We start from the raw sequence: 56,590 nt of genomic DNA, 5'->3' as shown, positions 1-56,590 counted from the left end.
CGTCGATGCGACGGGGGACCGCTACCCGCTGAAGGGGGTCTTCCGGGAGGTGCAGGAGCCCGAGCTGTTCTCCTTCGCCGAGGAGGGCACGAGCATCGTGGGGAGCGTGCGCCTGGTCGATCTCGGCGACGGGCGCACCGAGATCGTGCTGCAGCAGACCGGCCTTCCGCCGATGTACCGCTCCCCGGAGGCGGTCGCGGGCCTCAACTCCAGCCTGGACCGCCTGGTCGAGCACCTCGCCGGACGGTAGTCCGGCGGCGGCCCGACCGATCGGGCAGGCCGAGAAACCGGCCGAAAAGCCGGCGGGCGGAGAAGCGCACGGGCAAAGAGGCACCCGGGAAGAGGGGCACACCGGCGGAGAGGGGCGCGGGAAGCCGCGCCCCTCTCCGCCGGTGCGGGCCTACTCCTCGCTCGCGAGGGTCATCCCCGCCAGCTTGACCGAGGCGAAGACGGTGGCCGCGACGGTGATCACGATCAGCAACGGGATCGCCACGCCGAGGGCCACCGGGGCGGTCAGCGAGCCGTCGGCGGCGACCGCCTTGGCCACCGAGAGGCCCCACTGCTGCACGCTGAGGGTCTTGGCCCCGCTGACGAAGTTGCCGACCAGGCTCTCCCAGACCAGCGCGTACGCCAGTCCGGCGACCACCGCGTGCCGGGTGACCACGCCGAGCAGCAGGAAGACCGCACTGTAGGCGGCGCCCGAGACCAGCGTGCCCAGGGTGAAGGCGACGGCCAGGTTGTCCCTGGTGCCGTAGATGATCAGCCCGGCCAGCAGGGTCGGGACCGCCGCGAACACCCAGGTGGTGACGATCGCGACGGCCAGCTTGGTGGTGATGATCTTCCAGCGGGGCAGCGGTTTGGCCAGCAGGTAGACGATCGAGCCGTCGTCGATCTCGGTGGCGATCACACCCGTCCCGACCACCAGGCCCAGGATCGGCACCAGGGTGCCGAGCGAGAGCGTGCCGAGGATGTTGACGGCCAGGTCGTGCTTGTCGACGCCGGAGCCCCGCGCAATCACGGAGATCACCAGCAGCAGCGCCGGGACGACCAGCAGCAGGACGCCGCGTCGGCGGCCCAGCAGGCCGCGTACGGTCAGCCTGGCTACGGTCCGGTTCATGGGTTCCAGCCCTTCCAGTGGAACGCGGGGTCAGGACGCGACGAGGTAGGAGAAGACGCTCTCCAGCGACTCGTCGGCCGGAGAGACGGTGTAGAGGCGGATGCCGGCCTCCTTGGCGACCTTGGGCAGCAGGGTGGTGAAACCCTGGAAGTTGATCGCCTGGATCCGCAGGGCACGCTCCTGCCAGTCGAGTTCGATGCCGGCCGTGGAGCCGTCGGCGATCAGCGCGGCGGCAAGCCGCCGGTCGTCGCTGGAGCGGACCAGGTAGCGGTGCGGCCGGTCGGTCATCAGCCGCCGGATCTTGCGGAAGTCGCCGGAGGCGGCGTGCCGCCCGGCCACCACCACCTCGATGTGGCGGGCCAGTTGTTCGACCTCCTCCAGGATGTGCGAGGAGAACAGCACCGTCCGGCCGTCCGCGCCGAAGCGGCGCAGCAACTCCATCAGGTGCAGGCGCTGACGCGGGTCCATGCCGTTGAACGGCTCGTCGAGCAGCAGCACCGACGGGTCGTGCACCAGGGCAGAGGCCATCTTGACGCGCTGCTTCATGCCCTTGGAGTAGGTACCGGTACGCCGGTCCTGGGCGTACTCCATCTCGACCAGCGCGAGCGCCCGCCCGGCCGCCGCGCCCGGGTCGGCCAGGCCGTGCAGCTCGGCGTTGGCGAGCACGAACTCCCACCCGGTCAGGTAGTCGTACATCGACTCGCGCTCGGGGACCAGGCCGATCTTCCGGTACACCTGCTGGTTGCGCCAGATCGCCTCGCCGTCCAGCGTGACGACACCGGCGGACGGGGCGAGGAAGCCGCTCATCATGTGGATGAGGGTGGACTTGCCCGCGCCGTTCGGCCCGAGCAGACCGGTGATACCAGGGCCGATGCTCATGGACACGTCGTTGACCGCAACGACGTTTCCGAACCAGCGGGAGACCTTGTCGATGGTGATGACAGCCATGTCGACGCCCTCTCAGATCTTCCGGTAGCGGCTGAGCATCAGCCAGTACGAACCGACCACCAGTACGGCGATCTCGGCGGCGAAGACCACCACTCCGAACGTGCCGGGGGCGTGCGTCGTGCGCGAGTCGCCGGCCAGGCCGAAGACCTGGTTGACCAGGCCGTCCACCAGCATCGACGGGGAGAGCAGCGAGGCCCAGTGCGCGGAGTCCGGCACCTCGGCACGCATCCCGCCCGACAGGCCGAAGACGATGCCCGCGATGATCGAGCTGACCACCAGCACACCCATGATCGCGGCGACCCCGAAGCCCCGGCGCGGCGTGCTCGCGGCGATCAGCAGACCCAGCGCCGAGTACAGCACCGCATACAGCGCGGCGGCCACCAGCCCGTAGAGGAAGTGGCCGGTGTTGTGGCCGAACGGCAGCCCGCCGAGGATCGAGCCCACGTAGAGCACCACCAGCGGCACGGTCATCAGGAGCATCATCGCCGCGACCATCGCGCCGAACTTGGCCCGGACGTAGTCGCTCCGGGTGATCGGCCGCGAGAAGTACAGCGGCACCGTGTGGTGCCGCAGGTCACGGGCCATCAGCACCGGGGCCTGGGCGGCCAGGAAGATCTCGATGAAGAGCGAGAAGGCGGACAGGTACTGGGCGTAGTCCAGCGGCAGCTGCTTGCTCTGCTGCATGATCGCGAGCGCGACGATCACCAGGGCGGGCGCGCCCAGCACACCGAGCACCAGCATCGGCAGCACCTTGGACTTGCCCGAGCGGCCGAGGCCGTACGCGGCCCGCAGGCCCTGCACGAACAGCGAGCGGGTGGCGTACGAGCGGCCCAGACGCGGGCCCTGGTACGAGCGGTAGCCGATGTTGTGGATGACGCCGCTGTCGGCGGCAGCCGTCCGGTGGGCCGTGGCCTCAGGAGGCAGCGACATCGTGGGCACCTCCTGCCTCTCGTGCCTCGTCGGTTCGGGTTGCTTCGGTTCGGGTCGTGCCGGATGGGGTCGTGCCGGATGACGCGTCGCCGGTGAAGATCTCGGCGACCCGGTGCCTGCGCTGTTCCAGCCGGACCAGGCCGAGACCCAGGTCGGCGACGGTGTCGCGGACCGTGTCGTAGGTGTCCTCGTCCCTTATCTCGACCAGCAGGACCCGGGAGCCGTCCGGCACGACCGAGAGCCCGGCCTCGGTGAGCCTGGCGCGGACCGCCGCGTCGGAGTCGAAGGCGAGGTCCGTCGGATGGTCGGTGACCTCGACCGCGAGCAGCTGGGTCACCTCGGTGAAGGACGCCGTGGACGAGGAGCGCAGCAGACGCCCCCCGTCGATGACCACCAGGTGGTCGCAGGTGCGCTCCAGCTCACCCAGCAGGTGCGTGGTGACCAGGACGGAGATCCCGAAGTCGCTGTACACCCGGCGGATCAGTGCCAGCATGTCGTCCCGGCCGACCGGGTCGAGGCCGTTGGTCGGTTCGTCCAGCAGCACCAACTGCGGGTCGTGGACGAGCGCCTGAGCCAGCTTCACCCGCTGCTTCATGCCGGTCGAGTAGCCGCCCATCGGCCGGTAGCGCTCTTCGTACAGTCCGACGTGCCGCAGCGTGTCCGCGGTGCGTTCACGGGCGGCGGCGGCCGGGAGGCCGGACATCCGGGCCATGTGGACGACGAACTCGGTCGCGGAGACGTCCGGTGGCAGGCAGTCGTGCTCCGGCATGTAGCCGACCCGCTCGCGGATGGCCGGGCCCTCGGTGGCGATGTCCAGACCGAGCACCTGGCCGGTCCCGGAGGTTGCCGGGGAGAGCCCGAGCAGAATCTTGATGAGTGTGGACTTGCCCGCTCCGTTCGCCCCCACCAGGCCGACGACCCCAGGCTGCACCTCGACGGTGAGCTGGTCGAGCGCCGTGACCCGGGGGAACCTCTTGGTGAGGCCGTCCGTCTTGATGACAGTGGACACGTTCACCAACGTAGTGCGCAGCAGTCGCGCGCGATATGAGCTGGCACGACGAATCCCGGCTGCGTCTGCAGGATGACACCGCGGGCCCTTTCCCCTAGGGGATCGGACCCACGGTGTCGAACGGCGTCAGTTCAGCATGTCGGCCTGAAGGATCGTCACCTGCTGGAAGGCGGAGGCCGGAACGCCCTTCGGATTGCTCATCGCCACCGAGGCGAAGACGTCACCGTTGACCAGGCCGGCCACCCGGCCGACCGGGTCCTTGGCACCACCGGCGGCCCTTCCGGCCGACATCAGCCTGGCCCGGCTGCCCGGCCCCACGTCGATCGGGAGATGGACGTCCGTCAGGGCCGGTACGCCCTTGAGCTCCTCCGTACCGAGGTCACGGTAGAAGGCTCCCGCCTCGGCCTCGGAGCCGAAGGAGAGCAGCCAGATCTCGGTACGGGTCCCGTCCGGTGCGGTCCAGACGCGCCGGGTCGCGGCGCGGCAGGCGTTCTCGTCGAGCAGGGCGGTGGGCTTCGCGGGGGACTCGAAACGGTCCGCGTAGTCCGAGCACTTCGCCCAGGCGGCGCCTGCGGCGGTCGCGGTGCCTGCCGGGGCTGCGGCTGCTGCGGGCGACTCGCTCGCGGCGGAGGCCGAACTCCCGGACGGCGAGGCGCTCGCGGACGGGGCGGCACCTGCGGGCGGGGGCGTGCTCCCCGACGGAGTCGGGCTCGCGGACGCAACCGTACCCGCGGAGGCCGGGGCACCGGATGCGCCCGAGGCACCCTCGGGAGCGGGCAACAGCAGCAGGCGCAGGTCCGCGTAGTGGCGCCGGTTGGCAGGGTCCGCACCCGGCGCGGGCCTACCGGAGGGCAGCGGAGGCAGCGTCAGCGCCGGGAACACGTAGCGTCCGTCGCTCGCGGTCCGCAGTCCGGGAATGTCGGTCCGGGGCCGCGCCATGACCGCGACCGCCGTCGTCGTTCCCGAGAGCAACAGCAGAAGCGCGGCCGCGCCCCAGCGCAACGCGGACGGACGGCGCGGGTTTCGGACGTCCTCGGTGGCGAGCGCCCCGGCGACCGGATCCGTGACCGGAGCGGTGGTCGACTCGGCGGCCCGCCCGGCGGCAGACGCTGAGGCCGACCCGGCGGACGGCACTGTCGACGGCGCTACCGGTGTGTCCCGGCGGGTGTTCTCGGTCATGCGGGTACTCCTGGCAGGGCGAGCCGGTCGAGTTGCCGGCGGAGGAGGGTCACGACCTTGTCCTTGGGCAGCGGCGCGACGCCCTCCACCTGCGCCTCGACCCTGAGGTCTCCCACGACGGCCGAGCAGATCAGCTCGTCGAGCTTATCCCCCGGCGGAGCAGCCGGCAGGTAGCAGTGCGCCTCCTGGTGCCCAGGGATCTGCGGTCCTTCGCGGAACAGCCCGGAGTCCGAAGCCATCGCGCCCACAAAGGCGTTGTCCGCCTTCACCGCGTCCTGTCGGTACTGGAGCAGCCAGATGGTGACCACCAGATCACCGGTGGGCGAGGTGGCGTAACTGCGGACCCCGCCACCCTTCAGCGGCACGTCCTGCCACACCTTGCGCACGCCGTCCCGCAGCTTCTCCGGCATGGTCCTGACCATGTCCTCGGCCCAGGAACCGCGCTGGTCCTCCGTCAGCTCGGTGTCGTTGCCGTACGCCCCGGCGTCCGGTCCGGGCTGGTACCCGGCGGGCATCGGCAGCAGCAGGTCGCGCATCGGACCGACGTGCGTGCCGTCGGGCTCCGCACCGGAGGAGGGCCGCGCCGAGGCGTTCGGCGAGGCGGTGGCCGCAGGCGCCGGGGCGGCAGCGGCGGAAGCCGGGCCGTCGTACCGGACCTTCAGGATGCCGACACCGATCCCGACCCCCAGCAGCGCCGCCGCGACCACCGCCGCGCCCGCACGCAGTGCCAGGCCCGGGTTCGCCCTGGGACCTCGGGGCCGCTCCGCAGCCGGAGCCGGCTCCCGGGGGACGGGGGACGTCGGCTCGGGCCGCTGCGCCCTGGGTTCCCGGCCTGCGGTCCCGGCTGCAGCGGTCTCAGCCGTGTCGGTGGTTCCGGCCGTGGCAGCGGTCCCGGCTGTGTCGGTGGTCCCGGTTGTGGCAGCGGTCTCGCTCATACCAGTCGCTCCCACTGCTGCTCGGCGATGCTCTTGAGCTCATCGGCGGGGACCTGGCTCTGGGAGTAGATGCCGACCACCATCACCACGTTGCCGCGTCGGGCCGTGGCGCTCCCGAAGTAGTAGGTGCTGGTGCTGTCGGCGAAGTGGTTCTTCTCGGTCCGCACCAGGTAGGTGCCGTGCACCGTGCCGTCCAGCTTGAGGCCGGCGGCGTCGCGTTCGGTCCAGTCGATCGCGGAGTAGGCGTGGTCCGCGTCGAACTGGATCAGCTCGACGCGGTAGTTGTTGCCGCCCTTGGTCCAGGCGACCATCGCGTCCCGGCGGAAGCCGTCGCGGACCAGCTGCGTGAACTCCTTGTCCGCACCCCCGTACGAGCCCGCCTTCGCCCCGACGGTGAGCCAGCCCGAGCCGTCGCCGTGACCGTAGTTGTCCCAGTCGTCCGCGCCGTCGGGCTTGCTGATCAGCAGCTTGCGCAGGTCGCCGTCGATGGCGAGCGGCTTCGGTGCCGCCTCGGCTGCGGCCTCTGCGTCCAGAGCGGTGGTGGGGTAGCTCGGCGCGGCGACGTGCAGCGACGGCAGCGGTGTCTCCGGACGGTCGGCCTGGACCGTGTAGCCGAGCCCGGCGCCCAGCAGCGGGCCCAGCAGCAGGGCACCCACCAGGACCGTCGCGGTGCGCGGGCTGCGCCTGGACCTCGGCTCCGCCTTCAGCCCGGCGGCGGCCTCGGAGTCGGCTTCGAGTCCGGGTTCGGGTTCGGGTTCGGCTTCGAGTCCGGGCTCGGGTCCGGCTTCGGGTCCGGGCTCGGGTTCGGGCTCGGCTTCGGCTTCGGCTTCGTCGAGCGGCACGGCGTCGTCGTCGGAGCCGACCGTCGGCCTCGGGTCCCGGCTCGGGCTCGGGCTCGGGCTCTCACCCAGGCCCTGGCTCGGATCAGGGCTCGGATCGGGCTCGGAAGGCTCTGCGGTCTCGTTGGTGCTCACTGGCTTCTCCGGTACGGCGGGTTGGGCCGCTGTCATGGAAGGGGGGCGGGAATCCGGTGCCTCGGACCTCGGCGAAAGCTCAGCCACCGTCGGACAGCCGCTCGCGTTGGCGCTTCATCACGTCCATCAGCTGGGACTTGTCCGGAGTGCCCTTCGCGAAGACGGTGACCTCGTACTGGACGTCACCGACGTAACCGACCCCGACCAGCCGTCCGGTCCACGCCTCCTGGTCCGGCTTCATCAGGTACCCGTGGGCCTCGCCGTCACCGTCGATGCCGAAGTTCTGACCGCTCCTGAACGTCTCCGACTTCGCGAACTCCTTCGCCATGGAACGCGACTTGAAGCGCAGCAGCCGGGCCTCGACCTCCTGCTTGCCGTCCGCCGTGCGGTACCGGCGCACGGCACCGTCGTCCTGGTAGCCGTACGAGTCCAGCACTGCGGGGATCTCGCCGGAGTTGCTGTACCGGGCCGCGATGTCCTTGACGCTCAACTCGGTTCCGTCGGGCGAGCCGTAGGGCTCGGCGCCGTCCGGCATCGGGAGCAGGAAGTAGCGAATGTCACCGCCGTGCGTATCGCCGTTCACGGTGCCGTGCAGGGTGCTGCCCGGCGTGGGCTCAACCGACCCGCTCGGGCTCGGGGCCGAGCTCGGGCCGGCACTCGGAATCGCGCTCCGGGCCGGTGACGGTGCCGAGGTCGCGGCGGCGGCGGCGGTGGGCGTGGGCGTGGGCGCTGCCCCGGCAGCGGTGGTGGCCGTGGCTCGGACCGTGGAGTGGGCTGCCGGCTTGCCCACGGCGACGGTGACAGCTGCGCTGGTCGCGGTGACCGCGAGCAGACCGACCGCCGCCAGCGCGACGCCCGCGGCACGCGGCAGCCTGCGCGCGAACGCGAGCACAGGCGACCCGGGCCCGGGCGGCTCGGACGCGGGTGACTCGGGCTCGGTCGCAGGCGGCTCGGGCGCAGGCGCGCCGGGCAGCTCGTCGGTGGACGACGCTCCGTCCGACAACGCTCGGTCGGACGGCGCTCGGTCGGGCGCGGACAAGGGATTCCCCCCAGCAGGAATGGATGGCGCCGCGCGCGGTCCTCGGCCCAGGCCACCCCCGTCGGCTCCGCAGAGACCGACCGCACCACGTTCAGCAGGAACTGTGAGAGTCCGTCAAGCACTCCACCGACACGATAGTCCCTGACAGTCGGGCCACCGGCCGACCGATCGGACACCTCGCGACCGAACCGCGACGGGCTCCCCCGCACAGCAGGGCGCCGGGGTGCCCGTCGGGACACCCCGGCGCCCTTCCTCCGGCAGGTCTCAGCCCAGCTGCGCCAGGCCCTCGGTGGCGATCTCCTCGAAGACCGCGAGGTCGTTCTCGAAGATCGAGTCCGGCACCGGCCAGTGGATGACCAGCTCGGTGATGCCGATCTCCTGGTACGTCCCCGCCCAGTCGACGAACGCCCCCACCGACTGCAGCGGCTTCTCCGCGGTCGACCCCTGCAGCAGCACCTTCTCCAGGGTGGCCGCGTCCCGGCCCTGCGCCTCGCAGGCCGCCGTCAGCTTGGCGAGCTGTGCCGCGATGACCGCGGGCGCCTGCTCCACCGGTACGTCCGCCGGGCCGCGCGGGTCGCCGTACGTCACCCAGCCCTGCCCGTACTCCGCCGCGAGCCGCAGACCGCGCGGACCGGTCGCCGCCACGTAGAACGGCACCCTGGGCCGCTGCACGCAGCCCGGGATGTTCCGTGCCTCCACCGCCGAGTAGAAGCGGCCCTCGTCCGTCGTGGCGTCCTGCGTCAGCAGCTTGTCCAGCAGTGGCAGGAACTCCCCGAACCGGTCCGCCCGCTCCTTCGGCGACCAGGGCTCCTGTCCCATCGCCGTCGCGTCGAACCCGACCCCGCCGGCCCCGATCCCCACCGTCAGCCGCCCGCCGGAGATGTCGTCGACCGAGACCAGTTCCTTCGCCAACGTGACCGGGTGCCGGAAGTTCGGCGACGTCACCAGCGTCCCCAACCGGATCCGCTCGGTCGCCGCAGCAGCCGCCGTCAGCGTCGGGACCGCCCCGAACCACGGCTCGTCCCGGAACGACCGCCACGACAGGTGGTCGTACGTGTACGCGGCATGGAACCCGAGGTCCTCGGCGCGCTGCCAGATCTTCTGTCCTTCGGCCCACCGGTGGATGGGGAGAATCACGGTGCTCAGACGCATACTGCCGACCCTACGCTTTCGCTCCGGAGGATGATGAGGTCCGGGCAACCCGCCGCGACGTCACCTGCGTGACCGCTACCGTGGCGCCATGGGTGTTCTGGGCAAAGCCGAGCTTGAGGCCATGATCGATGAGGCAACCGTCGACGCCTACGGCGAGGACGAGCAGCTGACCGGCTTGTTCACCATGGTCGAGGAGAACCTCGCGGTGCCGTTCATCACGGCGGTCCTCGGAGTCGAGGTGACCGTGCGCGGCGTCGACCTCGGTCAGGACGGCCGGATCGTCGCGCTGTGCTCTCGCGGCCCCGATCGACAGAGGATCGGGATCCTGGACCTGCCGATGCCGACCCCTGCCCCGGGCGGCGCCGAGTGGATCGAGGCCTACCGGTACTGGGTCGGCTGAGCAGCTCGCGCATCTCTTCGGAACCGGATTGCGAGGGAAGGTACGACGTGGCGGAGGCCGTACGGGACGCGAATCACGGCATCGATGAGCGCTCGCTCATCGATCTCATCGAGCGCAGCGCCGAGTTGAAGGGGGATCTGGTCAGCTTCGGGCAGAGCGCGCGCTTCGACCGGTGGCTAACTCCGCTCCTGCTGGAGGCCGCGGGCCCGGAGCGGCTGCTGGACGAGGGTGAAGCGGTCCAGATCATCGACCACTTCATCCTGCGGTACCGCCTGCCGGACGGTGCGACCGTGGTGGACCGATTCGTCGCGTCACGGCGGGACTTGAGTGAGGTCGATCGGGAGATGCTGCTCGGCTGGCGTGACCCGGTCGAGGGAATCTTCGAGGTCCAGCGCAAGGACGGGGATGCGGTCGTCCTGCTGAACCTGGTCGACGACTTGGAGTACCGCGTGTACTCGAACGTCGGGTCGAGGGCCTTCCGCGGAGTGTCCAAGGGAGGCTTCCTCCTCACCTGCCTGGTGCCTGTCCACTCGGCCGACGGCGTGTGGCTGATCTCCGGGATGATGTCGTCCTACCCGAAGTCCAGCGCCACCGAGGTCGCCCAGGCCGCAGTCCAACTGGCGACCAGCCAACCCGAACTGGTCTTCCGCAACCCCGAGAAGATCGAGCAGGGGTGGGAGTGGATGCGGGAGGACCGGGCCGCGTTCGTCGAGTTCTCCGGCGCCGACGAACTGGTCCTTCCCCCAGCCGAAGCCGCGAAGCACCTCAACGCCTACTACCGGCACCGGCAGGAGACCGCCATCGCCGAGCACCCTGATCGCGCGCGAGGCAGGCAGCTCCCGGGCCTCGACTTCCCGGCCTTCGAACTGCCGCAGGACCTCGCGGACTCGGACACCGTCGGTGTCATCTACGACGAGGTCGACGGACTCAACTTCTACGCGGACTACGGGCTCCTGCGGGACCTCTTCGCCGACCCGGCCCTCGCGGGCCGCAGGCAGTACCAGGACCGCCTGCGCACGTACCTGCGCGAAGAGTCGATCGCGCCGCTACCGATCCGCCGACTGGTCGCCGCCTACCCGGAAACCACCGACGTGGTGTTCCGGAAGCTGCTGAGGAAACCCGAATTCACCTGGATCGAGCACGGCGAGGAACTGCTGCGCCGACGCAAGCCCTGGTACTACGCCCAGGAGCCCCGCCCCGGAGTTTCCGTGATCGGCGAGCGCCTCAGCGAGCTCGCCGCCAGCGGCCGACGGCGGAAGCTCAGCAGGGCGCGGCGCGTACCGCGTCAGCCCGATCACCCGTAGGAGCGGATATCGGCCTTGACATTCCCCCGCAGCGACGAAGCACGCAGCGCAAGGCCCGGTACTGCGGCCAGGGGCCCCGCCCAGGTGTCTCCACAGTCGGCTCCCACCTCGGCGAGCTCACCTCCGGCGAGCCGACAATGCAACTCCCCCATCTTCACACACGGCGTAATACACTTCTGCCATGGATGCACCCCGCCGTGGCAAGACCCGTGTCACCAGCGTCTCCCTGCGCGCCGAGACGCTGGAGGCTATTCGCGCCCGCGCCGGGAAGCAGGGCGTCTCCTCCTACATCGAGGAGGCCGTGCAGCGGCAGCTCCAGCGCGAAGCCATCGATGAGTACATCGCCGCCGCCGAGGCAGAGCACGGCCCAGTCGATCCAGCCGAGGTGGCGGCCAGGGCCGAGCGCATCCGCGCTCACCACGCAGCCCACCGTGGCAGCTCCGCTCCAGCGGATGCCGCGTGAGCGGCACTCTCGTTCTCGACAGCGAGGCGCTCTCCAAACTCTCCCGCCGGCACCGCGACATGACCGTGTGGCTGGACGTTGCACGCAACCTCGATCTGCTGATCGTGACGAGCGCGGCGACACTGGTGGAAGCCCGCGACCCGAAAGTGCCGCAGGCCGCGTTCGACCATGCCGTCTCCCTGGCCAAGGTACGCCCCATCACGGAGGAGATCGCACGCACCGCAAGCAAGTTGCTCGCAGCCGAAGGGCTGCACGGCCACACGTACGCCATCGATGCGATGCTCGCGGCCACGGCCCACTTCGAGCGCGGCGACGTCACCATCGTCACGAGCGACACGGACAACCTGCGCCGGCTGTGCCACCCGCGCATCGCAGTCGAGCCGATCTGAACGCCTACGCCGACCCGCTTGCCGCGTCTTCGCAGGTCAGCATGCGATGGGTGAACGAGGCCTGACCGACGTCACCAGCATCCCCAACCGGATCCGCTCGGTCGCCGCAGCAGCCGCCGTCAGCGTCGGGACCGCCCCGAACCACGGCTCGTCCCGGAACGACCGCCACGACAGGTGGTCGTACGTGTACGCGGCATGGAACCCGAGGTCCTCGGCTCGCCGCCAGATCTTCTGCCCCTCGGCCCACCGGTGGATGGGGAGGATCACTGTGCTCAGACGTCCGATGACACGGATCGTGCGGCTGCTCCTGAAGCACCACGCCGTCGAGCACGTGGCCGAACCCAGCGGCTGGGCGGGAACCAGGGACGTCGACCTCTGTGCGCGTGCGGCAGCGGACACCTTTCAGATCGTTGTCACGAACGACACGAAGCAGCTGAGCCGCCCACTCGAGGTGGTCGCCATGGCCGAGTCGAACTGCACCGCATCGAGTACCGTCAGAATCACGAGCACGGCGGGCTGGTGGGTCTCGGTGCGGCTATCGCCACTGTGTGTGCCGGCCTGCCCCATGCCTTGGCTGAACTCGACCAGGCGGACAGCCGGCGCCTGATCTCGCTGAATGCGGTCGACCCGTCCCGGCAGAGCCGCTTGCGGAGCCGGCTCGGGTCCTGATGCAACATCAGGGTCGGTTCGGGGTCCGGTCAGGGCGATCACCGGTACCCCGGGACGAGACGGCGGGACAGGCTGTGACCGGGGCGCCGCACTCGGCGGTGTCGACGGACGCAGGAGTCAACAGTGGGCAAGTTCGTACGACGTGTCTCGGCCCTCGGCCTCGCCTGTGCGGCAGCGGTCGGGACCACGGCCGTGGCCGGTGGGCAGGCCTCGGCGAGTGAGCGGGTGTCGGCGCAGGCCGGACCGCAGACCCTGGACACGGCGGCACTGCAGGCGGCCATCGAGCCGCAGCCGGGGGACGGGGCGGCGGGGGCCATCGCGCGGGTGGTCAAGGGCGGCCAGGTGTGGCAGGGCTCGTCCGGGGACACGGTGACCGGGCGGCACACACCGGTCAACGCGCACTTCCACATCGGCAGCATCTCCAAGACCTTCGAGAGCGTCGTGGCCCTGCAGTTGGCGGCGGAGGGTCGGATCGACCTGGACCAGACCGTCCAGCACTACCTGCCGGGCCTGCTGCCGGACACCTTCGCACCGATCACCGTGCGGGAACTGCTCAACATGACCAGCGGCCTGCCGGACGTCGACCAGGGCGCACCGGAGCACACGGCGGACTACTGGATCGCGCACCGGTCCGACTACCGCACCTTCGATCAGGTCATCCAGGACACCCTGCGCCCCGTCGGCCCCCGCCCGGCTCCCGGCCCTGCCTTCGCTCCCGGTACGGCTCAGCAGTACAACTCCCTGGGCTTCCGGATCGCCGGGAAGCTGATCGAGCAGATCACCGGGAACTCCTTCGGGGACGAGGTCACCAAGCGAATCATCAAGCCGCTGCACCTTTCGCAGACCTCCGTGCCCGGGGACGACACCCGGATGCCCCGCCCGTACCTGCACGGGTACATGACCAGCAGCGAGGGCGAGCCGGTCGACGTCAGCGAGCAGGGCGGCAACCCGTCCAACATGATCTCCACCCCGGCCGACCTGGACCACTTCATCACCGCGCTGTTCCAGGGCCGGCTGCTGCCCGCCGCCCAGCTGGACGAGATGTTCCGGCTGCCCAAGGGCGACGACGGCAAGGTGATCAAGTACTTCGACGCCTCCAACTGCACCGACAGCAAGGGGAATCCGGGCCCGGCCTGCTTCGGCGCCGGGCTGATGGGCAACCCGCTTCCGGACGGTACCGTGCTCTGGGGCAAGACGGGCCACGACCTCGGCTACGCCAACGGCGTGTTCGCCACCCGCGACCTGTCCATGAAGGGCGTCTTCTCGGTCTCCACCACCGACCTGAACAACGGCCGCCCGACCGCGCTCTCCGGCCGCCTGCTGATGGCCGTCCTCAAGCCCGCGGCACACTGACGCCGTCCTCGACCGTCACCGGAGAGGTCACCCTCCTCCCGCTCCCCGCACGGCCCCTGCCCGAGGCCGCCACGCGGGCCGGGGCCGGAACGGGCGAGCAGCGGCGGGCCGGGAGCAAGAGCGGGCACAGGAACGGGAACAGGCGGGGACGAGGTCGGTGCGCGGGCCGAGTGGGCGGCTGTCCGGGTGGGTGGATAGCCTGTCTGGCCGTCAGTACGACTCGGCCACGCATGACCTTGGGGGAACCGCCGCGATGTCCTCGCGCAGACTGCTCACCGCCGTAGTACTCACCGCCGCCGCCTTCGGACTGGCCGGGTGCGGGCCCGACAACGCCGCGGGCGGCAGCTCGGCCGGGTCGTCGGCCGGCACCGCCGCAGCGGCCCCGCAGGCGTCCACTCCGGCGGCGGCCGCGCCGGGCGCCGGCACGTCGAAGGCAGCCACCTCCGGCGGAGCGGCCCCGGACGCCCCCGGCGCGGGTGCGGAGCCCGGTGCGGACTGCACACCGAGCAAGCCCGCAGCGGGCCACCGGATCGTGCAGCCGGTGAAGAAGCCCACCCAGGACACCATGTACGCCAAGGCGACCAAGTTCGTCTGCGACCCCAACGACGGCCACTGGGAGGCGACCGGCGGCGAGACGGCGTACCACTTCGCGCCGACGGTCAAGGCTCAACTGGTCACCGACGCGGTCACGTACCGAACGGTCCCGGTCGGTGAGCTCTGGACGCACATCGGCGACTGCCTGGCCGGCGGCCAGGCAGTGAAGCCCCCGCTGACCTGCTCCGCGTTCCCGGTCTACGACATCGTGCAGGACTCCGCCGGGAAGATCACCGAGATCAAGGAGATCTGGCACTCCTGACCCGACCGGAACGCCCGGCGGCGGTACAGCGGCCGCGAGACGGCGAGCGGCACGGCGCGGCGCGGCGCGGCAGCGACCGTACGCCGGGCGCGCGCCGGGCGGACCGGGACTGCCGGGCGGACCGGACGGACACCGGCCGGGCAGGTACCGGCCGAGTGGGAACCCGGGACGGGGACGACGTCCGACAGTTGAGCGAAGATGGAGCGGTGACCACCAACGCCGTGCGCCCCCGCCTGATCGCCACCGACCTCGACGGCACCCTGCTCTGCCCGAGCGGGACCGTCTCCGAACGGACGGCCGCCGCCCTGACGGCGGCCGAGGAGGCCGGCGTGCAGGTGGTGTTCGTCACCGGTCGGCCGCCGCGCTGGATGCAGCAGCTCGGCCCGCACATCGGCGGCCACGGCGTGGCGATCTGCTCCAACGGCGGGGCGATCGTCGATGTGCGCCGGGGCGAGACGCTGGAGGTCTTCCCGCTGAGCCCGGTGGACGCACTGGCCGCGGTCGCGGCGCTGCGCGCCGCGCTGCCGGGCACCGCGTTCGCCTTCGAGCACCTGGACGGCTTCGCCCGCGAGCCCGAGTACCAGCTCCGGATGTGGGGCGAGAGCGACGACCGTCACCAGCCGGCCGCTCCGGCCGAGGAGCTGCTGGCGCCGGGCGGCCCGGTGCGCGGGCTGTACAAGCTGCTCGCCAAGCATCCCGACCTCGACCCGGACTCCTTCCTCGTGGAGGCCCGCCGGGTCGCCGGGCACCTCGCCGAGATCACCCGCTCGGCACCGGTCGCCCTGCTGGAGATAAGTTCACTCGGCGTCACCAAGGCCAGTACGCTGGCGAGTTGGTGTCGCGAGCAGGGGATCGACCGTTCCGAGGTGGTGGCCTTCGGCGACATGCCGAACGACCTGGAGATGCTGGCCTGGGCCGGGACTTCGTACGCCGTCGCCAACGCCCATCCCGAGGTGCTGGCGGCGGTCGCCCAGCACACCGTCAGCAACGAGCACGACGGCGTGGCGGTGGCGGTGGAGGAACTGCTGAAGCGCCACGCCGGCTGAAGCGGCAAACCGACCGAAGTGACGGGCCGCCCGAAGCGGCAGGCCGGTTGAAGCAGCAGGCCGGCTGGCGCGACCGCTGACTGACCTGACGTCAGAGCAGTGCCGACCAGCGGACGCAGGTGCCCTTGCCGTGCAGGCCCGGCTCGTGCCAGGCGTCGCCGCCGAGGTTCTCGGCACGCCGGGCGAGGTTCTTCAGGCCGCTGCGGCGGCCGCCTTGCGGGATGCCCACGCCGTCGTCGGTGACGGTGAGCAGCACCCCGGGCCGGCCGGCCCGTTCCAGCGACTCGGGGGCGCCCGAGACCGGGTGGCCCTCGGCGTCGAGGTGAACGGTGGCGTCGATCTCCACACCGACCCGGGAGGCGCGGGCGTGCCGGGCCGTGTTGGAGAGCATCTCCCGCAGCGCGGCGAGGAGTTGGCGCCCGGTTCGGTCGCCGACCAGGCTCTCCACCGGTCCGGTGAAGGTCATCGAGGGCTTGAAGCCGAGTGCGGCGGCCGCCTGGCTGCCCTCCCGCAGAACACGCGAGCGGAGGTTGTCGGGCGCGTCGCCGTGGTCGTCGTGCTGGAGCGCGTAGATGGTGGTGCGGACCTCCTGGATGGTGGCGTCGAGCTCGTCTACCGCCTTGCCGATGCCGGCCTGGACCTCGGGGACGATCGCGCGCCGCGCCGCGCCCTCCAGCATCATGCCGGTGGCGAACAGCCGTTGGATCACCAGGTCGTGCAGGTCGCGGGCGATCCGGTCACGGTCCTGGAAGACGGCCAGGCGCTGCTGGTCGCGCTGGCCCTCGGCCAGCCGCAGGGCGAGCGCGGACTGCGAGGCGAAGGTCTGGGCGAGCTGCTTCTCGGTCTCGGTGAACGGCGGTGCGCCGTGGCGGCGCCAGACGCAGAGCCCGCCGAGGACCCGTCCGGCGGCGACCATCGGAACGGCCATCGAGGCACCGAAGTTGCGGGCGAGCCGGATCTCCACCTCGGGGTCGGTGGACATGTCGTCGAGGTAGACGCTCTCGCCGGCCAGCAGCCGGGACGCGAAGCTGCCCTCCGGCAGCAGCTCGCCCCGGACGAACTCGGCCGCCTCACCGGAGGCGTGGGCCACCCGCATCTGGCCGTCGCCGGTGGGCAGCAGGATCATCCCCAGCGCGCCGTCGGCCAGTTCGCGGACCTGCTCGGCGGCCACGGTGAGGGCGACCTCGGCCTCGTCGGTGGAGAGCAGCGCGGTGCTGACGGCGGCGGCCCCGGCGATCCAGCGCTCGCGGCGGCGGCCCTCCTCGTAGAGCCGGGCGTTCTCGATGGCGACCCCGGCCGCGGCGGCCAGGGCGTGCAGCACCTGGGCGTCCTCGGGGGTGAAGGCGCCGCTGCCGCTCTGCTTCTCGGTCAGGTAGAGGTTGCCGAACGCCTCGTCGCGGATCCGGATCGGCTCGCCGATGAAGGACGTCATCGGCGGGTGGTGCAGCGGGAAGCCCGACGAGCGCGGGTCGGTGCTGAGGTCGGCCAGCCGCAGCGGTTCGTGCCGCTCGATCAGGGCACCCAGGATGCCGCGCCCGGTGGGGAGTTGGCCGATCTCGTCGGCGGTCTCGTCGTCGATGCCGATGTGGATGAAGTCGGAGAGCCCGTCGCCCTGCGGGGAGATCACGCCGAGGGCCGCGTACTTGGCGTCGACCAGTTCGGCGGCGGCGGCGGCGATCCGGTGCAGCGTCGCGTGCAGGTCGAGCCCGGCACCGACCGAGACCACCGCCTCCAGCAGCCGCTGCATCCGGTCGGTGACGGCGGCGGCGGACTGGAGGCGCTCGGCGACCTCGGTGACCAGGGTGTCCAGACCGAGCGAGGCGATCTCCGGCACCCGGCGCGGGGTCTGGTCGGCGGCGGCCGGCCTGGCGAGCTCCGGGGCGGCTCCCGCTTGGCCGGCTCCCGTTCGACCAGACCTCGGCTGGCCCGACTTCGCCTGGCCGGGACGACGCCCCGGTTGGGGACGACCCGACCGGGAACGGCCTGCCCGGGGAGGGTCCGGCTGGGGAGGGTCCGGTCTGATCTCCATGCTGTGAGCCTAGTTTGTCCAGGTTTGCCGGGGCTGCTCAGACGGCGGCGAGCAGCGTGTCGGCTCGCTGTTCGCGCCGGTACAGCTCGCCGAGGCGGCTGTCCGGGCGGGCGGTGAGCTCGGACCAGCGGCCACGCTCCACGATCCGGCCGCGGTCGAGGACGATCACCTCGTCCACCGTGCTGTCGTCCAGCCCGGCCAGCCGGTGGGTGATCAGCAGGGTGGTGCGGCCGGCGGTGGCGGCGAGCAGGTCGGCGGTGAGGGCGTCGGCGGTGGGCAGGTCCAGGTGCTCGGCGGGCTCGTCCAGGATCAGCACGGGGAAGTCGGCGAGCAGCGCCCGGGCCAGCGCCAGACGCTGGCGCTGGCCGCCGGAGAGCCGTGCACCGTGCTCGCCCACCATGGTGTCCAGCCCGTCGGGCAGGCTCTCCACCCAGTCGAGCAGCCGGGCGGCGGCGAGGGCGGCCCGCAGCCGCTCGTCGGTGGCGTCCCCGCCGCTCCCCCCGGCCGGAGGCTGGGATACCGAAGGCTGGGTGGGGGCACCCCCGGCCGGAGGCTGGGATGCCGAAGACTGGGTGGGGGCACCCCCGGCCGGAGGCTGGGGGAGGGCCAGCCGCAGATTCTCGCGCAGCGAGCTGTCGAAGACGTACGCGTCCTGGGCGCAGAGGCCGATGGTGCGGCGAACGTCGTCCGAGTCGAGCGCGCGGGTGTCCACAGGCTGTGGACGACTGCCGAAGGTGACCGTCCCCGCGCTCTGGTCCAGGAAGCGGAGCAGCACCTGGGCGAGGGTGGTCTTGCCGGAGCCGGACGGGCCCACCACGGCGATCCGGCGGCCCGGGGTGAGGTCGAGGTCGATGTCGCGCAACGCGTCCTCGGCCCGGCCGGGCCAGCGGGCGGAGAGACCGCGTACCGCGATGGGGAAGGGGTCGGCGGGCGGGGTGGCCGGTGCCGCGGGTTCGGCGACCGGCGGCTCGGCCGCCAGCACCTCGGTGAGGCGCGCCTGGGCGGCCCGGCTGCGCTCGCGGAACTGCACGGCGGTGGACATGCCGGCGACGGCCTCGAAGGCGGCCATCGGGGTGAGCACCACCACGGCCAGGCAGACACCCGGGAGCGTGCCGTTGCCGACACCGCGGACGCCGGCGGCCGCACTCGCGGCCACAGTCAGCCCGGTGACCAGGGCGGTCAGCCCGGCCGAGACGGCGGCGGTGGCGGCGGAGCGAGCGGCCAGGGCGGTCAGCCGACGGTCGGCGGTGCGGGTGGCGGCGAGACGGGCGGGCAGGGCACCCGCGACGGTCAGTTCGGCGGTGCCGGTGAGAGTGTCGACCACCGATGCCGCCAATTCGCCCCTGGCGGGCGCCTGTTGGCGCTCGGTGCGGCCGGAGAGGCGGACCGCGAGGGCGGGGACGGCGGCCCCTGCGAGCAGCAGGCCGAGGGCCAGCAGCGCACCCGCGAGCGGAAGGAAGGCGGCCAGCGCGGCGGCGGAGCCGAGCGAGACCAGCAGTGCGACGGCGGCGGGCAGGCGCCAGCGCAGGTGGTGGTCCTGGACGGCGTCCACGTCGGCGACCAGGCGGGAGAGGAGGTCACCGCGGCGGAAGGCGGGCAGGGCGGCCGGGGCGAGCTGTTCGAGTCTGCGGTAGACGGCGGTGCGCACGCCGCCGAGGGCTCGCAGGACGGCGTCGTGCGAGACCAGCCGCTCGGCGTAGCGGAAGAAGCTGCGGCCGATGCCGAAGGCACGGACGGAGGTGACGGCCATCATCAGGTACAGCACCGGGGGCATCTCGGAGGCGTACGAGATCAGCCAGCCGGAGGTGGCCATCAGGGCGACGGCGCAGCCGAGCGCGAGGGAGCCGAGCAGGACGGCCGGTGCCAGCCGGGGCTTGGCCGGCGCCGTGGGCGGTGCCCCGGGGGCGCGGTGGTCCGTACGGGTCGGGAGGTCGTGGTGCCGCACCGGCTCGGGGAGAACGGCCCGCACCGCCTCGACGGGATCGCGGGGCGCCCCTTGCTCTCCGGAGCCCGGCCGAAGCGGGTGGCCTTCCGAGTCGCGCGGCTCCCCGCACCCCCGGGGGAAGGCCCCCCCGGATTCGGTGCGGGCCGACTCGGGCGGTTCCGCGTGCCCCCGGGCGGGGGCGGTCAGGTGGTGGCGGTGGGTCGCGGTGGCGAGGAGGGCGGGGCGGTGGGCGACCAGGAGGACGGTGCGGCCGGCCAGGTTGCGGACGGCTTCGACGACGGCGGCCTCGCTGGCGCCGTCCAGGTTGGCGGTGGGCTCGTCCAGCAGGACCAGGGGGCGGTCCGTCAGCAGGGCCCGGGCGAGTGCGAGGCGCTGGCGCTGGCCGGCGGAGAGGCCGGTGCCGCCCTCGCCGAGCCTGGTGTCCGGGTCGGCGAAGTCGGTGGCGTGGGCGGCGGCGAGGGCGGCCCTGACCTGGTCGTCGGTGGCGTCGGGACGGGCCAGGCGGACGTTCTCGGCGATCGTCCCGGCGAACAGGTGGGGGTGCTGCGGCACCCAGGCGATCTGGCTGCGCCAGCTCACCGGGTCGAGGTCGGCGAGGTCGTGCCCGTCGACCAGGACCCGGCCCGAGTCGGGTCGGGTGAAGCCGAGCAGGACGGAGAGCAGGGTGCTCTTGCCCGCGCCGCTCGGCCCGGTGAGCGCGGTCGTGCAGCCCGGTCCGAGGGTCAGCGAGAGACCGGCCAGGGCGGGCGCGGTCCGGCCCGGGTGGGTGACGCCCACTGCGTCGATCGTGATGACCGCCCCGGCCAGCGCGGGGGCGGGGGTGGTGCCGCCTGCGGGCAGCGGGGTCTGCAGGACCTCGAAGATCTGGTCGGCGGCGCTGAGCCCCTCGGCGCTGGAGTGGTAGAGCGCTCCGACCTGCCGGATCGGGAAGTACGCCTCGGGCGCCAGGATCAGGACCAGCAGTCCGGTCTCCAGGTCGAGGCTGCCGTCGACCAGCCGGAACCCGATCGAGACGGCGACCAGGGCGACCGAGAGGGTGGAGAGCAGTTCCAGGGCGAAGGAGGAGACGAAGGCGATCCGCAGGGTCTTCAGGGTCGCCCGGCGGTACTCGTCGGTGATCCTGGAGATGGTCCGGGCCTGGGCCTTGGCGCGGTTGAAGACCTTGAGCGTGGGCAGCCCGGCGACCACGTCCAGGAAGTGGTGCGAGAGCCGGGAGAGCGAGGCCCACTGCCGGTCCATCCGGGCCTGGGTGGCCCACCCGATCAGCACCATGAAGAGCGGGATCAGCGGCAGCGTGCCGGCGATGATCGCTGCGGAGCTCCAGTCGGCGCCGAGGATCCGGGCCAGCACCACCACCGGGACGACCACGGCCAGCGCCAGCTGCGGCAGGTAGCGGGCGAAGTAGTCGTCCAGGGCGTCGACGCCCCGGGTCGCGAGCGCGGTGAGCTCACCGGTGCGGCGGCCGGAGAGGTACGCCGGGCCGAGCGCCGTGGCGTGGTCGAGCAGCCGCTGCCGCAGGGTGGACTTCACCGTGGCGACCGAGCGGTGCGCGGTCAGCTCGGTCAGCCAGGCGACCGCCGCCCGGCCGGTCGCGGTGGCGACCAGCCAGAGCAGCGGGGTGGTGAGGTCGTACGCGTGCCGCTGGAAGGCCCGGACGACGATCTCGGCGATCAGCGACGCCTGGACCACCACCAAGGCCGCGCCGAAGGCGCCGAGGACCACCGATCCGGCGAGGAAGGCGCGGGTGGTGCGGGCGTACCGCAGGAGCCGGGGGTCTACGGGCTTCATGCGCGGTCTCCTGGCTGCTCGGGTACGCGGCGGTTCAGTGGTCGGCGCTCTGGGCGGCCGGGATGTGCTGGACGCCGATCCGCTTGCGGAACACCCAGTACGTCCAGCCCTGGTAGAGCAGCACCAGCGGGGTGAAGACCGCCGCGATGACGGTCATCAGCTTGAGCGTGTAGGGCGAGGAGGCGGCGTTCTCCACGGTCAGCGACCAGCTGCCGTCGAGCGTCGAGGGCATCACGTCCGGGAAGAGCGACAGGAAGAGCACGGCGACCGCGGCCACCACGGTCAGCCCGGAGAAGGTGAACGCCCAGCCCTCGCGGCCCGCCTGGTTGGCCGCCAGCGCGGCGGCCAGCGCCGCCACCGCGACGACCACCGCGGCCAGGCTCCGGCCGTTGCCCTGGTGGAGCTGGGTCCAGACCAGGAAGCCCGGCGCCAGCACGGCCGTGGCCAGGCCGAGCCACAGGGCCGTCGCGCGGGCCCGCTCCCGGATCTCACCGACCGTCTTGAGCGAGGCGAACACCGCGCCGTGGAAGGTGAACAGCACCAGGGTGACCAGACCGCCGAGCAGCGCGTACGGGTTGAGCAGGTCGAGGAGGCCGCCGACGTAGTTCTTGTGCCGGTCGATCGCCACACCGTGCACGATGTTGGCGAAGGCCACGCCCCACAGGAAGGCGGGCAGCAGGGACGTCCAGAAGATGGCGTGCTCCCAGTTGCGCTGCCAGCGCTCGTCGGTGCGCTTGGCCCGGTACTCGAAGGCCACCCCGCGGACGATCAGGCAGACCAGGATCACCAGCAGCGGAACGTAGAAGCCGCTGAACAGGGTGGCGTACCAGTCGGGGAAGGCGGCGAAGGTGGCACCGCCGGCGGTGAGCAGCCAGACCTCGTTGCCGTCCCAGACCGGGCCGATGGTGTTGATCAGGACCCGGCGTTCGGCGGTGTTCCTGGCGAGCAGCTTGGTGAGCACGCCGATGCCGAAGTCGAAGCCCTCGAGGAAGAAGTACCCGATCCACAGGACCGCGATCAGGATGAACCAGACGTCGTGGAGTTGCATCTCGATGTCCTCGGTTGACGGGGTCTCAGTACGCGAACGCGAGGGGCTTGTCGGCGTCCTCGTCCGAGGAGGGGCCGCGGAGCGTCGGGTCCTCGGCGGGCGGCTGCTCCGAGGTGGCGGGGCCGGCCGAGGCGTACTTGGCGAGCAGCCTGACCTCGATCACCGCGAGGACGGCGTAGAGCAGCGTGAAGGTGGCCAGCGCGCCGACCTGGGTGGCGACGCCGACGTTGGGCGAGACGGCGTCGGCGGTGGTCATCAGGCCGAAGACGGCCCACGGCTGGCGGCCCATCTCGGTGAAGACCCAGCCGAAGCTGTTGGCGATCAGCGGGAACCCCATGGTCCAGATGCCGATCCGCCAGCTCCACTTGGTGAGGAACGGGCCCAGCTCACGGCTCCTGGTGAGCATCAGCCTGGGTGCCTCGTCCTCGCCGGTGCGGAACTCGGGGTCGAGGAGGAATCTTCTTCTGGTGGTCCAGAGCCCGACCAGGCCGGCCGCGAACGAGGTCATCCCGAAGCCGATCATGAGGCGGAAGCCCCAGTACGTCACGAAGACGTTCGGGATGTAGTCGGTGGGCTTGCCGCCGAACCTGGCCGCCTCGGCGGCGGCGGTGTCGTTGATGCCGGGGACGGCCGAGCTGAAGTCGCTCTTGGCCAGGAAGGAGAGCGCCGCGGGGACCTCCAGCTCGACCGAGTTGTGGCCCTTGGTGACGTCGCCGACCGCGAAGACCGAGAACGGGGCGGGCGACCGGGTGTCCCAGAGCGCCTCGGCGGCGGCCATCTTCATCGGCTGCTGCTCGAACATCACCTTGGCCAGCGTGTCACCGCTGATCGCGGTGCCGAGACCGGCCACCACGGCCATGACCAGGCCGACCCGCAGCGACGTCCGCATGGTGGCGACCTTCTTGCGGTCGGTCTGCGGGCCGCCCGCCGCCGCGGCGCGCTTGGCCCGCCAGAGGTGCAGCGAGGAGATGCCGACCATGAAGGCCGCACCGGTCAGGAAGGCGGCGGTGAGGGTGTGGAAGACCACGACCAGGGTGGTGTCCTGGAACAGCACCTTGGTGATGTCGGTGAGCTGCGCCTTGCCGGTGGCCTTGTCGACCGAGTAGCCGACCGGGTGCTGCATCCAGGAGTTGGCGGCCAGGATGAAGTAGGCGGACAGCACGGTGCCGATCGACACCATCCAGATGCAGGCGCAGTGGATCTTCTTCGGCAGTTTGTCCCAGCCGAATATCCACAGCCCGATGAAGGTGGACTCGAAGAAGAAGGCGATCAGCGCCTCCATCGCGAGCGGGGCGCCGAAGACGTCCCCGACGAAGCGCGAGTAGTCCGACCAGTTCATCCCGAACTGGAACTCCTGCACGATCCCGGTCACCACGCCCATGGCGATGTTGATCAGGAAGAGCTTGCCCCAGAACTTGGTGGCGTGGAAGTACTTCTCCTTGCCCGTCCGCACCCAGGCGGTCTCCAGGCCAGCCACGGTGGCGGCGAGGCTGATCGTCAGCGGGACGAACAGGAAGTGGTAGACGGTGGTGACACCGAACTGCCATCGCGCGATGGTCTCGTGAGCGACTGCTAGTTCCACGGCGCCCTCTCTCTGGTCGTCCCGCTGCTCGTGCCGGGATGTTCTCCGGCATTCCAGACAATCGACGCCTCTCCGACGAGAGCGTGATCAATCTGCACAAGCTTGTCCGCTTGTGAACGTGAACACGTTCACAAGGGCAGTATCCAACATGCTTACGACAGCTCGGACAGTGGGGGGTGGGGTTGGCGTTCACCGGATGATCCGACGGAGCCGGGACCCGCGGCAAGAAGCAGACGGCAGGTCCCACCGGCCCGTCTTCGCCATTCGGGAGCTTGACAAGCACACTTGCCGGGGCGCGGAGCACCGCGCGCACGATGCGGGGGCTCGACAAGCACCCTGCCGGGGGCGCGGGGCACCGCGCCCCCGGGATCAGTGGCTCTGCCGGGGGATCTGCACGCGGAAGGCGGCGCCCCGGCCCGGGGCGGTGTCCAGGGTGAGCGTGCCGCCGTGGGCGTGGACCAGGGCGGTGGCGATGGCGAGGCCGAGGCCGGCGCCGCCGCCCTCGTGGCGGCTGCGCGAGGCGTCGACGCGGTAGAACCGCTCGAAGACCTGGACCGCCTGCTCCTCGGTCAGGCCGGGCCCCGAGTCGGCGACCTCCAGCAGGCAGCGGCCGTCGGCGGTGGTTCCGACCCCGATCCGCACCGCGGTGCCCGAGGGGGTGTGCTTGGCCGCGTTGCCGACCAGGTTGGTCACCACCTGGCGCAGCCGGGCCTCGTCGCCGAGCACGGGAGCGGGCTGCGGGGCGCCCCTGCCGTCGGGTCCGGTGAGCGCCACCGGGCGTCCGGGGTCGAGGGCGGTCAGGTCGTGCAGGGCGTCGGCGGCCAGCGTGCGCAGGTCCATCGGGGCCAGGTCGAGCGGGCGCTCCTCGTCCAGGCGGGCGAGCGTGAGGAGGTCCTCGACCAGGCCGCTCATCCGTACGGCCTCGCTCTCGATCCGGTCCATCGCCCGGTCCACGTCGGGCAGCGCGCCCATCCGGTACAGCTCCGCGAAGCCCCGGATGCCGGCCAGCGGGGTGCGCAGCTCGTGCGAGGCGTCGGCGACGAAGCGGCGCATCCGGGACTCGGACTCGGCGCGGGCGGCGAACGCGGCCTCGATCTGGGTGAGCATCTCGTTCAGGGTCGCGGAGAGCCGTCCGACCTCGGTGCCGGGCGGGAGGTCGGGCATCCGGTGCGAGAAGCGTCCGGCGGCGATCAGCTCGGCGTCCTGCCCGATCCGGGCGAGCGGTCGCAGCCCGGCCCGGACGGCGACCGCGCCGAGTGCGGCGATCAGCACCAGGACGGCACCGCCGATCGCCAGGAAGGAGGCGTGCAGCTTGGCCACCGTGGCGTCCACGTCGTCCAGCGAGACGGCGGCCAGCAGGTAGGAGGGGGCGGCGAACTGGTTGCCGCCGGAGTGGGCCAGCGGGAGGACGACCACCCGCCAGCGGCCCCGGCCGTTCTGGTCGGGAAGGTCGAACCCGGCCAGGTCGCCGGAGTGCTGGGTGAGTTGACGGCCGGACAGCTCGTCGAGGTCGGGGGCCGGATCGGAGTCGGAGATCGGCTGCCGCATGGTCTGCTGGACCGTGCCGTCGGCGGCCAGGTACTGCACCACGTACTGGCTGGGCAGGAACTGGCCGGCCCGGCGCAGGTTCGGACTCGGGCCCGAGTTCTGCCGGTTGCCGCCGGGGCCGCGGTGCGAGAGCGGTTCGGCGAAGCGGAGCAGCTGCTGGTCCGCACGGTCGGCCAGCTGGACACGGACGGTTCCGAGGACGATGGTGTCGCTCACCACCAGCCCGGTGGCCACCAGCAGCACCGCGAGCACCAGCAGCCGCACCCGCAGCGACAGCCGGGAGACCCGGAGCAACCGCGAGGAGCGCAGCAGCCGGGCGGGACGGACGAGCCGTGGGGAGCGGAAGAACCGGGAGGCGGGGAACGGCTTCGGGAGCCTGCCCGGACGTCGGACGCGTCTCACGGGCTCAGTGCTGGGGCGGGCGGCGCAGGGCGTAGCCGATGCCGCGCACGGTGTGGATCAGCTTGGGGCCGTGCGCGGGTCCGGAGTCGAGCTTGCGGCGCAGGTAGGAGATGTACGACTCGACGATGGAGAGGTCGCCGCCGAAGTCGTACGCCCAGACGTGGTCCAGGATCTGGGCCTTGGAGACCACCCGGCCGACGTTGGCCATCAGGTAGTGCAGCAGCTTGAACTCGGTCGGCGAGAGCGAGACCGCCCTCTCGCCCCGGCTGACCTCGTGGGCGAGCGGGTCGAGGGTGAGGTCGCCGACCACCAGCCGTCCGTCCTCGGCGGGGCCGCCGGCCCGGCGCAGGATGGCGCGGATCCGGGCGATCAGCTCCTCCAGGCTGAACGGCTTGGTGACGTAGTCGTCCGCCCCGGCGGCCAGGCCCTGCACCTTGTCGCCGGTGCCGTCCTTGGCCGTGAGGAAGAGCACCGGTACGTGCTCGCCCGGCTGCGGCCACTGGGCCTGCTCGCGCAGCCGCTCGACCACGGTGAAGCCGTCAAGGTCGGGCAGCATCACGTCGAGCACCACCAGGTCGGGCCGCTCGGCCGCGACGGCCTCCAGCGCCTCCTCGCCGCTCGCCGCCGAGGCCACCCGGAAACCGGAGAAGCGCAGGCTCGCGGAGAGGAGTTCGCGGATGTTCGGTTCGTCGTCCACCACCAGCAGGAACGGCTCGCCGCCCGAGGCAGCCTGGCGTGCGGGAGTGCCCGCTGTGGCGGTCCCGCTGGCTGTCGACACTGTCCCTTGCACGGCTGTTCCGCCTCCCGGTCGGACGATGCATCCTCGTTGGACGATAGCCCGGGGAGGCTACGCGCGGTTGATGAGGACCTGATTAAACCTTCCCGATCAACCGCGGCGCACCCGGTCGATCAGCCGGCGACGGCCGCCGTGGCGGCTTCCTGGGCCGCTGCCCCGCGGGCCCGGGCCCGCTTGGCGTAGGTGATCGTCCAGCCGATCAGCACGGCCGTGACGCCGTAGGAGAGCACGGAGTTGAGGGTGACCATCCCGCCGGTGCTCAGGGCGTACGAGAGGCCGACCCGCAGCGCCGCCTCGGCCAGGTAGGCCACGCCCCAGACCAGGGTCAGGTTGCGCTGGACCGTGCGGAAGCTCTCATGGACCCACAGGCCGTTCCAGCGCTCCAGGGCCTCGGCGGAGCCGTCGGTGGCGAACTTGCGGCCGAAGTAGAACATCAGCGGGCGCGGTGCGGCCAGCGTGATCAGGCAGAGCACCCCGAACAGGCCGGTGACCAGCGAGTCCTTGACCAGCAGCAGGCGGGCGGAGTGCGGGCCGACCAGGGTGACCGCCATGGTGAGCGCCACGAAGATCAGGCTGATCACGGCGAACTCGTCCAGCCTGCGCTTCCAGGCGATGTTGATCAGCAGGTCCAGCACCGGCCAGCCGGCCGAGACCAGCAGTGCGGTGAAGTCGTTGCAGCCGTGGCCGGTGAGCTGGTTGTAGGTAAGGATCGGCGCGACGATGTTGCAGACGATGGTGAGCACCCAGCCGAGCGCGGACACGCCGCTTCGACGGGCCGGAGTCTGGTCCGACACGGTTGTTTCCCCCGGTGATCTTCGAATTTGCCGGACCGGACAGTAGCGGATCGGCGGGCGGCCCGGCTACGGGTGAGCGGAGCGGGGCCCGGTCGACGGGGGATCGACCGGGCCCTGATTCGTCCGACGCCTGCGGGGTGTCAGCCGTTGGACGAGCTGCGGGCCCCGGGGAAGCCGCCGCCACCGCCGAAGCCACCGCCGAAGCCACCGGCGCCCTCGGTGAGCTGGGTGGCCGCGTAGCCGCCGGAGGAGTCGGGGGTGCCGACCACGGTCACGGTCTGGCCGGGCTGGAGGTCGGAGACCTTGCCCTCCTTGTTGAGCTGGACCTTGGTGCTGTCACCCGTGGTGACCTTGACGGTGTTGCCGTTGGCGTCCGTGAGGTAGACGGTGCTGCCGTCCACGGTCTTGACCGTGCCCCGCGTGAAGCCTGCGCCGCCCTGGCCGCCCTGGCCACCGCCGCGGCGGCCACCCTGGCCGCCCTGGCCGCCGCCCTGTCCGCCCTGGCCGAATCCCTGGCCGCGCTGGCCGGCGGCGCGCTGGGTGGTGCCGCTCTTGGCGTTGCCCTGCTCGTACCAGACGCCGCCCGCGAAGGAGAGCACGGCGATCGCTCCGCCGGCCAGGGCGAGGGTGAGCCAGGGCAGCTTGCGGCGCGGCGGTGCGGCCAGTTCGGCGGCGATGTCGCGGGCGTCCGGCGGGGTGGACAGCAGCTCGACCTGTGCTGCGGGGTCGAGCGACTGGATGGGCTGCGTCGGCGGCTCGTGCTCGGAGGTCATGGTGAAGGGTCCTACTCGTGTCGGAGGGCGTCGATCGGGCGCAGCGAGGCGGCCCGGTTTGCGGGGTAGCTGCCGAAGAACAGGCCGATGGCCACCGCGATGGCGAAGGCGCCGAGCACGGACTCCGGGATGACCACCGGCTTGATGCCGACGATGCTGAACTGCGAACCGACGATCCCGGCCAGCACCCCGAGCCCGGCGCCGAGCACCGAGAGCAGGGTGGATTCGGTGAGGAACTGGCCCAGGATGACGGCCTTGGGTGCGCCGAGCGCCTTGCGGATGCCGATCTCCCGGGTCCGCTCGGTGACGGTGACCAGCATGATGTTGGTGATCCCGATCCCGCCGACCAGCAGCGAGATCGCGGCCACCGCGCCGAGCAGCACGGTGAAGGTCTTGGTGGTGCTCTCCCGGGCGGTCAGCAGCGAGGTCTGGTTGCTGATCCGGAAGTCCACCTTGCTGGGATCGGTGATGCCGTGGGTGCCCATCAGGATCCGGGTGACGTCGCTCTGCGCGGTGGTGGTGGCCTCCGCCGAGCTGGCCTGCACCAGGATCTGGTTGACCGCGCCGAAGCCGGTGAAGGCGTTCTGCACGGTGGGCAGCGGCGCGATCACCACGTCGTCCGGGTCGTTGAACCCGGTGCTGCCCTTGGTGGCGAGCACGCCGACGACGGTGAACGGGGTGCCGCCGACGACGATCTTCTTGCCGACCGGGTCCTCGGTGGCGAACAGCTGCGCGGCGGTGGTGGAGCCGATCACCGCGACCTTGCGGGAGTTCAGCACGTCGTCGTTGCTGAAGTAGTCGCCCTGCGCGATCTTCTGGTTGGCGGTCTCGAAGTACGCCGGGTAGGTGCCGACGATCGAGCCCGGCGTGTACGAGATGTTCCCGTACAGCGCGGTGCCCGTGGTGGTGACCACCGGGGCGACGGACTTGATCGAGGGCGAGTCGGTGGCCGCGGCGAGCGCCTTGGCGTCGTCCACGGTGAGCTTCTTGGCCGCGGAGCCGCTGCCCCGGGCGTTGGCCGAGGAGACCGTGAGCGAGTTGGTGCCGAGCGAGGTGATCGAGTTCTTGACGGCCTGGGAGGAGCCGTTGCCGACTGCCAGCAGCAGGATCACCGAGGCCACACCGATCAGCACGCCGAGCATGGTGAGCGCGGACCTGACCTTGTTGGCGGCCAGTCCGCCGAGAGCGAAGCGGAGCATCTGCCAGACGATCACGGGCGGGCTCCCGTGAGTTCGCGCAGCGCGGGCGGCGGTCCGTCCACCGGAGCCTGCCGGACGTCGGAGACGATCTGCCCGTCGACCAGCCGCAGCACCCGCTTGGCGTGCTCGGCGACCTCGTCCTCGTGGGTGATCAGTACGACGGTGCGGCCGGTGGCATTGAGCCCGTCGATGATGGCCAGCACCTCCTTGGTGGAGCGGCTGTCCAGGTTTCCGGTGGGCTCGTCGGCGAGCAGCATCGCGGGTGCGGTGACCAGCGCGCGGGCGACCGCCACGCGCTGCTGCTGGCCGCCGGAGAGCTCGTTGGGCTTGTGCCCGGCGCGCTCCAGCAGCCCGACCAGCGAGAGTGCTGCGAGCGCCCGGCGCTTGCGCTCGGCGGCACGCACTCCGGCGTACGCGAGCGGAAGTTCCACCTGGGCGAGCGCCGTGGTGCGGGGCACCAGGTTGAAGGACTGGAAGATGAAGCCGATCTTGCGGTTGCGGACCAGTGAGAGCTGCTGCTCGTCCAGGTTGCCGACGTCGGTGCCGTCCAGCAGGTAGCGGCCCGAGGTCGGGACGTCCAGGCAGCCCAGGATGTTCATCAGGGTGGACTTGCCGGAGCCCGAACTGCCCATCACCGCGACGTAGTCGCCCTGCTCGATGTCGAGGCTGACGCCCTGCGGCTCACCCGTGTCGGGCGCGAGCGGGCCGCGCAGGGCGTGGACGGTCGCGTCGCCGTGACCGTACGCCTTGAGGAGGTGGCGGATCTGGATGACCGGCGGCTGCTGGGCGGCCCGGTGACGGGCCGCCCACTGCTCCGCCGTCTGGCGGTACCTCATCCGCGACCGCCTCCGCCGCCGCCGTTGCCGCCGCCGTTGCCGCCGCCGTTGCCGCCACGGCCACCGCCGCCACCGCCGAAGCCACCGCCACCGAAGCCGCCGCCGCCTGCGCCACCGCCCAGGCCGGGGAAGGAGCCACCGGGGAAGCCGTTGCCGGTGCCCGCGGTGGTCGCGGTGAGCTGGAGGCGCTCGCCCTCGGTCAGTCCGGAGACCACCTGCACCGTGGAGTCGCCCTCGACACCGACCGTGACGTCGACCCGCTCGGTGCTGCCGTCGTCGTGCACCACGGTCGCGGTCCGGCTGGTGCCGGTGCCCGAGAGCGCGGCGGTCGGGACGGAGAGCGCGTTGTCGGCCTCGCCGGTGACCACCGAGATGGTCGCGCTGAGACCGGTCCGCAGCGAGCTGGTGTCGCCGTCGATCTGCAGCACCGCGCCGTACTGGACCGCGCTGGAGGAGCCGCTGCCGCCGCTGCCCGAGCTGGTCGGCAGCGAACTCACCGACAGCACGGTCGCCTTGAGCTGGGTGTCGGACTGCGCGTTCAGGGTGACGGTGGCCGCCTGGCCCTTCTTGAGCTTCAGCGAGTCGAGCTCGGAGAACGCGGCGCTGACCTGCATCCCGGTCGGGTTGGTCAGCACGATGAAGCCGCTCAGCGCGCTCCCCGTGCTCGAACCGGACGAGGACCCACCGGACTTGCTGCTGCCGGAGCCGGAGCCCGACGCACCACTGGAGCCGCTGGAGGATCCCCCACTGCCCGACACGGTGTCGCCGACCTTGCCGCCGACGGAGGCGACCGTGCCGTCCACCGAGGCGATCAGGCTGGTACCGGCGAGCGCCGCCTTGGCGTTGGTGACCCCGGCCTCGGCCGTGGTCAGCTGCTGCTGGGCCTGGGCGACCTGGGCGGGGTCCACCTTGGTGGTGGTGACAGTGGTGGTCTTGGGTGCGGCGCTCGCCCCGCCACGACCACCGCTGCTGCCACCGCTGCTGCCACCGCTGCTGCTGGACGGGACCTGGGAGGTGGTGGTCTCGCCCGCCTGCGCCTTGGTGAGGTTCGCCTGGGCGGCGGTCAGGGCGGACTCGGCCGCGGTGACCTGCTGGAGGGACTGCGTGGTGTCGACGGTGGCGAGCAGCTGGCCCTTCTTCACCGTGTCACCGACCGCCACCTTGACCGCGGTCACCTTGCCGCCGGTGACGAAGTCCTGCCCGGCGTCGGTGGGCGAGGAGAGCGTGCCGGAACCGGACACCGTGGCCAGCACGGTGCCCTTGGCCACCGTTGCGGTCCGGGTCTGCGCCCGGCCTGCGGCCGAGCTGGTGCCGCTGTCCAGGGTGGCGTACGCCAGTGCGGCGCCGCCCAGCAGGACCACGGCGAGCGCGGAGTTGACGAGGACGGCACCACGCCGTCGCGGGAGGACCTTCATGGGCTCAGGGTGGCGTGGCGCTCTTGCCAAGTCCTGGGCCCGGGCTGGGAGCGAGCTGATGCCAGCAATCCGGACAATCCACCACACACCGGTTTCCCGGCGGCCGAAGCGCTACCTCCCGCTGGACAGCTGTTGATCGAGCTCCCAGGGTTTTCCCAGCGTTTCCGATCCCCTTTCTGATCCGTTCTCTGATCCAACTCTCCGGTCCGCCCGGCCGCGGCGGCACCGATGCCGGGGACGGGACTGGGGCCGGGACTGGGGACTGCGCCGACTCCGGGACGGGGGCCGGGGCGGGTACGGGACTGGACCGGGGCCGGGAAGCCGCGCGGTGGCACGCCCGCCCAAAGCGCCGCAGGGGCACGGCGCGCGGTACGCGCCGTGCCCCTGGGCCGTCGACCGCCTGGGGGTCAGAGCTCCTTGCGGAAGGCGGCGGCGGTCGCGAGGAAGATGCTGTTGGCCTCGGTCTCGCCGATGGTGACCCGGACGCCGTCGCCCTGGAACGGGCGGACCACGATGCCAGCCTCGGCGCAGGCGGCGGCGAAGTCGAGGCTGCGGTCACCCAGCCGCAGCCAGACGAAGTTGGCCTGCGAGGCCTCGATCGTCCAGCCCTGCTCGGCCAGGCCCGCGGCGACCCGGTCCCGCTCCTGGACCAGCGCCTCGACCCGGGCCAGCAGTTCGTCCTCGGCGCGCAGCGAGGCGACGGCCGCGTCCTGGGCGATCTGGCTGACGCCGAACGGCACGGCGGTCTTGCGCAGCGCGGTGGCCACCGGCTCGTGCGCGATGGCGAAGCCGACCCGCAGGCCCGCCAGGCCGTAGGCCTTGGAGAAGGTGCGCAGCACGCACACGTTGGGGCGGTCGCGGTAGAGGTCGATGCCGTTGGGCACCTCCTCGTCGCGGATGAACTCGATGTACGCCTCGTCCAGCACGACCAGGACGTCGCCGGGGACGGCGTCCAGGAAGCGCTCCAGCTCGGCCCGGTGGATCGCCACGCCGGTGGGGTTGTTGGGGTTGCAGACGAAGATCAGCCGGGTCCGGTCGGTGATCGCGGCGAGCATCGCGTCCAGGTCGTGCGCCTCGTCGGCGGTGAGCGGGACGGCGACCGGGGTGGCACCGGCGACCTGGGTGATGATCGGGTACGCCTCGAAGGAGCGCCAGGCGAACATGACCTCGTCGCCGGGCCCGGCGGTGGAGAGCACCAGGGACTGCGCGACGCTGACCGAGCCGGTGCCGGTGGCGACGTGCTCGGCGGGCACGCCGAAGCGGGCGGCCAGCTCGTTGGTGAGCTCGGTGACGGCCATGTCGGGGTAGCGGTTGAGGGTGCCCGCCGCGGCGACGGCGGCCTGCAGGACGCCCGGCAGCGGCTCGTAGGGGTTCTCGTTGGAGGACAGCTTGTACGAGTCGGCGCCGGCGGGCTTACCGGGCTTGTAGGTCGGAATGGCGTCCAGGGTCGGCCTCAGCCGGGGCCCCTGCGCTGCCGTCTCGCTCACGGTGCTCTCCTTCTGCTCATGCTGCTCATGCGGTCGGTGCGCGCTGCTCGTGCCGCCGTCCTGCCGCGGCACCCGGCACCGCGGGGTCGCCGCAGGGCGCCGGGCCTTCGTACGCACCCGTTCCGCCCCGGTCGGGTGCCTTGAACGATACCGATCGCGCTCACCCGTAGGGGTGAGATGCCGGCCCGGGTGATGGACGCGGATCAGCCATTCTGCAGGGTTCCGATGGCACATGTCAGAGGTAAGAGGCCCGAATTGAGGCCGGTATCCAAGGGAACCACCGGGGAGGATTCATGGAGAAACGGTACTTCTCGGCCAAGGGACGCCCCGGTCACAGAGACCCGCGATGCGCCATACGATCGGTCCGCCATGACAGCAGCAGCCAATCAGAGCGGTCGGCGACCCACCACCTCGCGGCGTCTGGAGCGGGCCGGCATCCGGGACGTGGCAGCAGCCGCCGGAGTGTCGATCACCACTGTCTCGGACGCCCTCAACGGTAAGGGACGCCTGCCCGACGAGACCAGAAGCCGAGTGCGCGAGGTCGCCGAGCGCCTCGGCTACCGCCCGTCCGCAGCCGCCAGGACCCTGCGCACCGGCCGGTCAGGCCTGATCGGGCTGACCGTCACCACCTACGGCGAGGAACCCTTCACCTTCACCGAGTTCGCCTACTTCGCCGAGATGGCGCGGGCGGCCACCAGCGCGGCGCTCGGCCGCGGTTACGCCCTGGTGGTGCTGCCCGCCTCCTCCCGGCACGACGTCTGGAGCAACATCGCCCTGGACGGCACCGTGGTGATCGACCCGCCCGACCAGGACCCGCTGGTCAGCGAGCTCTACCGGTCCGGCGTGCCGGTGGTCAGCGACGGCAAGCCCGGCAACTGCCCGGTCACCGCCTGGGTCGACAACGACCACGAGGCCGCCGTGCTGGACATCCTCGACCACCTCTCCGAGGCCGGCGCCCGCCGGATCGGCCTGCTCACCGGGACCAGCACCGACACCTACACCCGGCTCTCCACCGAGGCGTACCTCGGCTGGTGCCGGCAGGTCGGCCAGGAGCCGGTCTACGAGACCTACCCCGCCCACGACCCTGCCGCCGGCGCCGTCGCCGCCGACCGGCTGCTCGCCCGCCCCGACCGCCCCGACGCGGTGTACGGCCTCTTCGACCCCAACGGGACCGACCTGCTCGCCGCCGCCCGCCGGTACGGCCTGCGGGTGCCCGACGACCTGCTGCTGGTGTGCTGCAGCGAGAGCGACGTGTACGCGGGCACCGAACCGCCCATCACCACCCTCTCGCTCAAGCCGCGCCGGATCGGCACCACCGTGGTCAACCTGCTGATCGACGCCATCGAGGGAGTCGACTCCGGCACCGGCGTGGACATCGCCCGGCTCTTCCCGCCGCGCTTCCGCACCGCCGGGACCGGTCCGCCGCCGGGCACCCTGATGCCCACCGAACTGATCGTGCGGGCCTCTTCGCAGCGCCGCAACCCCCGGACCACCATCAACGCACCCCGCCCACCGGGCGAGGTCTAGACCACCACAGGATGGGACAAACCGGGGCGGATGCCGCCCCGGCCGGGTCGCCGCAGGGGCCGTTCGGGCCCGCTCGGGGCCACCCGGGGAGACTCTCCGGACGATTGGATACCGACCAGGTGAGGACGCCGGGAGAGTGGTCTTCCTATGATGGGCGAATGACACCCGAGGACCGCTTCCCCGGGCCTGAACTGCCCGACTCAGGCCCCCCCCACCCCCAGGACCTCGACGTGCTCCCGTACGGCTCCTACTACGAGCCTCCCGAGCCGCCGCCCGGGTACGGCTACGACTCCACCTACAGCGGCTACGGCGGCGCCCGCTTCCTCGAACAGCACTGGCCGACGCTCAGTCACCCGGACGACCGGACAGTCCAGATGGTGCACCGCGAGCAGCCGCCCGCAGCCGTCCACCACGAGGACCCGCCGACCATCGAGCTGGGCCCGCCGCTCACCCCGCCGCTGCCCGAAGAGGTCAACTTCCCGTACCCGCAGCCCACGCCCGGCGAGGCCCCCGGCCCGCTCTACGTGGTCGGCGACGTGCACGGCTACCTCGACGAACTCCGCGCCGCACTGCACCAGCAGGGCCTGATCGACGCGGACGGCCACTGGTCCGCCGGCCGCTCCCGGCTCTGGTTCCTCGGCGACTTCACCGACCGCGGCCCCGACGGCATCGGCGTCATCGACCTGGTCATGCAGCTCGCCGCCGAGGCCGCCGCCGCCGGCGGCTACTGCCGGGCCCTGATGGGCAATCACGAACTGCTCTTCCTGGGCGCCGCCAGATACGGCGACGAGCCCGTCCAGTCCACCGCGGGCACCGCCTCCTTCCTCGCCGCCTGGCGGCTCAACGGCGGCCAGCAGCAGGACCTGGAACGCCTGGAGACCCACCACATCAGCTGGCTCTCCCGGCTCCCCGCCATCGCCCTGGAGGACGGCCACCTGCTGCTGCACTCCGACACCACCGCCTACCTGGAGTACGGCGAGTCGATCGCCGAGGTCAACGACGCGGTGCACCACCTGCTCGCCGACGAGGGCGCCGACGAGTGGTGGGACTGCTTCCGCCGCTTCACCAAGCGGTTCGCCTTCCGGGGCCAGGCCGGGCCGACCGCCGCGCACGAGCTGCTCGGCGCGTACGGCGGCCAGCGCGTGGTGCACGGGCACAGCCCGATCCCGTACCTCACCGGCTCCACGCACGCCGAGGAGGGCGTACCGCCGCACGTCCCCGGCCCGTACATCTACGCGGACGAGCTGGCCATCGCGATGGACGGCGGCGTCACCATGGAGGGGCGCCTGCTGGTCGCCCGGCTGCCGCTGAACTGACGGCACATCAAGCTCCGGTGCCCGGCCCGACGCAGGCGGCCGGGCACCCGCGCGGCCCGCAGTACCCGGACTGAACAGCTGTCCGATACCACAAGGGCGCTGGTGCCACTGAAAATCCGGAAACCGACTGTCAGTCGCTCGGTGCTCACCCCTACCATCGATGCACCACGCCGGGCCGGGCCCGATGCCCGACGGTGCACCGGCCTGGACCAGTCCACCTCCGTGATCCAGCGGAACGGGGTACCCATGACCACCACCCCACATCTGCTCGCCGAGGACCGCCCGGACTTCGAGCGCATCCTCGACGAAGCACTGCGCGACGGCTCGATACTCGCCGCCCTCGCCGAGCCCGGCCCGCACCTCACCACGGCCCAGCTCCGCACCAAGGCCCTGCTCGCCGCCGACACCGTCGCCTCGACCACGGCGGTGGAGTACCAGCACTACACCGAGCTGCGCACCGCCCTGCTGCTCCGGTCCGCGCCGCCCGCCGATGCCGGCGGGGCCGCTGCCACCGCCACCGCAGACCCTCCGCGCCCGGCCCGCCAGGGGCCCCGCTCCGGACCGGGAGCGGCCGACCAGGGCGTCGGGCTGCTGCCCGCGCTCACCGTGCTGGCCCCCATCCTGGCCTGGTCGGCGGCGGCCGTCCTGCTGCTGCTCGGCTACACCCTGCGTGCCACCAGCCCCGAACTCGCGCTCGGGCGGGCCGTGGTGACCGCCGGGTGGGCGGCCCTGGCGGTCGGGGTCGCCACCCTGGTGGTCGGTGCCGTCGGGCTGCTGCTCACCGCGCTGCGCGACAGTGCCGCGCCACCGCCGGAGGCCCGCGCGACCCCGGCCCCCGGGCCGGGCGGCGCCGGACTGACGGGCGGCGCCGGCGGGGCGGACCCGGAGCGTCCTGTCCTGCCGGCCCCGGACGCTCCCGGCCCGGGGAACGGGCACGGCCCGGTGGACGATCCCGGGCTGCTGGACGACCTCGCCGAGGCCCGCCTCGCCTGGCACACCGCGCTGCGCGAGCGCGCGCTGCTCCCCTACCTGCACACCAACCTGCGCTCCGAACCCGCGCTCCCGCCGCAGCCGACCGGCCGGCCCAACCCACCGGAGCTGCTCAGCCCCGGCTACACCAGCGCGGCCTTCAGCAGTCCCGGCTTCACCAGCCCCGGCGGCGAGAACCTGACCGACCCCGAAGGCCGTACCCCGCGTACCGCCGAGTTCAGCAGCCCCGGCTACAGCCCGCCGGGCTTCACCGGCCCGGACGAGGTCTGATCCCGCTCCGCCACAGCGGAACTGACGCCGCGTCCGCCTCCTATCCTGGCCCCATGGACATCGTGATCCCGCTCTTCGACCGGTTCGAACCCCTCGACGCCATGGGTCCGTACGAGATCCTCGCCCATGTGCCGGGCGCCACCGTACGGTTCGTCGCGCCCGAGCCCGGACGGGTCACCGACACCCTCGGCGCCCTGACCGTGGACGTCGGCACCGGGTACGCCGAGGTCGAGCAGTGCGACGTGCTGCTGGTGCCCGGCGGCCGCGGCACCCGGGAGCTGGTCAAGGACCGGGACTTCGTCGCCTGGGTACGCCGGATCCACGACCGGACCGCCTTCACCACCTCGGTCTGCACCGGCTCCCTGCTGCTCGGCGCGGCCGGACTGCTCGACGGCCTCACGGCCACCACCCACTGGGCCGCGACCGCCGAACTGGAGGCGTACGGCGCCCGGTACACCCCCGAGCGGGTCGTCCGGCACGACCGGATCATCACCTCCGCCGGGGTCTCCTCCGGCATCGACATGGCCCTCGGCCTCGCCGCGCTGCTCACCGACGACGTCACCGCGCAGGCGATCCAGCTCTACACCGAGTACGACCCGACGCCGCCGTTCGACTCCGGCTCGGTCGCCAAGTCCTCGCCCGAGATCCGGGAGCGGGCCCGCACGCTCGGCTGACCGGGCCGGGGCCAAGGGCAGGACCGGGCCCAAGGGCGGAGCTGGACCCAAGGGCAGGACCGGGACCGGCCCGGACCGGCCCGCTGCCGGACGCCGTCCCCGGAGTCGAGGGCTCTTCGGGGACGGCGCTCCGGCGGCACCGGTCGGGCACGGCGGGCCGGGCCGACGGCGGCTACGGCTCCTGCAGCACCCACCGGGCCTACCGGGCCTACAGCGCCGCGAGGCTGGTGGCCAGGTCGTCGAGGCCGCAGGAGCCCTGTGAGAGGGCCTTCATGTGCCAGGCCTTGAGGTCGAAGGCGGCGCCCTGGCGGCGCTTCGCGGCCTCCCGGCCCTGCAGCCAGGCGCGTTCGCCGAGCTTGTAGCTGATGGCCTGACCGGGCCAGCCGAGGTAGCGGTCGATCTCGCCGGTCCGGCGTTCGACCGAGCTGCCGTGGTGGAGGGCCATGAACTCGTTCGCCAGCGCCGGGGTCCACCGCTCGCCCGGATGGAACCCCGAGTCGGCGGGGATGGCGAGTTCGAGGTGCATGCCGATGTCGATGATCACGCGGATGATCCGCAGCATCTGCTTGTCGAGGTACCCCAGCCGGCGGGCCGGATCGGTCAGGAAGCCGAGCTCGTCCATCAGGCGCTCGGCGTACAGGGCCCAGCCCTCGGTGTTGGCGCTGACGCTGCCGAGGGTGACCTGGTAGCGGCTGAGCCGGTCGGCGACCGCGACCCACCGGGCGAGCTGGAGGTGGTGCCCGGGAACGCCCTCGTGGTACCAGGTGCTGACGATCTCCCAGGTCGGGAAGGTGTCCTTGCCCAGGGTCGGCAGGTAGGTCCGCCCGGGACGGCTGAAGTCGAGGCTGGGCCGCGAGTAGTACGGCGCGACGGAGCTGCCGGCGGGCGCGATCCGCGACTCGACCCGGCGCAGCGGCCCCGAGATGTCGAAGTGGACCCCGTCCAGGGCGGCTATCGCCTCGTCCATGATCTGCTGGAGCCAGCGGCGGATCTCCTCCTCGCCCTTGATCGAGTGGCCGTGCTCGTCCAGGTGGTGCATGGTCTCCCGGACGGTCGCACCGGGCAGGATGCGGCCGGCCACGGTCTGCATCTCGGCGACGTTCCGGTGGAACTCCTCCCAGGCCCAGGCGTACGCCTCGGCCACGTCGACGTCGGCACCGGTGGAGAACCGGGCGGACCGCAGGTAGCGCTCGCGGCCGACCGCGTCCGGGACGTCGGCGACGGCGGGCAGGTAGGTGCCGTGCAGCCAGTCGCGGAACTCGCCCACGGCGGCGGTCGCCCCGGCGGCGGCCGCGTCCAGCTCCGGGCGCAGCCGTTCGGCGGCGGTCGAGACGAAGCCGGCGAACCAGCCCGCGCCGCCGGTGTCCCGGCCGGTCCAGGCGTCGAGCTGGCGGAGCACCGCCTCGGTCTGTCGCGGGGCGGAGAGCAACCCGCGCGCGATCCCCTCGGTGAGGGTGGTCCGGTAGCCGTCGATCGCGCCCGGGAGGTTGCGCAGCCGGCCGGCCACCGCCGCCCAGTCCTCGTCGGTGTCGGTCGGCATCAGGGTGAAGATGGACCGCAGCCGCTGGACCGGTGCGTTGATGTTGCGCAGCGAGCGGAAGTGGTCGCCGGCGTCGTGCACGGCGAGTTCGGCGGTGAGCCGCTCGCGCAGCAGCCGGGCGCAGGCCTGCTCGGCGGGGTCGGTCGCGGCGGGTGCGGCGTCCAGGGTGACGAGGGTGCGGCGGGCGAGCCCGGCGAGGGCCTCGAATCCCTCCGGCGACAGGTCGGGCTGCCGCTGGTCGCCCGGGTTCAGCCCGAACGCCGTCGAGGTCATCGGGTCCTGCGCGGCTACCTGCTCCACGTGGTCGTCGGCGATACGGCGTGGTGTGATCAGGTCATCTGACATGTCATCATCCTGTCGCACGGGCACTCGGCCCGTCAGTACCCGACGGCACCCCGTCAGTACCCCGACGGTTTCCCCGGATCACGCGGGTGCCCGTCCGCCGCGCCGCTCGGCCCGTGCCCTGCAGTCCGCGCGCCGTGCATTTCGCGCGCCGTGCATTTCGCGCGCCACGCGGTCCGCACCGCCGATGCATCCGCCGCCCCGGCGTCTCGGCGTCTCGTCCGCAGGAGCGGCGCTAGAGCCCCCACAGGCCCTTGCCCAGTGTGGTCAGCCCGCCGGCGAGGGCGAGCAGCAGCACGGTGCGCCGGGCCCGCCGCTCCGGCACCCGGTCCGCGAGTGCCTTTCCGACGACCGCGCCCGCGGTGATGCCCGCCGCGACCAGCAGCCAGGCCGGTCCGGTGAGCCGCGGAACTCCCTTGGCGGCGATGGAGAAGGCGTTCACCAGCACCCCGTAGAACTGCGCGTTGGGTACGAACTCCCGGGTGGTCCAGCCGGCGTTCACCGCGTACAGGGACACCGCCGGACCGCCGACCCCGGCGGAGGAGTTCATGAACCCGCTCACGGCACCTGCCGCGAACGCCCCTCGGACGCCTCGCAGGGCGGGCACCCGGGCACCGCTCATCACCAGCAGCACGGCGCCGCTCACCAGCGCCCCCAGGCCGGCCAGCAGTGTCGGCTCGGGCAGCCGGGTGGCCACCCAGGAGCCGGCCGGGACGGTGCAGGCGGCGGCCCCGACCAGCGGGAGCATCGCGGTCAGCCGCACCTGCCGCCAGCTGCCTGCGAGCCCGACCGCGCTGATCGCCCCCGCCGCACAGTTGGACAGCACCACCCCCTGTGCCGGGCCGAGCAGCAGCACCAGGACCGGCGCCGCGACCAGGGCGAACCCGATCCCCGCCAGCCGTTGCACCGACGCGCCCAGCAGGACGGTGCAGCCCAGCAGCAGGTCGGCTGCCCAACCACTCGTCACAGACGGCTCCTCACGGGTACTCCCGGTCGACGGCGGCCCCCTCGTCCGCCGCCGCACGCCGCACGCCGCACGCCGAACGCCGCATGCCGCACGGGCGGCGCCGCCGCTCCGGGAAGCCCCATCCTCCTCCCGGTGCGGCGCAACCGACAGGCTGACGTCAGTCGACCGGCAGGAGGCGGACCCGCTCGCCCTGGGCCTCGGACTCCTCCGGCCCGGCGGCCGACCAGGTCTGACGAGCGGGCCTACGTGTCCCTCGGCACCGGCACCGCTGCCGCACCGGTCGGCCGGCTCCGCCCGCCATCGACACCGGCAGGGACCGGCGAGGACAGCCGGAAGGCGACATACAGCAGCACCGCGGTGAGCGTGCCCAGCGGTACCCGGACCAGGAGTCCTGCCGCCTGGACCAGGAAGAAGTACGGCGGCTGCGGGGACGTGCTCAGAACGACGGCCTGCCAGTGCTCCAAGACCTCGATCACGAGGGCGCCCAGCAGCACCACCGGCAGCACACGCAGGACGGTGCGCCGGCCACCGTGGGAGAGTCCCCAGGCCCGGCGGAGGCCCTGCCCTTGAAGGAGGATCACCATCGGCAGCAGCGCGGCGGCGAAGGCCAGGTACAGGGAACCCAGGTAGACCACCGCCATCGCGGGCGAGAAGACGACCGCGGTGTACGTCTCGATGTCGATGTGGATCAGCAACCTCAGCAGGCCGAGGACATCGAGTGCCACCAGCCAGGCCGCCAGCCGCCCGATCCGCCGCGGGTCGGGCCGCAGTGCTGACAGGATCCCGTGGCCGCCGTCCAGGATCCGCAGCTTCGCGGACCAGCCCCAGGCGGCGATGAGGCCGCTGACGGCAAGTCGCAGCGTGTCGCTCGCCGCCCACAGCCCCGAGCCGCCGAGCGTCGTGCAGAACGTCAGCACGGCCAGGTCGGCCGCCCCGAACAGCACCTCCACCGCGAGCAGCCGCCACCAACAGGCCGCCGGGGTAAGCCGTATGAGCCCCCACCAGGTACTGCGGGGCCGCTCAGCCAATTCGATCACCGGGCGACCGTAGCCCATCGGCGGTGCCTGTGCATCGCCATATCCGGCTGCGCGCTTCCGGTCCGTTGCGAAGGCCGGAACGGGGATCTGCGACTCGTCGCCCAGGACGTTCCTCGGCAGTGGCCGGACGCGCCGAAGCGCCGCGCTGGGAAGCCCCCTCCTGCCTCCCAGTGCAGCGCCTGCGCAGACGGTCGGTCAGTCGGCCAGCGGGAGGTAGACCCGGTTGCCCTGGGCCGCGAACTCCTCCGACTTGGCGGCCATCCCGGCCAGTGCCTCGGCGTCGTAGCCGGACGGGACGGCGGTGGAGCCGTCGCCGTGCTCGTTGCGGATCTGCTGGGAGATCTTCATCGAGCAGAACTTCGGGCCGCACATGGAGCAGAAGTGCGCCGTCTTGGCGGGTTCGGCGGGGAGGGTCTCGTCGTGGAACTCGCGGGCGGTCTCCGGGTCGAGGGCCAGGTTGAACTGGTCCTCCCAGCGGAACTCGAAGCGGGCGTCGGAGAGCGCGTCGTCCCAGGCTTGCGCGCCGGGGTGGCCCTTGGCCAGGTCGGCGGCGTGGGCGGCGATCTTGTAGGTGATGACGCCGGTCTTCACGTCGTCCCGGTTGGGGAGGCCCAGGTGCTCCTTGGGCGTGACGTAGCAGAGCATGGCGGTGCCCCACCAGGCGATCATCGCGGCGCCGATGCCCGAGGTGATGTGGTCGTAGCCGGGGGCGACGTCCGTGGTCAGCGGGCCGAGGGTGTAGAACGGCGCCTCGTCGCAGATCTCCTTCTGGAGATCCATGTTCTCCTTGATCTTGTTCATCGGGACGTGGCCCGGTCCCTCGATCATCACCTGGACGTCCTTGGCGCGGGCGATCCGCCCGAGCTCGCCCAGCGTCTGCAGCTCGGCGAACTGCGCCTCGTCGTTGGCGTCCGCGATCGAGCCCGGACGCAGGCCGTCACCGAGCGAGAAGGTGACGTCGTAGGAGCGCAGGATGTCGCAGAGCTCCTCGAAGTTGGTGTAGAGGAAGTTCTCCTGGTGGTGCGCCAGGCACCAGGCCGCCATGATCGAGCCGCCGCGCGAGACGATGCCGGTCTTGCGCCGGGCCGTCAGCGGGACGTAGCGCAGCAGCACGCCCGCGTGGACGGTCATGTAGTCGACGCCCTGCTCGCACTGCTCGATGATGGTGTCGCGGTAGACCTCCCAGCTCAGGTCCTCGGCCCTGCCGTCGACCTTCTCCAGCGCCTGGTAGAGCGGCACGGTGCCGATCGGCACGGGGGAGTTGCGCAGGATCCACTCGCGGGTGGTGTGGATGTTCCGGCCGGTGGAGAGGTCCATCACCGTGTCGGCGCCCCAGCGGGTCGCCCAGGTCATCTTCTCCACCTCCTCCTCGATGGAGGAGGTCACCGCGCTGTTGCCGATGTTGGCGTTGATCTTGACGAGGAAGTTGGTGCCGATGATGGCCGGCTCGACCTCGGGGTGGTTCACGTTCAGCGGGATGACGGCCCGTCCGGCCGCGACCTCGGCCCGGACGAACTCCGCCTCCAGGCCCTCGCGCAGCGCGATGAACTCCATCTCCGGGGTGACGATGCCCCGCTTGGCGTAGCCGAGTTGGGTCACCGCGGCCCCGTCGCGACCGCGCAGCGGGCGGCGCGGTCGGCCCGGGAAGACCGCGTCCAGGTTGCGCAGGTTGCCGCCGCGCGGCGAGGTGTGCTTGATCCCGTCGTCCTCCGGGCGCGCCTCGCGGCCGTCGTACTCCTCGACGTCGCCGCGCTGGCGGATCCACGGGTCGCGCAGCGCGGGCAGGCCGCGGCGGACGTCGGGCTCGTACGCGGGGTCGGTGTACGGGCCGGAGGTGTCGTACAGCGGAACGGACCTGCCGTTGGTGAGCCGGACCTCGCGGAACGGGACCCGCAGGTCGGGCCGGGAGCCCTCGCGGTACGCCTTGCGCCATGCCGGGGTCGGGTAGCCGGTGCCCGCGCTGGTGACGGCCTCGGACGTGCTGCGGGCAGGCTGCTGTGCATCAAAAGTGGTCATGTCGGACCCTCTACTCCCTACGCCGGCATTACCCGGTCCAGGTTCCTGCGGTCGGCGCAGCGTTCGGTACGCAGGTACCGGTCAGCGCCCTCTCAGCCCGGTGCTCCGAGCTCCCGTGTCGGCAGGCGGTGTTGCCTGCGTCAGACGTCCAACACCGTAGCGGGCGGATCGCAGCTGGTCCAGATGGGTTCCGGTCGTCCGGGGCGGCGGGCAGACTGGGGCTCATGGTGGGCTACACGGGCCGGGTCACCGGCAGGGTCGGTGCCGGACTGGTGGGCGAGGTGCTGCTGCACGTGCCCGAGCGGCAGGGGACGGAGGCGTTCCTGGCGTACCCGTCGGTGGCGGACGAGACGCTGACGGTCGGCACGCCGGTGGTCGTGGTGGAGTACCAGCCTCCGCGCACGGTCTACGTGGTCCGTGCGCTGGCCTGAGACCGGTCGGCCCGGGACCGGTCGGCCGATGGACGGTCAGCCTGCGCCCGGTCGGCCCGGGAGCACTGCGAGACGTGAAGCCTGACGCGAACTCCGTCAGGTTCCGCGCGGACGTGGTGGAGGCGGCATCCGACTCGTCCGCATTGTCGCCACGTTGACGCAATCTTGACGGGTTCGATGCAGAACACGGACCGCCCGAGCTTCCCAATGGATCTCGCGGGGCGCAGAATTTCCTGCTGCCACCGGTTCCGCGCCATTCCTGCACAACAGAGCGCAGCCACGGAACCGGTGCCCTGAAGGGGGAGAAAGCCGATGTTGATCGGCGCCGTGGGAGCCGTCGTTGCTCTCGTTGTCATCGTGACCGTCTTCAAGCTCATGTGGCGTGTGGCCGAGCCGAACGAAGCACTGGTCATCTCCGGATCCAGGCACCGCGCCGAGGGGGTCGGCGAGAGCATGGGATTCCGGATCGTCACCGGGCGGGGAACGCTCGTGACGCCCGGCGTGCAGGTGGTCCGCCGACTGTCGCTCGACCTCAACGAGGCCGACCTGGATGTCGAGTGCGTGACCTCGCAGGGAATTCCCGTGCACGTCAAGGGAGTTGTCATCTTCAAGGTCGGCGACGACGCGGTTTCGATCGCCAACGCCGCCCGCCGCTTCCTGGACCAGCAGAAGCTGATGGGCCAGCGGGTGCACAACGTCTTCGCCGGTCACCTCCGGTCCATCGTCGGTGGGCTGACCGTGGAGGACATGATCCGCGACCGCGAGCGGCTGACCGGGGAGACCCGGGCCGCGTCCGGCTCGGAGATGGAGAAGCTCGGTCTGATCATCGACTCGCTGCAGATCCAGGAGATCCTCGACCCGACCGGCTACATCACCAACCTGGCCGCGCCGCACGCCGCCGCCGTCCAGCGGGACGCCCGCATCGCGGCCGCCGCGGCCGACCGGGCGGCCACCGAGGCCGAGCAGGAGGCCTTCGCCCGCAAGGCCGAGGCGACCCGCAACTCCGGTATCCAGCAGGCCGGTTACCAGGCCGAGATGGACACCGCCGCCGCCCGCGCGCTGCAGGCGGGCCCGCTGGCACAGGCCGCCGCCCGGCAGGAGGTCGTGGTCCAGGAGACCAAGGTGGCCGAGCTGGAGGCGCACCGCAAGGAGCAGCAGCTCCAGGCGGACGTCCGCAAGCCGGCCGACGCCCGTGCCTACGAGACCCGTACCAAGGCCGAGGCCGACCGTGACGCCCGTATCTCGGCGGCCCAGGCACTGGCCAAGGAGACCGAGCTGAAGGCCGCCGCCGAGGCGAACCGGGTGAAGATCGCCGCCGGCGCCGAGGCCGAGGCCACCCGGGCCCGGGGTCTGGCCGCCGCCGAGGCGACCAAGGCGACCGGTCAGGCGGAGGCCGCGGCCGCGGAGGCCAAGGGTCTCGCCCAGGCCGAGGCGGCCCGGGCGCTGGGTCTGGCCGAGGCCGAGGCGATCAAGGCCCGCGCGGCCGCGCTCGCCGAGAACCAGGAGGCCGTGGTCGCCCAGCAGCTCGCCGAGAACTGGCCCGAGATCGTCCGTGCGGGCGCCGAGGCCTTCGGCAACGTGGACCACATGGTGCTGCTGAACGGTGCCGACGGCATGGGCGAGATGTTCGCCAAGGCGCTGACCATGGGCGGCACCGGCCTCGGCCTGGCCCGCCAGCTGCTCTCCGCGATGAACGCCGGCGGCGAGGGCGGTGCCGCGGTGGCCGCTCCGGGCGTGACGGCCACCGGCGCCGCCGCGAAGCCGGTCAGCCAGGCGATTCCGGTGCAGGAGCAGCAGGGCTGATCCGCTGACCGGCACAGCACACCGGGCCCGGTCGCCTTCGTCGGCGACCGGGCCCGGTGCGGTGTTCAGGGAAGTCTCGGAGCCGGGGGTCAGGCGTGCTCGGTCTCGGCGACGACCAGGCCGTACAGCCGGCCGGCGAAGGCGTTCCCGACCACGATGCCGAGGACGATCGCGCAGACCATGAAGACCGAGCCCAGCCAGGCCATGGTGGCCACCGGCAGGGTGTACGCGCCGATCACCTTGGCCACGCACTCGGCCACCAGCACGGTGCCCCAGACCAGCGAGAAGGCCCGCTCGTGGCGCCGGAAGGACACCGTGGCACCCGCCGAGGCCGCCGTGCCGGACGCCAGCCGGTCCCAGGCCGCCGACTTGGCGGCGTCGCCCTTGACGATGAAGGGCCGCATCCCGGCGGTCATCATCGGACGTCCGGCGAGGACCGAGCCCAGCACGGCGAGGCCGATCACGCTGCTGATCGCACCGTCCTTGGCGATCATCAGCCGGGCGTCCCCGGTGACCAGCGAGAGACCGATGCCCACCAGGTTGACCACCAGCACCAGGGCGGCGAACGCGTTGAGCGAGCGCTCGCGCACCAGCTGGGCCCCGGTGCGGACGGCGGGCACCACGCTGGAGATGGTCAGCGAGGCGACCAGGCCCAGGCCGAACACAGAGTGCGCCGCGTAGTAGGCCAGCAGCGGCAGTGCGACGTCGATGAGCAGCGGCCGGAGCGGGGAGCCTTCGCCGTGCTCCGCCGTGGTCTCGGCGGGGCGCTCCATCGTGCTGCCGGTGGTGAGTGCCATGATCCGTGCCTCCGTGTCGGTCCGTGCCGCGTGCTTCCCTGTGCCTCAAGAATCCCGTCCGGGGCCCGGTGCCCGGCAGTGCCTGCCGTCCGGGAAGCGCCATGACGGATGTCATGGTTGAGCTGATCGCCCGTCACGGCTGAGTACCCGTACTCAGGCCGCCGGGCGGCGCCGGGCAGAAGCATGGAGGACATGAACCTCCAGACACCGGGCGTCGGCATCACCGCCGTGGGCTCCTTCCTGCCCGAGCAGGTGCTGACCTCGCGGGAACTCCAGGACCAGGTCGCCTCCGGCAGCGGACTGCGGCTGCCTGAGCGGATGTTCGAGAAGGCCACCGGCATCGTCACCCGGCGGTTCGCGGCGGACGGCGAGTACGCCTCGACGCTCGCGCTGGGTGCCGGGCGCCGCGCGCTGGCGGCCGGCGGCTACGACCCGCTCGACATCGACCTGCTGCTGTACGCCTCCGCCACCCGGGACGTCATCGAACCGGCCACCGCCCACCTGGTGCAGGCCGAACTCGGCTCGCGCGCCCACGCGTTCGACGTCTCCAACGCGTGCAACAGCTTCATCAACGGCATCGACGTGGCCCGCGCGATGATCCTGGCCGGCCGGGCCGGGCGCGCCCTGGTGGTCACCGGCGAGACGCCCAGCCGGGCGATGCGCCGCGACCCGGGCGGACTCGCCGAGCTCCGTGCGGGTTTCGCCGGCTACACCTTGGGCGACGCGGGTGCGGCCGTGGTGGTGGAGGCGGTGCCGCACGGCGGGATCCTCGACGTCGAGACCGAGACCGCCTCCGAGCACTGGACGGTCGGCGGCATCCCCGGCGGCGGGTCGCGGCACCCGCGCGGCGACGAGTACAGCTACTTCCACGGCGGGGGAAAGGAGTTGCGCGGCGTCTTCGAGAAGATCGGCGGCGACATCCTCACCCGGGTGGCCGCCCGCACCGGCCTGGGCTGGGACGCGTACGCCCGGGTGCTGGTGCACCAGGTGACCGTCCCGTACCTGGAGCGCTTCGTCGAGCTGACCGGGGTCCCGGCCGATCGGCTGGTACTGACCGTGCCCGAGCTCGGCAACATCGCCAGCGCCACGCTCGGCGTCCAACTCGACCGAATACGGGGAGAGTTGCAGCGGGGAGACCGGGTTCTGCTGGTGGGCCTCGGTGGCGGTGTCAGCCTGATGACGATGGTCTGGGAGGTCTCGTGAGCGAGCTGTGGGTGGTCGTCCCCGCGTACCAGGAGGAGGCCCGGATCCGGGGCACGCTGGACGCCCTGCTGCGCCAGCGGGACCGCGACTTCCGGCTGCTGGTGGTCGACAACGGCTCCAGCGACCGGACCGCCGAGCTGGTAAGGGAGTTCGGCGGGCGGGCACCCTTCCCGGTCGAGGTGCTGGTGGAGACCGAGAAGGGCGTCGGCTGTGCGGTCGACACCGGGTTCCGGCACGCCATCGCCGCCGGCGCCACCGTGCTGGCCCGCACCGACGCCGACTGTCTGCCGCAGCCCGGCTGGACGGCGGCGGCGCGGGCGGCCGTGCTCCGCTCGCAGGGCCTGGTCTGCGGCCACATCGAGGCCCGCCACGACGAACACGGGCCGGTCGGCCGCGCGGTGTTCCGCACCCTGGTCGGGCTCGGCGCCGCGTTCGGCCGGGTCCGGCCCGCGCACCACCGCCGACACGGCTACCTGGTCCCCTACCGGATGCACGCGGGCAACAACATGGCCATCGCCGCCGAGCTGTACCTCGCGGTCGGCGGCATGCCCCGCCGCCCGTCCCCGACCGACCGCACCTTCATCAACCGGGTCCGCCGGCACACCACCGCGATCGTCCACAGCCGGGACATGGTGGTGCACAACTCCACCCGCCGGATCCGCGCCTACGGCGTCCTCGGCACCGCCCGCTGGTACCTCGAACGCGGCAGCGGCGGCCGGGGTGTGGACCCCCGCTGAGGAAACCCCGGCCGGTCCACCGCCCCCGGGGGCGCACCGCGCGCTCCGAAGGTCCGCCCCGCACCGTTCCCGACCCGTTCACGCACCCGACCGGAGCCACCCGATGCTGGAACACCTCGCGCGCACCCTCCGCCAGGGCGCCGACCGGCCCGCCGTGCTCGGCACCTCCCGCACCGGCGCCACCCGCGTCCTGGCCCGCTGCGGCGAACTCGCCGACCTCGCCGACGGCTACGCGGGCGCCCTGCACCAGCGGTACGGCCTGCGCCCCGGAGACACCCTCGGGGTGGCCGTCCGCCCGGGACCGCGCGCCCTCGCCGTCCTGCTGGCCGCCCACCGGCTCGGGCTGTGCACCGCCGTCCTCGACCCCTCCGCCGGCCCGGACGTCCTGCTCTCCCGGCTCTCCCTCGCCAAGCCCGCCCTGGTGCTCGCCGACGCCGCCGCCCAGGCGGTCGCGGGCTGGGCACAGCCGCTGGCCGGTCGGGCCGGCCTGGCCCTGCCGCCGCTCGCCGCCCTCGGCCCGGTCGCCACGGTCGGCCCGCGCGCACCGGGCTGCGCCCCCGCCCTGCGGCCGGCCCCGATCGCAGCGCCCGGGTGGCACGACGGCGACGGCGACGCGGTGGTCGTCTTCACCTCGGGGACGACGTCCAGCCCCCGCGCCGTGGTCCACAGCCGCAGCGGCCTGGCCGCCGGGATGCGCACCGTCACCGACCTGGTCCGGCCGCAGCCCGGGGAGACCGTGCTCGGCGGCACGTTCTTCGTCCTCGTCCCCTCACTGGCGGCCGGTGCGACGGTCGCCCTGCCCGCCCGCTCGACCCGCCTGCTCCAGCGCCAGATCCACCGGCTGCGGCCCGCCGAGACCTACCTCACCCCACCCCGGCTGCGCGGCCTGGACACGTTCACCGGCCGCGTCTGGACCGGCTCCGCCCCGGCGAGTGCCGAACTGCTCGGCCGGGTCAAGCGGGCCGGCGCCCGGGAGGCGTGGGGCGTGTACGCGCTGACCGAGCTGTTCCCGGCCGCCGCCGTGGAGGAGTCCGAGAAGGCCGCCCACGGCGGCGACGGCGACCTGCTCGGCCACCCGCTGCCCGGCGTCGGGGCCAGGCTCTCTCCCGAGGGCGAACTGCTGCTCACCGGACCCGCCGCCCGCACCCGCTACCTCGGGGAACAACCCGACCCCTGGGTCCGTACCGGCGACCGCGCCCGCCTCACCACGGACGGACGGATCGTGCTCGGCGGGCGCTGCAAGGACATGGTGCTGCGCCGCGCGGAGAACATCTACCCCGGACTGTACGAACCCGCGCTGCACCTGCCCGGTGTCGAACTCGCCGTACTGGTGGGCGTACCGGCCGCCGAGGAGGGCGACGAACGGCTGGTCGCCCTGGTCCAGCCGCAGGCCGGGGCCGACCGGCGACGGCTGCGCGCCGCGCTGGAGACCCCACTGGCCCGGATGGGCAGCGCCCGCCCGGACGCGCTGCTCTTCGCCGACGTCCCGCTCGCCGGGCGCTCCCGCAAACCCGACCGGGCCGCGGCCGCCCGGCTGTGCGCCCGGACGCTCGCCGCCCGCCGCCGGGCATGAGCGGGCAGCCCTCCCGGAGCGCGGAGAGGTGCGGTACCCCGGGGCACGGCAGGGTGGGCGAGCGGCTCGGCACCGCGTCGGACGCGGCACGCTCGACCAGCCGTGCGCCCCGGGCACCCGCACCGGGCGCTGCCGAGGCCCCGGGTGTCCGTGCGGCTCCCCGTGCCCCGGCCGGAGCGCCGTGTCCGCCCACCGGCAGGTTCCCGGCCCCCGGACCACCGGCCTCCGGATCACCGGATCACCGGATCACCGAACCCTCAAGGAGCCGTCCCCGTGAGCCCCGAAGCCCGGCGCCGTGACCGCCAGGTCTACCTCCGCAGCCACCCCGCGCTGTTCGCGCTGCTGGCCGCGACCCGACGCCGTCCGGTGGTGCGGCTCGGCCGCACGGTGCTGGTGCACGGCCCGGAGGCGTACCGCGAGGTGCTCACCCGGGTGCCGCTGGACCGCACGGCCGCCGGGACGACCGGCGGCGCCGCCGCACAACTCACCGACGGGGGGCTGCTGTTCGACCAGGAGGGCACCGAGCACCGGAGCGCCCGCCGCGCACTGGCCGAACAGCTCGGCACCCGGGGTGTGGCGCGGCTGCGTCCGGTCTGGCAGCACGTCCTGGACCGGCGGCTCGCCGAACTGCCCCACGGTACCGACCTCGTGCCGATCGTCCGCGAACTCGCCGGTGCGACCGCGGCCGCCCTGACCGGCAGCACCGCCGCACCGCTCGACCTGGCCGGGGCCGCGGCCGACGCCGCCTCGGCCACCGCCCGCGAGCATCTGCCGAGCCTGCTGCCGAGGCGCCGGACACCCGATGCGGCAGCCGAGTTGACCGGCATGCTGCCCGACCCGCTGGACGCGATGCTCGCCGTGGCCGCCGTGAACACCACCGTGGCCGCCCTTCCGCGCGCCGCGGCCTGGTGCGCGGACGCCGGCCTCTGGGACCGGATCCCGGCCGTCCCCGGACCGGAACTCGTCGACGAGCTGCTGCGGTTGACCGCGCCGTCACCGATCCTGCCCCGCGTCGCGGCCGCCACCGCCCCCGGCACCACCGTCGCGGGCTGCCCGATCCGGCCGGGCGACCGGCTGGTCCTGGTGGCCCGGCACGCCGCGGAGTCCCACCGCGACACCCCGGCCAACCCCGCCGCCGCCGCTCAGGCGGTCTTCGGCGCAGGACCGCACGCCTGCCCGGGAGCCCGCCTCGCCCGCGCCCAACTCGCCGACTTCCTGGCCGCCTTGGCCAAGCACCGCCCCACCGTCGTACGCGCCACGGTCGACCGCCGGGCCGCCCTCCCCGGCTACTCCGCCCTCATCGTCCGGCCGGCGGGCCCGCGCCCGCACGCGCACTCCGACCACCCCGGCACCCGTCCCTCCCGCCCGGAAGGCCCGTTCCCATGCGCATAGCCGTCACCGGCGCCAGCGGCTTCTGCGGTTCGCACGTCGCCCGCGCCGCCGCCGCCACCGGGGCCGAAGTGCTCTGCCTCGGCCGCCGCCCCGGACCGACCGGGCGGCACGTGTACTGGGACGCCGCCGCCCCGGTGTCCGCGGGCGTGCGCACCGCACTGCGCGGGGCCGACCTGCTCGTCCACTGCGCGGCGGCGGTCGGCGATCCGACCCCGGGCTCACCCGCCGAGGCGGAGCAGTACGCGGTCAACGTGGCGGGCACCGAGCGGCTGTTGACGGCCGCCGCCGGCCGGCCGGTGGTCTGGGTGAGCAGCGCCAGCGTGTACGACCCGAGGCTCGGCCGTCGGCTGGTCCGCGAGGACCACCCCACCGCCGGCGGACACCTCAACGCCTACGGCCGGACGAAAGCCGCGGGTGAGCGGCTCGCGCTCGCCACCGGCGCGGTCGTGCTGCGCCCGCGCGCGGTGTACGGGCCGGGTGATCCGCATCTCGTACCGCGGCTGCTGGCACGAGTCCGGCACGGCGTCCTGCTGCTGCCGGGCGGGGACGTCGACCTGAGCCTGACCGCGGTGCAGAACCTGGCCGACGCCTGCCTCGCGGCCGCCGGCTGGGCACCCGGCGCGTACAACATCGCCGACCGGCTGCCGTACCGCCGCGACGAGGCCGTCCGGCAGGTGCTCCGCGCACACGGGGTCGCCGACCCCCGGGTGGTCCATCTCCCGCTCCGGGCGGCCCGCTTCGCCACCGTAATCGCCCGGGCCGCCCGAACCGTCGGACTCGACCGGGCCGCCGGGCTCACGCCGTACGCCGTGGACCAGCTCGCGCACAGCGTGGTGCTGGACACCGCCCGTGCCCGCGGCCAGGGCTGGACACCCCGCTGGGACCTGGGCACGGCGTTCGCCGGCGGAACGCCGACGGGCCCCGCCGCTCCCCCTGCGGGGAGGACGGGGCCCGTCCGGGCTCCGAGCTGAACCGGCCGCCCGGGTCAGCTCTTCGCGGCCTTCTTCACCAGGATCACCACCGCGGCGGCGAGACCCACCACCACCAGGCCCTTGATCAGCAGCCCGATCAGCGAGCTCACCACGCCCACCACGAACCAGAGCAGGTTCCACGCCAGGACCAGGACCAGGATCGGGACAACGATGTTGCGCACCCAGGAGGGCAGCGACTTCCAGAGCTCAGCCATGTCGGTTCCTTCTCTCCCCTCGGGCCGGCGCCGGCTCTTCCGTCGCGTCCCGTCCGCTTTCGATACGTCGATCGTACGGGCGTCCCAGCACGTAAACGAGCCTCCCAGCCCCCCATAGAACCCCGAGATCCCCCCGAGTCCGGGCCCAGGGATACCCCCAACCCGACCGTCGCTGGAACCGGCACCGCCCGCCTCCCCGGGGAGCCCGCCGGGGGCCGTCCGACCGGTCCGCGGTGATCGGAGCGACCGTCAGACCGGCCAGCTCTCGGCGTGCCAGGCGGCGTCCCAGAACATCCACTCGTAGCGCGACGTCGTGGTGAAGTGCTCGACCATCCGGCGCCGTTCGGCGGGCGAGATCTCCTCACCGAGCCGGTCGGTCAGCGCCAGCACCCGCCGGACCACCGACTGGAACGCCTCGTCGCCGTACGTGGAGATCCACTTGGCGTACAGCGGGTCGGGCGAGGACTGTGCCAGCAGCTGCTCGCCGACCCGGGCGTAGATCCAGTAGCAGGGCAGCACCGCGCCCACCGCCTCGGCGAACGAGCCGCCGTAGACGGTGGCCAGCAGGTAGCTGGTGTAGGCCCGGGTGGTCGGCAGCACCGGTTCGGCGGCGGCCTCGGCGGCCGTCTCGCCGAAGACGTCCAGGAACTCGGCGTGCATCCCCTGCTCGGCGGCCAGCGCCCCGATCGCGTCGTCGGCGAACGCCCGGACGTCCTGCTCGCCCGGGGCCTTGGCGGCGCAGACGGCCAGCGCACGGGCGTAGTCGCGGAGGTAGTGCGAGTCCTGGATGACGAAGTGCCGGAAGGCCTCGCGCGGCAGGCTGCCGTCGGTGAGCCCGGCGATGAACGGGTGGTCGAGGATCTCCGCGTAGATCGGTGCGATGGCCGCCCAGAGCTCGGCGGTGAGCGAGCCGGGCTGCTCGGCGGTGTGCGAAGAGGACACGGTGTGGACTCCCTCCCTGTCCCGGGCAGGAGCGTCCCCGTGCCACGGCCAGGTTCTGGCGGTCGGCGCAGCAAGACCCTCGTCACAGAAGGACCGTTCAGCGCCCTCTCAGCCCGCTGCTACGGGCTCCCGCGGTTCGGTTGCGTACCCGGCCGACCCTACCGTCCGAACGCCCCGCCGCCCACGGCCGGTTCAGTCCTCGGGCGGGGAGAAGATCACCAGCACCCGCAGTTCCTCGGTGATGTGGTGGAACCGGTGCGGCACCCCGGCCGGGACGAAGACCACGCTCCCCCGCCCGACCGTGGTCGTCTCCGAACCGACGGTCAACTCGGCCCGGCCGCTGATGATCTGGTAGATCTCGTCCTGCGCGTGCGGCGACTGGGTGTCGGTGTCGCCGGGCGAGAGCGCGTACAGCCCGGCGGACATGCTGCGTTCCTTGAGGAAGCGGAGGTACGCGCCCTGGTTGGCGGCCCGTTCCGCGTCCAGCTGGTCCAACCGGAAGACCTTCATCGGGATCGCTCGCCTCCTCGCCCGGCCGCCCCGGACCGGAACACCCACCGCCTGCACGCCGGATGCATTCAACCGCATCCGGTGCGGGCCGCCGCACCGCGGAGCCGCCGGCCCGGTTTGGCTTTCGGCCCGAGTGCGGTACGCCTAGGGACGACACACACTCATCGCAGATTGGATGCGGGCCGACCCGTGAAGCACTTCGTCATCAAAACGCTCATCAACGCGGCCGCCATCTGGGTGGCCGCCTGGATCGTCAACGGGATAGACCTGACGGCGGACGGCTGGCAGCACAAGACCGTCACCGTGCTCGCGGTGGCACTGGTCTTCGGCGTGGTGAACTGGCTGATCAAGCCAGTGGTGAAGCTGTTCTCGCTGCCGCTGTTCATCCTCACCCTCGGGCTGATCACTTTTGTGATCAACGCCCTCATGCTGATGCTGACCTCCTGGGCCTCCGGCAAGCTCAGCCTGGACTTCCACGTCGACAGCTTCTGGGCGGCGCTGTTCGGCTCGCTGATCATCAGCCTGGTGTCCTGGGGCCTCCACCTGGCCTTCGGGGACGACGAGGACTGACACAGGCCGCGATCTCGTCCCGCGGGCCCGCCGTTCACCGCGGCGGGCCCCGCACGGGGCCTGGTCCGGGCCGGGAGTCGGTGCCGACTTCGGCACGCGGGCCTCGGCGGGGCGCAGGCGTCAGCGGGGTGCAGGCGTCGGCGCAGCGCGCGCATCAGCGGGGCGCGGGTCTCAGCGGGACCCGGGGCTGAGGATCAGGGCCAACTGCGCGTCCAGGTCTCGGCCGGTGCGCTCCTCGCCCATCGGCACGAGCCGGTCGGTGCCGGCCAGGAAGGCGATCAGCGGCGGCGACGGGGCGCGCAGCACGGCGTCGCCCTCGGGCGAGCGCAGCATGACGCCCACCTCGGAGAGCTCCTCCCCGACGGGGTGGATGTGCACATCGCCCTCGCCGGTCGGGCTGCTGATCCCGTCCAGCAGCAGCTCCCGCGCGAACACCCAGGTCACCGGAGCGTCACCGGGCAGGTGGAAGGTCAACCGGATCGCGTACGGGTCGGCGGGGTCGTACGCGAGATCGACCACGATGCGGAAGGAGAGCTCGTTCGAGACCACGAGGTTCATCACCACGTGCCCCTGGACCGTGCTGTGCATGCGCGCGTACCTCTCGTTCTGCCCGGCCTGCCCCGGCTGTGCGTCTGTCATGGCCCCCGCGTCCGCCTTCAAACCCACCGTTCACGTCTGGGGATGAACCGGATAAGAAGTGCTTTTTCACGCGGCAACCCCCGTCTCGCCCCGGACGCCCCACTCCCGGACCGGCCCTTGCGCACAGCGCGAACGACGGCGACATCGCCCCCCGGCGGAAAGCGCAGCCGCTCCGCCGCGGCGGCCGACCGGGCGGGCCGCACCGCCGTCAACCACCGCAGCGGCAGGGCTCGTTCGGTGACCGTCGAGGACGTGAGGAGCTCCCACCCGTGGTGGTCCCGCGACCTGTTCCATAGCCGTTCCAGTCCCCGACGCGGAGGTGGCTGCTCCGCCTGCCCGATTCGCGCTCATTGCAGCACAGGGCGAGCATGCCTGCAATCATTCCCAGCAGCACAATGCCCGAAAAACCTTCGCATCAATCGAATTAGTGTCTACTTGTCCATAAAATCGAAGGCAAAGACAGAGCCAAGGCTTGCCATCGAAGATCCACAGTGGCTACACCCCCACTCGCCGGACCACACCCCCGGGCACACCGAATCATCCGTTCGGCGGAACCGGGCACTCCCGTTCGTGCAACGGCACGGGTTTCGGGCAGGCCCCTGCGCGGGAGACTTCCGCACAACGCTCGCGCCCCGGAGGTGGCCATGCCAGGCCCCGTCCGCCCGGTCGTCAAACGCACGGCTCGGGCCATCCTGCTGGAGCTGGACCCGGACGACCCGCACG

Annotated in this window: 51 protein-coding genes, 1 pseudogene and 1 riboswitch (1 of these 53 only partly in view); of the genes and pseudogenes, 20 read left to right on the top strand and 32 right to left on the bottom strand. The window is 72.4% G+C overall.

All coding sequences use genetic code 11. From position 1 onward, the window contains the following. A protein-coding gene (locus ACFC1R_RS02650; RefSeq protein ID WP_375931452.1) for an SRPBCC domain-containing protein crosses the window boundary here: on the top strand, window positions 1-250 show its 3' portion. It extends 191 nt beyond the left edge of the window; the window shows 250 of its 441 coding nt (coding positions 192-441); the start codon falls outside the window, past its left edge; its stop codon occupies window positions 248-250. A gap of 150 nt (window positions 251-400) precedes the next feature. Here the strand turns inward: ACFC1R_RS02650 and ACFC1R_RS02645 are convergent, their stop codons facing one another. The 9 genes from ACFC1R_RS02645 to ACFC1R_RS02605 form a co-directional block, all read right to left on the bottom strand. Beyond that, the gene (locus tag ACFC1R_RS02645; protein ID WP_375931449.1) at window positions 401-1,117 is read right to left on the bottom strand and encodes an ABC transporter permease; all 717 of its coding nucleotides are present in this window, start codon (window positions 1,115-1,117) and stop codon (window positions 401-403) included. Between the two features lie 30 nt (window positions 1,118-1,147). Beyond that, window positions 1,148-2,065 carry an ABC transporter ATP-binding protein gene (locus ACFC1R_RS02640; protein ID WP_375931446.1) on the bottom strand — a complete coding sequence of 306 codons (918 nt, stop codon included), beginning with the start codon at window positions 2,063-2,065 and terminating at the stop codon, window positions 1,148-1,150. A gap of 12 nt (window positions 2,066-2,077) precedes the next feature. Next, on the bottom strand, window positions 2,078-2,995 hold the full coding sequence (locus ACFC1R_RS02635; protein ID WP_375931443.1) for an ABC transporter permease: 918 nt from the start codon (window positions 2,993-2,995) through the stop codon (window positions 2,078-2,080). Further along, window positions 2,979-4,028 carry an ABC transporter ATP-binding protein gene (locus ACFC1R_RS02630; RefSeq protein WP_375931660.1) on the bottom strand — a complete coding sequence of 350 codons (1,050 nt, stop codon included), beginning with the start codon at window positions 4,026-4,028 and terminating at the stop codon, window positions 2,979-2,981. The genes ACFC1R_RS02635 and ACFC1R_RS02630 overlap by 17 nt, the downstream gene beginning before the upstream one ends. Before the next feature lie 102 nt (window positions 4,029-4,130). Beyond that, window positions 4,131-5,183 carry a hypothetical protein gene (locus tag ACFC1R_RS02625; protein WP_375931440.1) on the bottom strand — a complete coding sequence of 351 codons (1,053 nt, stop codon included), beginning with the start codon at window positions 5,181-5,183 and terminating at the stop codon, window positions 4,131-4,133. Continuing rightward, complete coding sequence (locus ACFC1R_RS02620) at window positions 5,180-6,118, bottom strand: hypothetical protein (protein ID WP_375931437.1); 939 nt, start codon at window positions 6,116-6,118, stop codon at window positions 5,180-5,182. The genes ACFC1R_RS02625 and ACFC1R_RS02620 overlap by 4 nt, the downstream gene beginning before the upstream one ends. Next, the gene (locus tag ACFC1R_RS02615; RefSeq protein WP_375931434.1) at window positions 6,115-7,092 is read right to left on the bottom strand and encodes a hypothetical protein; all 978 of its coding nucleotides are present in this window, start codon (window positions 7,090-7,092) and stop codon (window positions 6,115-6,117) included. Before ACFC1R_RS02615 ends, ACFC1R_RS02620 begins: the two co-directional genes overlap by 4 nt. Before the next feature lie 79 nt (window positions 7,093-7,171). Beyond that, entirely contained in the window at window positions 7,172-7,984 is an 813-nt protein-coding gene (locus ACFC1R_RS02610; protein ID WP_375931431.1) for a hypothetical protein, read from the bottom strand. 411 nt (window positions 7,985-8,395) lie between these two features. After that, window positions 8,396-9,283: an LLM class flavin-dependent oxidoreductase gene (locus ACFC1R_RS02605; protein ID WP_375931428.1), complete on the bottom strand. Its 888-nt coding sequence runs from the start codon at window positions 9,281-9,283 to the stop codon at window positions 8,396-8,398. A gap of 121 nt (window positions 9,284-9,404) precedes the next feature. On the opposite strand from ACFC1R_RS02605, the gene ACFC1R_RS02600 reads away from it, so the two are divergent. From ACFC1R_RS02600 to ACFC1R_RS02585, 4 genes are all read left to right on the top strand, one after another. Beyond that, window positions 9,405-9,683 carry a hypothetical protein gene (locus ACFC1R_RS02600; protein ID WP_375931425.1) on the top strand — a complete coding sequence of 93 codons (279 nt, stop codon included), beginning with the start codon at window positions 9,405-9,407 and terminating at the stop codon, window positions 9,681-9,683. 47 nt (window positions 9,684-9,730) lie between these two features. Beyond that, window positions 9,731-10,987 (top strand): hypothetical protein, encoded by a 1,257-nt coding sequence (locus ACFC1R_RS02595; RefSeq protein ID WP_375931422.1) that lies wholly within the window; start codon window positions 9,731-9,733, stop codon window positions 10,985-10,987. 181 nt (window positions 10,988-11,168) lie between these two features. Next, a complete protein-coding gene (locus ACFC1R_RS02590; RefSeq protein ID WP_375931419.1) occupies window positions 11,169-11,450 on the top strand; it encodes a hypothetical protein in 282 nt (93 codons plus the stop codon). Continuing rightward, a complete protein-coding gene (locus tag ACFC1R_RS02585; RefSeq protein ID WP_375931416.1) occupies window positions 11,447-11,839 on the top strand; it encodes a type II toxin-antitoxin system VapC family toxin in 393 nt (130 codons plus the stop codon). The genes ACFC1R_RS02590 and ACFC1R_RS02585 overlap by 4 nt, the downstream gene beginning before the upstream one ends. A 45-nt stretch (window positions 11,840-11,884) precedes the next feature. Here the strand turns inward: ACFC1R_RS02585 and ACFC1R_RS02580 are convergent. Both ACFC1R_RS02580 and ACFC1R_RS02575 read right to left on the bottom strand, forming a co-directional pair. Continuing rightward, window positions 11,885-12,124: pseudogene (locus tag ACFC1R_RS02580) on the bottom strand (LLM class flavin-dependent oxidoreductase); the annotation flags it as partial. A gap of 117 nt (window positions 12,125-12,241) precedes the next feature. Further along, window positions 12,242-12,550 carry a hypothetical protein gene (locus ACFC1R_RS02575; RefSeq protein ID WP_375931413.1) on the bottom strand — a complete coding sequence of 103 codons (309 nt, stop codon included), beginning with the start codon at window positions 12,548-12,550 and terminating at the stop codon, window positions 12,242-12,244. A gap of 81 nt (window positions 12,551-12,631) precedes the next feature. Between ACFC1R_RS02575 and ACFC1R_RS02570 the strand changes: the two genes are divergently transcribed. From ACFC1R_RS02570 to ACFC1R_RS02560, 3 genes are all read left to right on the top strand, one after another. After that, window positions 12,632-13,861: a serine hydrolase domain-containing protein gene (locus ACFC1R_RS02570; protein WP_375931410.1), complete on the top strand. Its 1,230-nt coding sequence runs from the start codon at window positions 12,632-12,634 to the stop codon at window positions 13,859-13,861. Between the two features lie 253 nt (window positions 13,862-14,114). Continuing rightward, window positions 14,115-14,717, top strand: coding sequence for a hypothetical protein (locus tag ACFC1R_RS02565; RefSeq protein WP_375931407.1), 603 nt, complete (start codon window positions 14,115-14,117; stop codon window positions 14,715-14,717). A gap of 206 nt (window positions 14,718-14,923) precedes the next feature. Beyond that, on the top strand, window positions 14,924-15,763 hold the full coding sequence (locus ACFC1R_RS02560) for an HAD family hydrolase (protein ID WP_375931404.1): 840 nt from the start codon (window positions 14,924-14,926) through the stop codon (window positions 15,761-15,763). A gap of 91 nt (window positions 15,764-15,854) precedes the next feature. Here the strand turns inward: ACFC1R_RS02560 and ACFC1R_RS02555 are convergent, their stop codons facing one another. From ACFC1R_RS02555 to hisC, 12 genes are all read right to left on the bottom strand, one after another. Further along, window positions 15,855-17,597 (bottom strand): GAF domain-containing protein, encoded by a 1,743-nt coding sequence (locus ACFC1R_RS02555; protein ID WP_375931401.1) that lies wholly within the window; start codon window positions 17,595-17,597, stop codon window positions 15,855-15,857. A gap of 232 nt (window positions 17,598-17,829) precedes the next feature. Beyond that, on the bottom strand, window positions 17,830-21,525 hold the full coding sequence (gene cydD, locus ACFC1R_RS02550; protein ID WP_375931398.1) for a thiol reductant ABC exporter subunit CydD: 3,696 nt from the start codon (window positions 21,523-21,525) through the stop codon (window positions 17,830-17,832). A 34-nt stretch (window positions 21,526-21,559) separates the two neighbouring features. Then, complete coding sequence (gene cydB / locus ACFC1R_RS02545; RefSeq protein WP_375931395.1) at window positions 21,560-22,573, bottom strand: cytochrome d ubiquinol oxidase subunit II; 1,014 nt, start codon at window positions 22,571-22,573, stop codon at window positions 21,560-21,562. A gap of 25 nt (window positions 22,574-22,598) precedes the next feature. Then, complete coding sequence (locus ACFC1R_RS02540; RefSeq protein ID WP_375931392.1) at window positions 22,599-24,155, bottom strand: cytochrome ubiquinol oxidase subunit I; 1,557 nt, start codon at window positions 24,153-24,155, stop codon at window positions 22,599-22,601. A 369-nt stretch (window positions 24,156-24,524) separates the two neighbouring features. Beyond that, window positions 24,525-26,105, bottom strand: a complete 1,581-nt coding sequence (locus tag ACFC1R_RS02535; protein WP_375931390.1) for a sensor histidine kinase — start codon at window positions 26,103-26,105, stop codon at window positions 24,525-24,527. A gap of 4 nt (window positions 26,106-26,109) precedes the next feature. Continuing rightward, complete coding sequence (locus ACFC1R_RS02530; protein WP_375931388.1) at window positions 26,110-26,883, bottom strand: response regulator transcription factor; 774 nt, start codon at window positions 26,881-26,883, stop codon at window positions 26,110-26,112. Between the two features lie 131 nt (window positions 26,884-27,014). After that, the gene (locus tag ACFC1R_RS02525) at window positions 27,015-27,695 is read right to left on the bottom strand and encodes a VC0807 family protein (RefSeq protein ID WP_375931385.1); all 681 of its coding nucleotides are present in this window, start codon (window positions 27,693-27,695) and stop codon (window positions 27,015-27,017) included. Between the two features lie 140 nt (window positions 27,696-27,835). Next, complete coding sequence (locus ACFC1R_RS02520) at window positions 27,836-28,468, bottom strand: hypothetical protein (RefSeq protein ID WP_375931382.1); 633 nt, start codon at window positions 28,466-28,468, stop codon at window positions 27,836-27,838. Window positions 28,469-28,479: 11 nt separating this feature from the next. Further along, a complete protein-coding gene (locus ACFC1R_RS02515) occupies window positions 28,480-29,682 on the bottom strand; it encodes an ABC transporter permease (protein ID WP_375931379.1) in 1,203 nt (400 codons plus the stop codon). Next, window positions 29,679-30,503 carry an ABC transporter ATP-binding protein gene (locus tag ACFC1R_RS02510; protein WP_375931376.1) on the bottom strand — a complete coding sequence of 275 codons (825 nt, stop codon included), beginning with the start codon at window positions 30,501-30,503 and terminating at the stop codon, window positions 29,679-29,681. Before ACFC1R_RS02510 ends, ACFC1R_RS02515 begins: the two co-directional genes overlap by 4 nt. Further along, a complete protein-coding gene (locus ACFC1R_RS02505; RefSeq protein ID WP_375931373.1) occupies window positions 30,500-31,918 on the bottom strand; it encodes an efflux RND transporter periplasmic adaptor subunit in 1,419 nt (472 codons plus the stop codon). The genes ACFC1R_RS02510 and ACFC1R_RS02505 overlap by 4 nt, the downstream gene beginning before the upstream one ends. 407 nt (window positions 31,919-32,325) lie before the next feature. Then, window positions 32,326-33,405: a histidinol-phosphate transaminase gene (gene hisC / locus ACFC1R_RS02500; RefSeq protein WP_375931370.1), complete on the bottom strand. Its 1,080-nt coding sequence runs from the start codon at window positions 33,403-33,405 to the stop codon at window positions 32,326-32,328. Between the two features lie 369 nt (window positions 33,406-33,774). Between hisC and ACFC1R_RS02495 the strand changes: the two genes are divergently transcribed. The 4 genes from ACFC1R_RS02495 to ACFC1R_RS02480 all read left to right on the top strand — a co-directional run bounded on the left by ACFC1R_RS02495 (window position 33,775) and on the right by ACFC1R_RS02480 (window position 38,182). Then, entirely contained in the window at window positions 33,775-34,932 is a 1,158-nt protein-coding gene (locus tag ACFC1R_RS02495; protein ID WP_375931368.1) for a LacI family DNA-binding transcriptional regulator, read from the top strand. A 158-nt stretch (window positions 34,933-35,090) separates the two neighbouring features. Further along, window positions 35,091-36,248: a metallophosphoesterase gene (locus ACFC1R_RS02490; RefSeq protein ID WP_375931365.1), complete on the top strand. Its 1,158-nt coding sequence runs from the start codon at window positions 35,091-35,093 to the stop codon at window positions 36,246-36,248. A 246-nt stretch (window positions 36,249-36,494) separates the two neighbouring features. Further along, window positions 36,495-37,508: a hypothetical protein gene (locus tag ACFC1R_RS02485; RefSeq protein WP_375931362.1), complete on the top strand. Its 1,014-nt coding sequence runs from the start codon at window positions 36,495-36,497 to the stop codon at window positions 37,506-37,508. 53 nt (window positions 37,509-37,561) lie between these two features. Further along, window positions 37,562-38,182, top strand: coding sequence for a DJ-1/PfpI family protein (locus ACFC1R_RS02480; RefSeq protein WP_375931360.1), 621 nt, complete (start codon window positions 37,562-37,564; stop codon window positions 38,180-38,182). Between the two features lie 208 nt (window positions 38,183-38,390). Here ACFC1R_RS02480 and ACFC1R_RS02475 read toward each other — a convergent pair whose 3' ends face one another. The 4 genes from ACFC1R_RS02475 to thiC all read right to left on the bottom strand — a co-directional run bounded on the left by ACFC1R_RS02475 (window position 38,391) and on the right by thiC (window position 44,084). Continuing rightward, a complete protein-coding gene (locus ACFC1R_RS02475; protein ID WP_375931357.1) occupies window positions 38,391-40,067 on the bottom strand; it encodes a DUF885 domain-containing protein in 1,677 nt (558 codons plus the stop codon). A 232-nt stretch (window positions 40,068-40,299) separates the two neighbouring features. Next, the gene (locus ACFC1R_RS02470; protein WP_375931354.1) at window positions 40,300-41,031 is read right to left on the bottom strand and encodes a sulfite exporter TauE/SafE family protein; all 732 of its coding nucleotides are present in this window, start codon (window positions 41,029-41,031) and stop codon (window positions 40,300-40,302) included. Window positions 41,032-41,273: 242 nt separating this feature from the next. After that, complete coding sequence (locus ACFC1R_RS02465) at window positions 41,274-42,068, bottom strand: hypothetical protein (protein WP_375931351.1); 795 nt, start codon at window positions 42,066-42,068, stop codon at window positions 41,274-41,276. A gap of 195 nt (window positions 42,069-42,263) precedes the next feature. After that, on the bottom strand, window positions 42,264-44,084 hold the full coding sequence (gene thiC / locus ACFC1R_RS02460; protein ID WP_375931348.1) for a phosphomethylpyrimidine synthase ThiC: 1,821 nt from the start codon (window positions 44,082-44,084) through the stop codon (window positions 42,264-42,266). Next, a riboswitch (TPP riboswitch) is annotated at window positions 44,082-44,211 on the bottom strand. It overlaps the preceding gene by 3 nt. Window positions 44,212-44,308: 97 nt before the next feature. Between thiC and ACFC1R_RS02455 the strand changes: the two genes are divergently transcribed. Both ACFC1R_RS02455 and ACFC1R_RS02450 read left to right on the top strand, forming a co-directional pair. Beyond that, entirely contained in the window at window positions 44,309-44,515 is a 207-nt protein-coding gene (locus ACFC1R_RS02455) for a hypothetical protein (protein ID WP_375931345.1), read from the top strand. A gap of 312 nt (window positions 44,516-44,827) precedes the next feature. After that, window positions 44,828-46,318, top strand: coding sequence for an SPFH domain-containing protein (locus ACFC1R_RS02450; RefSeq protein ID WP_375931342.1), 1,491 nt, complete (start codon window positions 44,828-44,830; stop codon window positions 46,316-46,318). An 89-nt stretch (window positions 46,319-46,407) separates the two neighbouring features. Here ACFC1R_RS02450 and ACFC1R_RS02445 read toward each other — a convergent pair whose 3' ends face one another. Further along, window positions 46,408-47,115, bottom strand: a complete 708-nt coding sequence (locus ACFC1R_RS02445; RefSeq protein WP_375931339.1) for a VC0807 family protein — start codon at window positions 47,113-47,115, stop codon at window positions 46,408-46,410. Window positions 47,116-47,307: 192 nt separating this feature from the next. Between ACFC1R_RS02445 and ACFC1R_RS02440 the strand changes: the two genes are divergently transcribed. The 5 genes from ACFC1R_RS02440 (at window position 47,308) to ACFC1R_RS02420 (ending at window position 52,991) form a co-directional block, all read left to right on the top strand. Then, on the top strand, window positions 47,308-48,318 hold the full coding sequence (locus tag ACFC1R_RS02440) for a 3-oxoacyl-ACP synthase III family protein (protein WP_375931336.1): 1,011 nt from the start codon (window positions 47,308-47,310) through the stop codon (window positions 48,316-48,318). Further along, entirely contained in the window at window positions 48,315-49,055 is a 741-nt protein-coding gene (locus tag ACFC1R_RS02435; RefSeq protein WP_375931333.1) for a glycosyltransferase family A protein, read from the top strand. Before ACFC1R_RS02440 ends, ACFC1R_RS02435 begins: the two co-directional genes overlap by 4 nt. 103 nt (window positions 49,056-49,158) lie before the next feature. Beyond that, window positions 49,159-50,628, top strand: a complete 1,470-nt coding sequence (locus ACFC1R_RS02430) for a class I adenylate-forming enzyme family protein (protein WP_375931330.1) — start codon at window positions 49,159-49,161, stop codon at window positions 50,626-50,628. A 273-nt stretch (window positions 50,629-50,901) separates the two neighbouring features. Next, a complete protein-coding gene (locus ACFC1R_RS02425) occupies window positions 50,902-52,020 on the top strand; it encodes a cytochrome P450 (RefSeq protein ID WP_375931327.1) in 1,119 nt (372 codons plus the stop codon). Continuing rightward, window positions 52,011-52,991: an NAD-dependent epimerase/dehydratase family protein gene (locus ACFC1R_RS02420; RefSeq protein WP_375931324.1), complete on the top strand. Its 981-nt coding sequence runs from the start codon at window positions 52,011-52,013 to the stop codon at window positions 52,989-52,991. Before ACFC1R_RS02425 ends, ACFC1R_RS02420 begins: the two co-directional genes overlap by 10 nt. 14 nt (window positions 52,992-53,005) lie before the next feature. Here ACFC1R_RS02420 and ACFC1R_RS02415 read toward each other — a convergent pair whose 3' ends face one another. The 3 genes from ACFC1R_RS02415 to ACFC1R_RS02405 all read right to left on the bottom strand — a co-directional run bounded on the left by ACFC1R_RS02415 (window position 53,006) and on the right by ACFC1R_RS02405 (window position 54,658). After that, complete coding sequence (locus ACFC1R_RS02415) at window positions 53,006-53,206, bottom strand: DUF5326 family protein (protein WP_375931322.1); 201 nt, start codon at window positions 53,204-53,206, stop codon at window positions 53,006-53,008. A 249-nt stretch (window positions 53,207-53,455) separates the two neighbouring features. Beyond that, window positions 53,456-54,148, bottom strand: a complete 693-nt coding sequence (tenA, locus tag ACFC1R_RS02410; RefSeq protein ID WP_375931319.1) for a thiaminase II — start codon at window positions 54,146-54,148, stop codon at window positions 53,456-53,458. 192 nt (window positions 54,149-54,340) lie between these two features. Then, the gene (locus ACFC1R_RS02405; protein WP_375931316.1) at window positions 54,341-54,658 is read right to left on the bottom strand and encodes a cupin domain-containing protein; all 318 of its coding nucleotides are present in this window, start codon (window positions 54,656-54,658) and stop codon (window positions 54,341-54,343) included. Window positions 54,659-54,847: 189 nt separating this feature from the next. Between ACFC1R_RS02405 and ACFC1R_RS02400 the strand changes: the two genes are divergently transcribed. Beyond that, the gene (locus ACFC1R_RS02400; RefSeq protein WP_375931313.1) at window positions 54,848-55,228 is read left to right on the top strand and encodes a phage holin family protein; all 381 of its coding nucleotides are present in this window, start codon (window positions 54,848-54,850) and stop codon (window positions 55,226-55,228) included. A 171-nt stretch (window positions 55,229-55,399) separates the two neighbouring features. On the opposite strand, the gene ACFC1R_RS02395 is transcribed toward ACFC1R_RS02400, so the two are convergent. Beyond that, the gene (locus tag ACFC1R_RS02395; protein WP_375931657.1) at window positions 55,400-55,816 is read right to left on the bottom strand and encodes an SsgA family sporulation/cell division regulator; all 417 of its coding nucleotides are present in this window, start codon (window positions 55,814-55,816) and stop codon (window positions 55,400-55,402) included. Window positions 55,817-56,590: the final 774 nt, after the last annotated feature.

The sequence above is a fragment of the Kitasatospora sp. NPDC056138 genome, from assembly GCF_042264695.1.
GTDB lineage: Bacteria > Actinomycetota > Actinomycetes > Streptomycetales > Streptomycetaceae > Kitasatospora.
Note: the sequence above shows the minus strand (reverse complement) of the source record. Positions and strands in the feature narration are given on the sequence as shown.

Bases quoted from the DNA above. Each gene is read 5' to 3' on its own strand.
- ACFC1R_RS02635 (WP_375931443.1), bottom strand. From the start codon at position 2,995: ATGTCGCTGCCTCCTGAGGCCACGGCCCACCGGACGGCTGCCGCCGAC.
- ACFC1R_RS02405 (WP_375931316.1), bottom strand. From the start codon at position 54,658: ATGAAGGTCTTCCGGTTGGACCAGCTGGACGCGGAACGGGCCGCCAAC.
- ACFC1R_RS02620 (WP_375931437.1), bottom strand. From the start codon at position 6,118: ATGAGCGAGACCGCTGCCACAACCGGGACCACCGACACAGCCGGGACC.
- ACFC1R_RS02520 (WP_375931382.1), bottom strand. From the start codon at position 28,468: ATGACCTCCGAGCACGAGCCGCCGACGCAGCCCATCCAGTCGCTCGAC.
- ACFC1R_RS02440 (WP_375931336.1), top strand. From the start codon at position 47,308: ATGAACCTCCAGACACCGGGCGTCGGCATCACCGCCGTGGGCTCCTTC.
- ACFC1R_RS02605 (WP_375931428.1), bottom strand. From the start codon at position 9,283: ATGCGTCTGAGCACCGTGATTCTCCCCATCCACCGGTGGGCCGAAGGA.
- ACFC1R_RS02450 (WP_375931342.1), top strand. From the start codon at position 44,828: ATGTTGATCGGCGCCGTGGGAGCCGTCGTTGCTCTCGTTGTCATCGTG.
- cydB (WP_375931395.1), bottom strand. From the start codon at position 22,573: ATGCAACTCCACGACGTCTGGTTCATCCTGATCGCGGTCCTGTGGATC.
- ACFC1R_RS02495 (WP_375931368.1), top strand. From the start codon at position 33,775: ATGACAGCAGCAGCCAATCAGAGCGGTCGGCGACCCACCACCTCGCGG.
- ACFC1R_RS02490 (WP_375931365.1), top strand. From the start codon at position 35,091: ATGACACCCGAGGACCGCTTCCCCGGGCCTGAACTGCCCGACTCAGGC.
- ACFC1R_RS02395 (WP_375931657.1), bottom strand. From the start codon at position 55,816: ATGCACAGCACGGTCCAGGGGCACGTGGTGATGAACCTCGTGGTCTCG.
- cydD (WP_375931398.1), bottom strand. From the start codon at position 21,525: ATGAAGCCCGTAGACCCCCGGCTCCTGCGGTACGCCCGCACCACCCGC.
- ACFC1R_RS02505 (WP_375931373.1), bottom strand. From the start codon at position 31,918: ATGAAGGTCCTCCCGCGACGGCGTGGTGCCGTCCTCGTCAACTCCGCG.
- ACFC1R_RS02485 (WP_375931362.1), top strand. From the start codon at position 36,495: ATGACCACCACCCCACATCTGCTCGCCGAGGACCGCCCGGACTTCGAG.
- ACFC1R_RS02480 (WP_375931360.1), top strand. From the start codon at position 37,562: ATGGACATCGTGATCCCGCTCTTCGACCGGTTCGAACCCCTCGACGCC.
- ACFC1R_RS02600 (WP_375931425.1), top strand. From the start codon at position 9,405: ATGATCGATGAGGCAACCGTCGACGCCTACGGCGAGGACGAGCAGCTG.
- ACFC1R_RS02455 (WP_375931345.1), top strand. From the start codon at position 44,309: ATGGTGGGCTACACGGGCCGGGTCACCGGCAGGGTCGGTGCCGGACTG.
- ACFC1R_RS02590 (WP_375931419.1), top strand. From the start codon at position 11,169: ATGGATGCACCCCGCCGTGGCAAGACCCGTGTCACCAGCGTCTCCCTG.
- ACFC1R_RS02565 (WP_375931407.1), top strand. From the start codon at position 14,115: ATGTCCTCGCGCAGACTGCTCACCGCCGTAGTACTCACCGCCGCCGCC.
- ACFC1R_RS02420 (WP_375931324.1), top strand. From the start codon at position 52,011: ATGCGCATAGCCGTCACCGGCGCCAGCGGCTTCTGCGGTTCGCACGTC.
- ACFC1R_RS02445 (WP_375931339.1), bottom strand. From the start codon at position 47,115: ATGGCACTCACCACCGGCAGCACGATGGAGCGCCCCGCCGAGACCACG.
- ACFC1R_RS02645 (WP_375931449.1), bottom strand. From the start codon at position 1,117: ATGAACCGGACCGTAGCCAGGCTGACCGTACGCGGCCTGCTGGGCCGC.
- ACFC1R_RS02510 (WP_375931376.1), bottom strand. From the start codon at position 30,503: ATGAGGTACCGCCAGACGGCGGAGCAGTGGGCGGCCCGTCACCGGGCC.
- ACFC1R_RS02430 (WP_375931330.1), top strand. From the start codon at position 49,159: ATGCTGGAACACCTCGCGCGCACCCTCCGCCAGGGCGCCGACCGGCCC.
- ACFC1R_RS02625 (WP_375931440.1), bottom strand. From the start codon at position 5,183: ATGACCGAGAACACCCGCCGGGACACACCGGTAGCGCCGTCGACAGTG.
- thiC (WP_375931348.1), bottom strand. From the start codon at position 44,084: ATGACCACTTTTGATGCACAGCAGCCTGCCCGCAGCACGTCCGAGGCC.
- ACFC1R_RS02415 (WP_375931322.1), bottom strand. From the start codon at position 53,206: ATGGCTGAGCTCTGGAAGTCGCTGCCCTCCTGGGTGCGCAACATCGTT.
- ACFC1R_RS02640 (WP_375931446.1), bottom strand. From the start codon at position 2,065: ATGGCTGTCATCACCATCGACAAGGTCTCCCGCTGGTTCGGAAACGTC.
- ACFC1R_RS02475 (WP_375931357.1), bottom strand. From the start codon at position 40,067: ATGTCAGATGACCTGATCACACCACGCCGTATCGCCGACGACCACGTG.